The organism is Streptomyces rugosispiralis (assembly GCF_024505145.1).
GTDB lineage: Bacteria > Actinomycetota > Actinomycetes > Streptomycetales > Streptomycetaceae > Streptomyces > Streptomyces rugosispiralis.
The window spans coordinates 1-47,701 of record NZ_JANIAA010000058.1; the positions used below are offsets into that span (position 1 = coordinate 1).

Genomic DNA, 47,701 nt, shown 5'->3' on the forward strand with positions numbered 1-47,701 from the left:
ACGGATCCGCCGCCATCTGCTCCAGCACCCGCACCAGCCGCCGTATCACGCCCCGGGCGGCGTCCTCGTCGAACGCGTCCGGGCGGTAGTCCAGCCAGAACTTCAGCTCGTCCGCCGGGTCCACCCCCAGCGTCAGCGGGAAGGTGGTGGCCATCCGGGTCGTGCTGGTGGTCAGCCGCAGGGGGGCGGCCGGTCCGGTCTCGCCCGCGTGGAAGTTCTCGAAGGCCATCAGGGTGTCGAAGGCGGCGCCCGGTCCGGCCAGGCGCTGGATCTCCTTGAGGCCGAGGTGCTGGTGGCCGAGCAGCGTCGTCTGCTGGGCCTGCACCACGCTGAGCAGGTGGGCGATCGAGTCGGCCGGGCGCAGCCGGACCCGTACGGGGATCGTGTTGATGAAGAGCCCCAGCATGTCCGCCATCCCCACCAGCTCCGGCGGGCGGCCGGCCACCGCGGCGCCGAACACCACATCGCTCCGGCCGGTGAGCTTGCCGACGACCTGGGCCCAGGCCACCTGGAGCACGGTGTTCAGCGTGACCCCGTGGGCGCAGGCGAGCTCTCGCAGCGCACCGGCCAGATGGTCGCCGGTCTCGGCGAGGACCTTGCGGGTGAGGATGGGTTCGGCGTTAGGGTCGAGCGCGGCGACCGTCGTCGGCTCGGACACGCCGTCGAGCGCCCGCTGCCAGGCGGCGCGGGCCGCCTCCCGGTCCTGGCGGCGCAGCCAGGCCAGATATTCGCCGTAGGGCGTGGTCGGCGGTAGTTCGCGGGTGTCGCCACCGGCCGCATAGCCGGTCCACAGCTCGCGGATGAGGATCCGCAGCGACCAGCCGTCGAGCACGATGTGGTGCAGGGTCACGACCATGCGATGGCGGTCGGGGCCGGTCTTCACCAGCAGGATTCGTGCCAGGGGCGGGGCGGCGAGGTCGAAGCGGCGGGCCCGTTCCGCGCTCTCCAGCCGGTCCGCCAGGGCTCCCGCCGCCTCGGCGCCGAGGTGCGACAGGTCCACCTCGTGCCAGGGCAGGGTGACGTGGCGGGCGATCACCTGGACGGGGTCGTCCACGCCGACCAGGCGGCGGAAGCCGGTGCGCAGGCTGCCGTGCCGTGCGACGAGCGACTCCCAGGTGGCGCGCAACTTTCCTACGTCCAGGGGCCCTTCGAGTTCCAGGACCTTCTGCTCCACATAGATGTCCCGCTCCCGCTCATCGAACATCGCGTGGAAGAGCAGACCCTCCTGGAGCGGTGACAGCGGCAGTACGTCGACCACGCCGCCCGCCACCTCGGCCTCCAGCTCCTCGATCTGGGCCTGGTCGAGCGCCATCAGCGGGAAGTCGGACGGCGTATGGCCGCCGCCGGTGTGTGCGGCGAGGCCGGACAGCGTCTCCGCCCACGTTTCGAGCAGGCGCCGGGCGGCCGGTTCGGTGAGCAGGGGGTCCGGCCAGTCCAGGCTGAGGACCAGTTCGGCTCCCTCGACGCGGGCCGCCGCTTCGAGCGGGTGGGTGGGCGGCCGGTCGTCGTCGCCCGGGGCGGTGAAGCCGAGCTGCGGGGTGGGCAGGGCGGCGAGCGTGGCGGCGGTTTCGGGGTTGAGGTGGCGCAGCAGGCCGTAGCCGAGTCCATCGCCGGGGACGGCCCGGAGCTGTTCCTTGATCTGCCGCACGGCCCGGCCCGCCGCGGGCCCACCGATGCGGATCTCCGCGAGGTCGACGGGCCCGGTGTCGAGCCGTACGGGGTGGCTGTGCGCGAACGCGCCGACGGTGCGGGAGAGATCGGCGTCGCTGCCCAGGGCGCCACGTCCGTGGTCCGGCACCGCCACGTCCACGAGGAAGCCACCGGTCCGGTCCTGGCCGTCGCGCCAGGCGGCGAGGGCCGCGGTCAGCCCGGTCAGCAGGACGGTCTCGGCCCCGGTGTGGAACGCGTTCGGCAGGCCGGTCAGCACCGCCGCCGTGGTGTCGGCCGGGATGCGTACGGAGGCGCGCCGCACCGGGGCGTTCGCGTCGCGGGCCGGGTCGGCGGGCCGGACGGTGAGCAACGGGTCACCCGAGGCGAGGAGTTCGGTCCAGGCGGGCAGCTCCGCACGCCGCCGCGGACTGTCGGCCTGCGTGGCCAAGGCCCGTGTCCAGTGGCGGAACGATGTCGGGACGGCCGCCGTCTCCCGCCCCGCGACGGCGGCGGCCACGTCCTCCAGCAGGATCCGCCAGGACACCGCATCGGCCACCAGCCGGTCCGCCACGACGAGCAGCCGCCCCGGCGCGTCCGGCCCGTTGTCGCACCACACGGCCTGGGCCATCACCCCGGCCCGCCGGTCCAGCCGCCGCCCGGCCGCGGCCGACTCGGCGGTGAGCCGCTGCTGGAGCTGGTCGGCGTCCATGCCTGCCGTCGCCACCCGCCGCGTCCAGGGCCGGACGGACACCGCCCCGGCCGGGGGCACGGTCAGCCGCCGCTCCGGGGTGGTCTCGAGCCGGGCCCGCAGCATGTCGTGGCGATCGACGACGGCCTGCAGCGCACGGGCGATGTCGGCCAGGTCCGCACCGGCCGGAAGGTCCAGCGCGGCCGACCGGAACCCCGCGGCCACCTCGGGTCTCGTGGGCCGTTGAAGTCCCTCGTGGTCCAGCAGTTCGTGCATGGCCGGGGAGAGCGGCAGGTGTCCGGCGCCCCGCGCCCGGTCGCCCGTCGCGGCGCCCGCGTCCAGCGGTTCGGCGACGCCGGCGAGGCGGGCCGGGGTGGCGAGCTCGAACACCTGGTACGGGGCGATCACCAGCCCGGCGCGCCGGGCCACCGACACCAGCAGCATGGTCAGAATCGAATCGCCGCCGAGCTCGAAGAAGGACGCCACCGCGCTGACCCGCTCCAGGCCGAGGATCTCGCCGTAGAGCCGGCAGAGCACCTCTTCGGTGGGTGTCCGCGGACCACGGCCCTCGGCGGCGCCGGTGAAGTCGGGGGCGGGAAGGGCGGCCCGGTCCAGCTTGCCGTTGACCGTGACCGGAAGGGCGTCCAGGGCGACGACCGCGGCGGGCACCATGTACTCCGGCAGCCGCTCGGCCACGTACTCCCGCAGCCCGCCGGCGTCGACGAGGTCCCCCTCGGGGACGACGTAGGCCACGAGCCGCCGGTCCCCGGGGCGGTCCTCCCGTACGACCACGGCGACGTGGCCGACGCTCCGGTGCCCGGCGAGAACGGCCTCGACCTCACCCGGCTCCACCCGGAAGCCACGGACCTTCACCTGCTCATCGGCGCGCCCGCCGAAGACCAGCTGACCGTCGGCCGTCCGCCGGGCGAGGTCGCCCGTGCGATACATCCGCCCGTCCGTGAACGGGCAGGCCACGAAGCGTTCCGCGGTCAGCCCCGGACGGCGCAGATAGCCCCGCGCGAGCCCCGGTCCCGCGACATACAGCTCGCCCAGCACACCGTCGGGAACCGGCCGCAGACGCTCGTCCAGCACGAACACCCGCGTGTTGGCGATCGGCCCACCGATCGGCACCGGCCCCGACCGCACCAGGGGCTCGCTCATCGTCGCGCACACGGTGACCTCGGTCGGGCCGTATGCGTTGATCATCCGCCGGCCGGGGGCCCATCGCTCCACCAGCCCCGGCGGGCACACCTCACCCGCCACCACCAGTGTCCGCAGGCTCTCCGGCAGCTCCTCCACCGTGGCCAGCACCGACGGCGGCACGGTGGCGTGCGTGACGCCGTACTCCGCCACCGTCTCGCTCAACGACCCCTGCGGCGGCAACCTGTCCGCGTCCGCCATCACCAGCGCGGCACCCGAAAGCAACGCCATGCAGATCTCGGAGACCGCGGCGTCGAAGCTCAACGACGCCAGCTGCAGCACCCGCGCGGCGGCGTCCACCGCGAAGCGCTCGATCTGCGCGGCCGCCAGGTTGCCGATGCCGCGATGGGTCACGAGCACACCCTTGGGACGGCCCGTCGATCCCGACGTGTAGATCACATACGCCACATCGTCGGCGCCCACGGACACCGCGGGCGCCGATTCACCCTCCGCGGCCGGATCCCAGACCAGGCACTCCACCCCGGCCGGAACCAACTCCCGCGTCTCCTCCGAGCACACCGCCAGTACCGGCCCGGCGTCCTCGACCAGCCATCCGGCGCGCTCGGCCGGATACGCCGGATCCACCGGAACGAACCCGGCCCCGGCCTTGGCCACCCCCAGCCACACCGCCACCAGTTCGGCGGACCGGCCCAGCACCACCGCCACGAGGTCACCGCGCCGTACCCCGCGCGCGGCCAGCGCCCCGGCCACCCGGTCCGCCCGCGCCCCCAGCTCCGCGTACGACCACTCCAGACCGTCCGCGCCGACCACCGCCACCGCGTCCGGCGACTCGGCCACCTGGGCGTCGAACAACTCGCCCAGCGGTCGCGAGGATTCGGTCGTGCCATGCATGGATGTCTCCCTCTGCTGCCTACTGCGGTACGCGATGGCGGTGACCGGAGGTACGTGCTCAGCCGTGCTCAGCCGTGGCCGGGAGGCGGGCCGCCGGGTATCGCCCGCATGCCCGGATGGGGTCCCGGCGCATGCCCGTTGCCCACCGGCCCGTGGCCAAGCGGCGGCACCGGTCCACGCCCATTGGGCGGCGCCGCATGCCCGTCCGGCCCGCCACGCCCCGCGAACTGCGTGCGGTACAGCTCCGCGTAGAGCCCACCCAGAGCGAGGAGTTCCTCATGGGTGCCGCTCTCCCGCACCCGGCCGCCGTCGATCACGAGGATCTGGTCGGCGTCGCGGATGGTGGACAGCCGGTGGGCGATCACCAGCGAGGTGCGCCCCGCGAGCGCGGTTTCCAGCGCCCGCTGCAGCGCGGCCTCGGACTCGGAGTCGAGGTGCGCCGTGGCCTCGTCGAGGACGACGACCGGCGGCGCCTTGAGCAGCAGCCGGGCCATGGCGATGCGCTGCTTCTCGCCACCCGAGAGCCGGTAGCCGCGGTCGCCGACGACGGTGTCGAAGCCATCGGGCAGGGACTCGATCAGACCCCAGATCTGGGCGGCCTTGCAGGCGTCGACCATCTCCTGCTCGGTGGCCTCCGGGCGGGCGTAGCGGAGGTTGTCGCCGATGGTGGCGTGGAAGAGATAGGCGTCCTGGGTGACGACGCCGATGGTGTCGTAGAGGGACTCCAGTGTGAGGTCCCGGAGGTCGTGTCCGTCGATGCTGACGGTGCCCTCGCCGGGGTCGTACAGCCGGGGTACGAGATGGGTGATGGTGGTCTTGCCGGCGCCGGAGGGGCCGACGAGGGCGGTGAGCTTCCCGGCGGGCAGCCGGAAGCTCAGCTCGCGCAGGGTCCAGTCGTTCCTGGTGCGCTCCGGCCGTGGGATGGCGATCGATTCGAGGGAGGCGAGCGAGACCTCCGCGGCGGCCGGGTACGAGAACGAGACGCCGTCGAAGACGATCTCGGGCGCGCCGTCGCGGGGCAGGGCGATCGCGTCGGGCTTCTCGGAGATGAGCGGCTTGAGGTCGAGGATCTCGAAGAGCCGGTCGAAGCTGACCAGGGCGGTGACCACGTTGGCCTGGGCGCTGGAGAGCTGGTTGATGGGGCCGAAGAGCCGGGTGAGCAGCGTGGCCAGGGCCACCAGGGTGCCGATCTCGAAGGCGTCGTCGATGACGAGGCGGCCGCCGACGCCGTAGACCACGGCGGTGGCGAGCGCGCCGAGGAGGACCATCGACAGGAAGAGCAGCTTGCCGTTGACCGCGGTCAGGACGCCGAGGTCGCGGACCTTGCCGGCCAGCTTGGTGAACTGGCGCAGCTCCCGGCTGGGCCGGCCGTACAGCTTGGCCAGCAGGGCGCCGGTCACGTTGAAGCGCTCGTTCATCAGCGCGCCCATTTCGGCGTTCTGCTCCATCTGGGAGCGCATGAGCCGCTGCAGCCGGCGCCCGACGACCTTGCCGGGGAGGATGAAGAAGGGCAGCACGACCAGGGAGATCAGGGTGATCACCCAGGACAGGTAGAACATCGTGATGAGGACGAACAGCAGGGTGAGCGCGGCCGAGACGACCGTGGACAGCAGTGAGGTCAGGGCCTGCTGGGCCCCGACCACATCCGCGTTGAGCCGGCTGACCAGGGCGCCGGTCTGGGCCCGGGTGAAGAACGCGAGCGGCTGGCGCTGCACATGGTCGAAGACCTCGGTGCGCAGCCCGTAGACGAGCCCCTCGCTGACCCGGGCCGAGTACCACGCCTCGCCGAACCCCAGCAGCGCGCCGAGGACCGCCAGTCCGCCGACCGCCACGGCGATACCCACGACGACATCGGAATCATGTTCGGCGATGCCATTGTCGATGAGGTATTTGAACAGGATGGGGGTGGCCACCACAATCGCGGCGTTCAGCACGGTCATGAGCAGCAGCAGACAGATGCTGACGCGGTACGGCCGGGTATACGGAAGAATCCGTTTCGCGGTCCCCGCCTTTATTTTCTGCTTGGTCACGGATGGGTCGGGGCCCACCGCGCGAATCATCATCGGCCCTGGGCCGCCTATGGACACGACGCTCTCCTCGGCTTGGGTCGTTCCGACCTATGTGAGCTGGTCGATGAGGCTCTTGGGGCGCATGTCGCGCCAGTTCTCCTCGATGTAGTCCAGGCAGTTCTTGCGGGCGTCCTCGCCGAATACGACGCGCCAGCCGGCCGGTACCTCGGCAAAGGCGGGCCACAGCGAATACTGGCCCTCGTCGTTCAGCAGGACCAGAAAGGAACCGTTTTCGTCGTCGAACGGATTGGTCATCTTCACTCCTTCCAACTTCCCTGGAGCGGGCCGGAATTCAAGGTAACGAGGGCCCATCGGGAGCGGCAAGGTCGACTATTGAAGTGGCGTCCAACCGCGTATTCTCTGCACTTGGACAACGGGTGAAACCCCGCGGAAACCGGAGCCGGGGCATTCTGGATCCCGTTGTCCAGGGGGCAGGGCCGAACAGGGCCGGTTGGACAGACCGAGGAGGGGGAGCGGGTGCGCGTACTCGTGGTGGAGGACGACCAGGAAATGGCGCAGGCGGTGGCCGTCGGCTTACGGCGGGCGCAGCTGGCCGTCGATGTGGCGTTCGACGGGGAGAGCGGTCTTGAGCGGGCGCTGCTCAGTGACTACGACGTGATCGTGCTGGACCGGGATCTGCCCGGGATGCACGGCGACGAGATCTGCTCCGAGCTGATCGCGTCCGGCTGCCGCAGCAGGGTGTTGATGCTGACCGCGGCGGCCTCGGCGGAGGATCTGGTCGACGGGCTCAATCTCGGGGCCGATGACTATCTGGCGAAGCCGTTCGACTTCCCGGTGCTGATCGCCCGGATCGGCGCGCTGGCGCGGCGGGCGCATCCGGCCGTGCCGCCGGTGGTGCACCACGGCGACCTGGTGGTGGACACGGCGCGCCGCAAGGCCGCTCGGGCGGGCCGGCCGCTGGAGCTGGCGCCCAAGGAGTTCGGGGTGCTGGAGCTGCTGCTGTCGGCCAAGGGGCGGGCGGTGTCGGCGGAGGAGCTGCTGGAGCGGGTGTGGGACGAGGCGGCCGATCCGTTCACCAGCGCCGTGAAGATCACCATCAGCAGGCTGCGGGCCAAGCTGGGCGATCCGCCGGTGATCGAGACCGTCGCCAAGCGCGGCTACCGGATCTGAGGCCGCCGATGTCTCCGCTGTCCCGGCTGATGTCTCCGCTGTCCCGGCTCACCGCCCGGCTCGCGGGTTCGCCGCTGCCCCGGCGTACGGTCCGGCTGAAGCTCACGCTGCTGTACGGCGCGCTGTTCCTGCTCTCCGGGGCGGCGCTGCTGACGATCACGTATCTGCTGGTGCTGGGCTCCAACGGCGGTTCCCTGTACGGCGGGCAGCCCGCACCGGGCGGCGGTGCGCCGCGGGCGGGCGAGACCGACGGCCACTCCTCGCCGGTGCCGCCGCCGCGGGGGCGCGTCGGGCAGAGCACGCGCGATGTCCTCCCGGCCGCGGCGCGGGAGATCATGGAGCTGCAGCGGGACGCCGTGCTGCACGACCTGCTGGTGCAGTCCGCGATCGCGCTCGGGCTGATGTCGGTCATCTCGATCGCGCTGGGCTGGGTGGTCTCGGGGCGGATACTGCGCCCGCTGCGTACGGTCATCGCCGCCGCCCGGGAGATCTCGGCGACCAGCCTGCATCAGCGCCTCGCCCTCGAGGGCCCGCGCGATGAGCTCAAGGAGCTGGGCGACACCTTCGACGGTCTGCTCGGCCGGCTGGAGACATCGTTCGAGGCACAGCGCCGGTTCGTCGCCAACGCCTCGCATGAGCTGCGCACTCCGCTGGCCCGGCAGCGGACGCTGGGGCAGCTGGCCCTGTCGGATCCCGACGCGGACGTGGCATCGCTGCGCGTGGCGCACGAACGGATCCTCGCCGCGGGCGCCCAGCAGGAGCGCATGATCGAGGCGTTGCTCACCTTGGCCCGTAGCCACGCGGGGATCGAGGTGCGGCGGCCGTTCGACCTGGACCGGCTGGCGCGGGACGTCGTGGCCACCCGCCGGACGGACGCGGAGCAGCGGCGGGTCACGCTGCGCTGTGCGCTCGCGGCAACGGTCGCGGCGGGCCATCGCCAGCTGGCCGAACGGCTCGTCATCAACCTGGTGGACAACGCGCTGCGGCACAACGAGCCGTACGGCTGGGTGGAGGTGGCCACGGCGGACGCGCCCGGCCGGGCGGTCCTGACCGTGGCCAACTCCGGTCCGGTGGTGCCGCCGAGCGCGCTGGACCAGATGTTCCAGCCGTTCCAGCGGCTCGGCGACCCGCGGACCAACAAGGACGGCCTGGGGCTCGGGCTGTCGATCGTGCAGGCCGTCGCGGTGGCGCATGACGCCACGCTCGCCGTCGAGGCCCGCCCGGAGGGGGGCCTCGTCTTCACGATCGGCTTTCCGCACCCATCGACCCACCGGCAGGGACCGCCGACGGACCACCGGCAGGAACCGCCAACGGCTCACCGGCAGGAAACGCCAACGGCTCACCGGCCGGGAGCATCACCCGCCCACCGCCCGGGGCCGCCACCCCAGCGGCGAGGGAAGCGGTGAAGAAGTCGACGAGCGCGGCGTTCACCGCGGCCGGCTTCTCCAGATAGCCGTAGTGTCCGCAGCCGGAGATCTCGGTGTAGCGGGCGCCCGGGATGGCGTCGGCGACCTCCCGGGTGAGCTGCGGCCGTACGATCAGGTCGTGCTCGAAGCCCAGGACCAGGCACGGGCAGCGGATGGCCGCGTACGCGGGCAGCCGGTTGGGGATCAGCTGCAGGCCGAGCTGGCCGCGGACCGAGGCCAGGTCGACGGCGGAGATCTCGAAGATGTCCAGCCAGTCGCGCAGCCGTTGCTCATCGGCCAGCGTCTGCGGGGACAGACTCTGCAGCGCGTTGACATAGGCGGCGTAGCGGGGCGGCAGCTTCACCCCGCTGTCGGCCAGGTCCATCTCCGCGATCGCCTGGGCGGTGGCGAAGGTGTCGGCCCGGCCGCTGGTCGCCATCAGCACGGCCGACCGGACGAGTTCGGGCCGGGCCAGGAGCAGCTCCTGGACGATGATGCCGCCCAGGGAGAAGCCCACGACCCGGCACGGACCCGCGCCGAGGTGCTCGATGAGGCCCGCGATGTCCGCCGCCATGTCATCGAGGGTGAAGCCCTCGGCGCAGGGATCGCTCGGCGGGATCCCGCGGTTGTCCACGGTGATCACCTTGAAGCCGGCCGCCTTGAGCGCGGGCACCTGGTGGGTGCGCCACATCCGGCCGGGGGCCCCGGTGCCGGTCACCATGACGACCGGGTCCCCCGTTCCGTGCTCCTCGTAGTTGAGCTGGATCCCGTTGATCCGGACGACAGGCATCGTCAGGCCGGCCCCGGCTGCCAGAGCATGCCGTCGTCGGAGGTGATGAGCCCGCCGGGGAACATCGGCACATCGGGGCCGAGGTCCTCGCCGAGGAAGGCCCGGCTCTGCACCTGCGCGCCCTCCTGCATCGCCTGGCGCACCGCGGAGGAGCGGAACAGCGGTGTCATGTTCCCCTCGGCGTCGGCGGACATCTCGTCGATGGCGGAGACGAACTCCGCCGACTTGGACTTCATGCGCGTCGCGGCCGACTCGGCCCCGTCGAGGTCGAACTCCGAGGACGACACGCCCGCCACCAGCTCGACGAACGACTCCAGCTCGGTGTGCTGGTTGTGGGTGACCTTCTTCGCCGACCAGAAGTAGGAGTTCTCGTCCACGTGCATGTCGTAGAAGGACATCAGGAACTCGTAGAAGACGCCGTACTCCCGGCGGTAGCGGGCCTCGAACTCGGTGAACGCCGCCTCCTCGGACACGATCCCGGCCAGGCTGCTGCTGATCGAGCGGGCCGCCAGCAGGGCGCTGTAGGTGGCCAGGTGGACGCCGGAGGAGAAGACCGGGTCGACGAAGCAGGCGGCGTCGCCGATGAGCACGAGGCCGGGCCGCCAGAACTTGGTCTGGTGGTACGAGTAGTCCTTGCGCACCCGCAGCTGGCCGTACTGGCCCTCCGTCACCCGGCTGGCGTCCGACAGATACTCCTTGATCAGCGGGCATTCGTCGATGAGCGCCAGCAGGGCCCGCTCCGGATCGCCCTGGATCTTTTCGGCGTTCTCCCGCCGGACGACGGCGCCGACGCTGGTGAGGTCGGGGGTGAGCGGGATGTACCAGAACCAGCCGCTCTCGAACGCCACGGACAGGATGTTGCCCGAGTTGGGGGCGGGCAGCCGCTTGCCGCCCTGGAAGTAGCCGAACAGCGCGAGGCTGCGGAAGAACTGCGAGTACTCCCGGGTGCCGCCCACCCGCTTGTGCAGCCGGCTGCCGTTGCCCGACGCGTCCACGACGTACGTGGCGTGCACCTCGTGCTCGGTGCCGCCCGCGTCGGTGTACCGCACGCCCGTGACCCGCTCACCGTCCTCGAGCACATCGGAGACCGACGTCTGGAAGCGGACCTCGGCGCCCTTCTCCACCGCGTGTTCCAGCAGGATGTTGTCGAACTTCGAGCGCTCGACCTGGTACGCGTGCGAGGTGGCACCCGCGATCTTCGGGGACACCGAGAAGGAGAACGTCCACGGCTCGGCGTTGGCACCCCAGCGGAACGTGCCGCCCTTCTTCGGGGTGAACCCGGCCGCGGCCAGCTTCTCCGCGACCCCGGTCATCCGGCAGACGCCGTGGATCGTGGACGGCAGCAGCGACTCGCCGATCTGATACCGCGGAAACGTCTCCTTCTCCAGAATCAGGACCCGGTGGCCCCGCATGGCGACGAGCGCGGCCAGCGTAGAACCGCCGGGACCGCCCCCGACCACCACGACGTCGTACTGCTCACGACCCTCACTGCTCATGGTTTCCCCCTCATGGCGTGCGTTGCTCTTCTGAGTAGCGGTCATGCGCCCCGCCCCGCGAACCGGCCGACCTTGCCGATGACGTCCTCGCCGTACAGGCGCAGCGCCTGCTGCAGCGCGAACTCGGCCATATAGCGGCGGAACTCCTCGACCGGCTCCTCCGCCCCGCCCAGCATCCGCCGGTTGGGCACGACCGCCGGGCCGCCGAGCCGTTCCACGGCGCCGGCCACGGCCGTGTCCATCCCCTCCGGCTCGACCACCTCGTCGATCAGCAGCCGGGCGTCGGGTTCGGTGGCCCGGATCCGGCGGCCTTGAAGGATGACCTGCCGGGAGATCCGGGGTCCGGTGTGCCGGCCGAGCCGGAAGTTCGCCGCACCGGGGACGATGCCCTCCCGGGCCGCGGGCAGGCTGAGACAGGCGTCCGACGCGGCGAGCACATGGTCGAAGACGAGCAGCAGCTGGGTGCCGCCGCCGATGGCGAACGTCTCGACGGCCGCGACCCACGGCTTCTCGACCGTCGGGGAGTGCCAGGGCGCGGTGTCCGTGCGCACTCCCCTGACCAGCTTGTGGATATAGCCCAGCTCGCGCCGGAGCAGAAAGCCGACCAGCGAAATGGCCCCTGCGTGCAGGCTCTTGAGGTTGATGCCCGCGCTGAACACCCGTCGGCCCCGGTAGCGGGGATGGCTCATCGGGCCGCCGCGCACCACCCCGACCCGCACCTCCGGGTCGAGCAGCGCGAGGTCGACGGCGGTCTCCATGTCGTCGACCTGCTGCTCGTCCTCGGCGTTCAGGCAGTCGTCCCGGCACATCGTCAGATACGCCGCGCCGTCGCGCCGCTCCATCCGCACGGACGTCGTCTCGAGGACGCCGGTCCTCGTGAACTCCGGCAGCAGCCGCAGCGCCCGCAGTGTCGGCCGGAGCATCGCGTCGAGCAGATGCGGCCCGGACCGGGGCGAGGCCAGCACGGCGCGCAGGAAGATGCCCTGATCGATCTCGTACCCCTCCTTGTCCGCCTGCCGCCGGGCGCGGTCGGCCGCGAGCTGCCCGGCCGTGGGGAGCAGCGCGGGGAAGGCGTCCGCGGCGGCGCCGACGAGTTCGGCGATGCGGAGCTCGTCGGCGCCGCCGCTGGTGAGGTGGTCGTACACGGCGTCGGCGTGGGTGTGCAGATAGCGCGTCCGCAGCGCCCGGACGGTGTCCTTGGCCGCGGCGAGCTCGGCCCGCTCCTCAGATTCCCGGGCGCCGGGTGCGGGCAGTTTCGCCACCAGTTCGTCGACGCGGTGGGCCGCCTGCCGCAGCTCCGGCCAGAGCGGGACGGTCATGACGCCTCCACCGCGGGCCGCCGCAACACCCGGTCGCAGGCGGCCAGATGAGGGCCGAGGGCGTCCTCGAAGCTGGTCGTGGCGGCGTCGAAGAGCAGCTGCCGCCGGATCGCGAGCTCCTTTCCGGCCAGCCCGCCGACCAGCCCGGCGGCGGCCGCGATCGCACCGGCCGGGTCGTCGGCCAGCTCGTCGGCCACGCCGAGCGCGAGCGCCTCGGGGGCCTCGATGGGCACTCCGAACAGCAGCGCCCGGCGGACCCGCGCGGGTCCGGCGAGCTGGACGAGCCGATAGGCCGCCATGCCGGGCCAGGTCGCCGCGGAGTCGCCGTGGACGAGCAGCCGGGTGCCCGGGGTGACCACCCGGACGTCGCAGGCGAGGAAGGCGTCCAGGGCCGCGCCGCCGCAGTCGCCCGAGGCCACCGCGACGGTGGCCCGGGGCAGCCGCTCCAGCCGGCGCAGTGTCCGCTCCCACTTGCTGATGTGCATCACATCGAGGCCGCCGGTCCAGCCCGCCGCCGGGGCGCCGCCGACCCGTACGGCGAGGACTCCGCGGCCGGGGCGGTCCTCGGCCTTGTCGCACACGGCCTGTACGGCGTTCACGGTCGCGGCGGTGGGCGGCTCGGCCCCGTCGATCGCCACGGTCAGCAGTTCTTCCATGACACCCTCCGCACTCACCACTGGACCAGCGCCGTCTCGATCGTGGAGCCGGGCCCCATGGTCATCAGCACGCCGTACTCACCCGGTTTGGCGACTCCCTCGTCCAGGAGCCGTTCGTAGGAGAACAGGAACGAGCCGCTGGACACGTTGCCGTAGTCGCGCAGCACACCGACGGTGTGCCGGACGTCGTACCGGGTGAGGCCCAGGTTGACGACGACGGCGTCGATGACCTTCTTGCCGCCCGAGTGCACCAGCCAGTGGGAGATGTCGCTGCGGCGCAGCCCGGTGTCCGCCAGCAGCCGGTCCACGACCAGTTCGGCATGGGCGCCGACCACATACGGGATCTGCGGGTCCAGGTAGAAGCTGAAGCGGCCCTGTTCGCGGTCCCAGTCGTAGCGCATGGCGTCGGAGGCGTCCGGGATGATGCAGCTGGCGAACTTGAGGATGCGCGGCCCCTCGGGGCCGGCCACGCCGTCCGGTCCTGAGCGGAGCGCGATCGCGCTCGCGCCGTCCCCGAAGAGGCTGTTCACGACGGCGGTGCGCATCGTGGAGTCGATCGCGTACGCGGCGGAGCAGGCTTCGGCGCAGAGCACCACGGCGAGTTCGCCGGGGTGGGCGGCGGCCCAGCCCGCGACCACGCCCAGGGCGTTCAGCCCGGCGTTGCAGCCCATGCCCACGATGTCGGAGCGGCTGCAGTGCCGGTCGATGCCGAGCTCCTTGATGAGCAGGGCGCTCAGCCCCGGCGTGAGCAGCCCGGTGGAGGTCACACAGCACAGGTGGCGCAGCTCGGCCAGTTCGGCACCGGCCCGCTTGAGGCAGGCGCGCAGCGCCTCCGCACCCATCTCGATGGCCTTGGCCTTGTGCTTGTCGAGCAGGTCGCCCTGCGGTTCGGGGACGCGGCCGCCCTTGCCGTCGGGCGGCGGGAGCGTCAGATGGCGGCGGTCGATGGCGCTGTTGAGGAAGACCGAACGGATCTTGGGGTCGGTGATCTCGAAGGCGTCGAGCACCTCCTGCTGGGTGTACGACGTGGATGTCACCGCCGTCCCCACGCCGAGGGCGCGGGGCCGTAGCTCGGCTGCCAGGGTCATCGGAAGGTCCACCCCCACATACGCGGCTTGCTCCGGGGCCGGCGACTGCGACTCAGTCCGGACACGTTGCCTCACCTTTCTCACTGGGATCCGCTGGTGTTGTGCGGCGCGCTGTGCGACGCGTTACGCGGCGCGCTGTGCGCCTCGATGAAGCGCGCGAGCCGCGCCGTGCCCTCGTCGATCTCGGCGGGCGTCAGATAGCTGATGGACAGCCGGATGCCGTGGTGGCCGCCGGTGCCGGGGTAGAAGTGCGCCATCGGCGTCCAGATCACGCCGAAGTCCTGTGCGGATGTGGTCAGTACGGTGTTGTCCACCCGGAACGGGACCCGCATGGTGAGGAAGAAGCCGCCGCTGGGCTCGTTCCAGCGCACCCGGAGCGCCTCCCGGCGGGCGGCGGGCAGCCGGGCGTCCAGCCGCCGCAGCATCTCCCGCATCGCCTCGCCGTAGTACGCGGCCGCCTCGGCGTTCAGCTCCGACAGCCGGCCCCGGGCGCCGAGCAGCGCGCCCGCCACGGCGGCCTGGCTCAGCGACGAGGTGTTGACCGTCACCATGCTCTTGATCTTGGCCAGTTCGTCCGCCAGCAGCCGCTCACCGCCCGAGGCGTCCAGGACCCGCTGGTCGGCCACGACGAACCCGACCCGGGCGCCGGGGAAAACGGTCTTGGAGTACGAGCCCAGGTGCACCACACGGCGGGCCCGGTCCCGGGACTTCAGCGTCGGCAGCGGGGTGCCGGGGCTCACCTGCCGGTACGGGCTGTCCTCCAGCACCAGGAAGTCGTAGCGCTCGGCGAGCTCCAGCAGCTCCTCCCGGGCCTTCGGGCCCATGGTGTTCCCGGACGGGTTGGAGTGGTCCGGCACCACATAGAAGGCGCGGGGGCGGCGGCCGCGCGCCCGCTCCGCCAGCACCGCGGCCTCCAGGTCGGCGGCGTGGAACCCGTCCTCGCGCTCCTCCACCGGGCGCACCGTCACGTCCAGCAGCCGGGCCGCGCCGGTGATCCCCACATAGCAGGGGCTGGAGACCAGCAGGACGTCGTCGGGGCCGGCGAAGAGCGCCCGCAGCACCAACAGCATGGCCTCCTGGGCGCCGACGGTCACCACGATGGACTCGGGCGGCACCTCGGTGGCCTCGTCCACGCGCAGCGAGTCGGCGATGATCTGGCGGATCCGCCCGGCGGTCGGGCCGTACTGGTACAGCGCGGTGCGGATGTCGGCCGGTGAACTCCCCTGCTCCGCCAGGTGGTCCAGGTAGCGGCGGATGTGGGTGAAGACCTGCTCGGTGTCGAAGAAGCCGTCGTACGGCCGGCCCGGGGCGAAGGAAATCGCGTCCGGATAGCGATGGGTCACCTCGTTGAGGAAGTTCATCGTGTCCAGCACCGGCTCGGAAACGCTGCCGTGCAGCTCTGCCATGTCCAGATGGTCCCGTTGCCGGGTCTGCGCGGCGACGGTGGTTCCTGCCATGAATTCCCCCGGGCGGAAAATGAATGAGGGCGGCTCGCATAAGAGCGGCTCGCATGAGCTCGCATGAATGCGACGTGCATGAGACCGGATGAATGCGAGCAGCTGAATGAGGGCGGCTCGGATGCTTCAGCATCACACGCCCGCCGGTCTTTTCACAACGCCGTCCAATTGCTCGAACCGCGCGCTTGGACGGGCTTGTCGGCAGCCTTGTCGGCGGGCTTGTCGGCGGGCTTGTCGAGCGCTATCCGGCGGGCACCGATTCCGCCGGGGCCCGCTCCCACCCATCAGCGCCCAGCTTGGCCCCGATGCGCTCGGCGTCGGCCGCGGGAACGGGCACGCGCACCCGCAGGCCGCTCTCCTCCGCGGCCTCCACGGCGACGTCGTCCACGGCGATGCCGAGCGCCGCGACGGCGCCCAGCAGCCGGGCCAGCTCCCCCGGGCGGCCGGGGACCAGGATCCGCAGCCCCGCCTCCGCCGCGGGCGGGGTGGCACCGGGGCGCGGCAGCCCGGCGAGCCCGGCGACGCCCCGGGACAGCAGGTCCTCCAGGGTCCGTACGCCCTGGTCACGGCCCGCGTCGTCGCCTTCGGCGAGCACGTCCTCCACGGCCAACGCGTCTTCCTCTGCCAACGCGTCTTCCTCGGCGAGCACGTCGAGCGCCGCCGCCACCCGGGACAGATCGGCGCGCAGCTCCCTCACCACCCCGGCCATGGCGGCCGCGTTGGACCGCAGGATGTCGCTCCACAGCCGGGGGTCCCCGGCGGCGATCCGGGTCACATCGCGCAGCCCCTGCCCGGCCAGCAGCGGCACCCCGGCCGGGCCGTCGCGCAGCCGGGCGGCCATCACGCCGGCCAGCAGATGTGGAACGTGCGAGGTCAGCGCCACCACCTCGTCATGCTCCCGGCTGCCCATGACCACCGGGGCGGCGCCGCACAACTCGGCCAGCTCCAGGCCCCGATCGAGGGCGGCGCGCGAGGTCAGCCGGTGCGGTGTCAGCGCCCAGGGGCGGCCCCGGAACAGCTCGGCCCGCGCCGCCAGCGGCCCCGACCGCTCCCGGCCTGCCAGCGGATGGCCGCCGACGTAGCGGGAGGGTTCGGGGGCGCGGGCGAGCACGGCCCGCTCCGGGCCTGCCTTCACGCTCGCCACATCGGTGTAGGCGCGGGCCAGACCGCGCGTCTGGGCCGCGATCAGCACTTCGGCGATCCGGCTCGGCGGCACCGCCAGCACGGCGAGGTCGACCGGCGCCGGCGGTTCCTCCGCCCGGCCCGCGCCGAGTGCGGCGGCGGTCCTGGCGGCGGCCCGGTCGCGGTCGGAGAGATACACCGCCACGCCCTGCCCGGTGGCGGCGAGCGCGACCGACGTACCGATGAGGCCGGTGCCGATGACGGCCATCGTGTGCATCACAAGACATCACCCGTCCAAGAGGACCGCGACCCGGAAACACAAAACACGGCACAGCTTATGGAGCGGGCCCGGCGTCCACGAGTTCCGTTAACCGCCTTAATGGCGCCGATGGCTGGACGCGCTCAAGGCCGCCTAGAGTTCTGCGGGCCCGGTTTTCTTCCGCATCAGGGGGGCCAATATGAGGAATTCATCGAAAACCGCGGAGCCGCTCGCGGATCTCGCCATCGACTACGTCGAGTTGTATGTGGAGAACCTGGATTCGAGCGCTTTCCAGTGGGTCGACCGGTATGCGTTCGGCATCGTCGGCAGCGGCGGTTCCGCGGAACACCGCAGCCTGGCGCTGCGGCACGGGGAGATCACGCTCGTGCTCACCCAGGCGACCTCCGACCGCCACCCCGCCTCGGCGTATGTGCTCAGCCACGGCGACGGCGTGGCGGACATCGCGCTGCGCACCGCCGATGTGCGGGCGGCCTTCGCGGCGGCGGTCGCGAACGGCGCCGGTGTCCACCGGCAACCGGCCCGGCACACCGGCGACGGCCCGTCCGTCACCGCCGCGGTGCGGGGCTTCGGGGACGTGATCCACACCCTGGTCCAGCGCGTGCCGGACGCGGGCCCCGGGCTGCCCGCGGGCTTCGTGCCGACGGACGGCCAGGAGCGGCCCGACGGACCGAGTGCCGAGGCGGGCCTGGCCGAGGTGGGCCTGCTCGACATCGACCACATCGCGGTCTGTCTGGGCAGCGGCGGCCTCGGCCCGGCCGTCGCGTACTACCAGCAGGCGCTGGGCTTCCGGGACGTCTTCGCGGAGCACATCGTCGTCGGCGCCCAGGCGATGCACTCGAGGGTCGTGCAGAGCCCGTCCGGAACCGTCACCCTCACCCTCATCGAGCCCGACGACACGGCCCTGCCGGGGCAGATCGACGAATTCCTGAAGAGCCACCAGGGCTCGGGCGTGCAGCACCTGGCCTTCTCCTCGCACGACGCCGTCGGCTCCGTGCGCGCCCTGTCCGACCGCGGCGTCACCTTCCTCAGCACGCCCGACGCGTACTACGACCTGCTGGGTGAGCGGATCGGCCTCAGCCCGCGGCGCCTGGCCGATCTGCGCGCCACCGGAGTGCTCGCGGACGAGGACCACGACGGGCAGCTGTTCCAGATCTTCACGGCCTCCACCCACCCGCGGCACACCCTCTTCTACGAGGTCATCGAGCGGCAGGGCGCCCAGACCTTCGGCAGCGCGAACATCAAGGCGCTGTACGAGGCCGTGGAGCTGGAGAGGACCGGGCAGCGTGACTTCCGGCGCTGACCGCACGGTTCGCGGTGCGGCCGGGGCGGATGCCGACGCGGCGACCGGCGTCGAGTGCGTGGCCGACATCGAGCGCGCCGCCGCTGCCGTCCTGCCGCCCGACGTCCGGGACTTCGTGGCGGGCGGCAGTGGTGACGAGCTGACGCTGACCGCCAACCGCGCGGCGTTCGACCGCACCTTCCTCGTCCCCCGGGTGCTGCGGGACGTCTCGCGGTGCACGACGGACGCCACGCTGCTCGGCCGCCCGGCGGCGCTGCCGCTGGCGGTGGCCCCGGTGGCGTATCACCGGCTGGTGAGCGAGGACGGTGAACTGGCCACCGCGCGGGCGGCGAAGGCCGCGGGGGTGCCGTTCGCGGTCTCCACGCTGAGCAGTGTGCCGATCGAGGAGATCACGGCGGTCGGCGGGTCGGTCTGGTTCCAGCTGTACTGGCTGCGCGACGGCGCCCGGACGCTGGAGCTCGCCCGCCGGGCCGAGGACGCGGGCTGTGCGGCGCTCATGCTCACCGTGGACGTGCCGTGGATGGGCCGCCGGCTGCGGGACATCCGCAATCGGTTCACGCTCCCGGCCGGGGTGCGGGCCGCCAACATCGCCGCGGGCGGGACGGCGCACATCCGGCCCGCCGGTGCCTCGGCCGTGGCCGCGCACACCAGCGAGGCGTTCTCCCCGGCGCTGACCTGGGCCACGGTGGACCGGCTGCGCGAGCGCACGCGGCTGCCGCTGGTGCTCAAGGGCGTCCTGGCGCGGGAGGACGCGCTGCGCGCGGCGGAGTCCGGCGTCGACGCGCTGGTGGTCTCCAACCACGGCGGCCGTCAACTCGACGGCGCCGTGCCGAGCCTGGACGCGCTGGCCGAGCTGGCGCCCGTGCTCGACGGCCGCTGCGAGCTGCTGCTCGACGGCGGTGTCCGCAGCGGTACGGACATTCTCAGGGCGCTGGCCCTCGGCGCGGCCGGGGTGCTGGTGGGACGGCCGGTGATGTGGGGGCTGGCCGCGGCCGGTGAGGCGGGTGTGCGGCGGGTGTTCGAGCTGCTGGCCGCCGAACTGCGGACGTCCCTGGGGCTGGCCGGCTGCGCCGATGTCACCGAGGCCCGGAGCCTGCGCACCGTACGGTGAGCCACGGCCGCGCCGCCGCATATGCGATCCGGCCGGGACGGGCCCTCTCGTCCTGGCCGGATCGCTGGGTCGGCAGGTGGCTTCGGCCGGAGCCGTCCAACCAGCGATTCCCGATGGTTGGACGGCCCCGGCGGCGTGTCCGGCGGATCTTTCCCCTCCCCGCCCCTTCCCGCTACCAGGGGCTCCGCCCCTGGACTCCGGAAGTCCGGTGCGGAGCCCCGCCACGCGGCGGAACCGCATATCGATGCCGCCGAACGAAGCGGCGGGGAAGGGCAGTCCGCCGCAGGCGTCACGATCCCTCGGCGGACACCCCCTAGGCGAGCTGGAGGTCCACCCGGACCGCGATCTCGTCCCACATCCCCGCGCATTCGCGGGCGAGGCTGGCGACGATGCCGCTGCAGTGCGGCGGCACATTGGCGATGATTTCCTGCCACTCCTCGGCGCTGAGCATGTTGATGTTGAGCAGCCGGAGCAGCCTGCGGCCCGTTTCGTTGAACCGCAGGGCGGGGTCCGAGGTGAGACGGTGCACGGCCGCGAGGCGGTCGGCCATCGGCACCACCTCGGCGGTGGCCGCGCCCGCCGTGGACCGGCTCAGCGCCTCGGTCCGCCGGTCTCCGGCCGCCTTCGCCGCGCCGCGTGACTTCGGCAAGGGGTCCTCGCCCCTGCTCATACGGTTCCTGACGTCCCGTGCGGTCTCCGGGGAGATCCCCGCGGCCCGGGCGATCTGGCGCAGTGACAGCCCCGGGTCCGCCGTGATCAGTCTGCTCGCCAGTTCCCGCCCCGCGGCGCTGTTGATGGGACGGACCCGGCCGTCCTGGCCGATCCGGCTGCCACTGGCCGCGTCCTCGGCCGAACTCCGCCGCCGGATCTCCGCGACGGTGCCCGCCGAGATCCCCGAGACCGACGCGATCATGCGGTCCGACCACTGGGGATGCGACACGATGATGCGCGCGGCCGCGGACTTCCGGTCCGCCATCGACAGCGGCAGGCCATGGGTGATGTTCGAGCCGACGGCGAGGACGAACGCGTCGGCCTTGCTGCCGTCGAAGAACGTGACCTTGATCTTCTCGTCGCCGCGGAGCTCCGCGGCCCGTAGCCGGTGGGCGCCGTCGACCACCCGCATCGTGGACCGGTGAACGATGATGGGCGGTAACGTCACTTCCGTCTCCGCCAGCGCTTGGATGTGCTCCGGGTCCTCCCCTGAACTACGCGGTGATTCCGCCGTCGAAATCGACGCGATGTCGACTTCGACGACCACTTCCTCAAGTTGCTGCTCGAACATCGCCAACCCCCCGCTCCAAGGCGAGCTCGCCTCGAAAAGAATTTCTATCCGGGGGTGGCAGGTACGCTTTGGACACCACTTCGAAGATCGCCAATCGTGGCCGATCAATATCGACCACCCCCCGTTACTCCACTTCGCGAAAGCGCGAAAGGCCGTTCAATCTTTCGACGCAGACTCTAACAGTGGTCAGGCGGTTTGACACCCCGTATCCGCGCGCGGCGCGCCGCGGTTACTCAACTAGAACTCATGGTTTCGGATAGGGCGATCACCAGCGGAAGACGGCGTTCTGGGCGTGCTTGCTGATACCAGCGGGACGCGGCGTGTCACATGAGGTGAATGCGGCTCCGTTCGACCGCGTACCTGGTCCTTCGCGTTCTTTCCCGGAGCGCCGGAGTCCGCGTGAAATACTTTCACCGGGCGCGCAGGAACGCCAAATCGAGGGAATCGCGGGAATGCCGCACCGGAATCCATGCCGTCGTCCCGCCGGCGGGACAGAAAGCATTGGCTAGAGGTTCTACGGAGCGCTGTTTACGCCCCCAGGGCAGGCGGGTCGGCGGCGGGGCCGGGAATACGCTGGACCGGGTCGTCGGCCGCTTCATCCAGCATCTGGATGATCCAATCCATAAGCCCGAGCCCGGCGGTCTCCGCCGCGCGCTCCCAGCGGATTCTGCGCTCGGCGACCACGCTCACCTGCACAACGCCCGGCTCCTGTGCGGCTTCCGGAGACTGACGCCGCATGCGTATCTGCCGGCGTAACGCATTGCGGGTCCAGCCGCCCTCCTCGGCCCGGGTCAGCCACTCCTCCTGCTCGGCCTCGGGGAGGGCCGCCACTTCCGCGTGGTGCTGGAAACTCAGCTTGCCCCGCCGCCTTCCCGGCTCGAACTTGCGTGCCACCCAGGCGTAGTTGCGGAGGGTCTGATAGTCGAGCGAGGTCTGCTTCAAGGCGCGGCGGTAGCGGTCGGGGTAGTGCTCCTGGCCGAAGATGAGCCAATCGCCCAGCCACCACGCGGAGGAGTCCGCGATGACGTGGATCTGCTGGCCGAGGTGGCGCCACTCGGACAGCGGCAGATCGGGAGGGAGTGACAATCCCGTTCGCCGGGTGGTCGTCCGCCCGTTCGCGGGGATGGACATCGTGCGCACCTCACCTGCCCTCGTCTTCGGCGCGCTCATCCTCCACAGCCGGGGGTTTCGGCGAGGTTTCATCGCGCCTGGCCGGTTTCCCACGGCCGAGAAGCGTCTGCCGCGCGAGCGGCCGAGGGCGTTACGGTGCCGAAACCCACGCACCGATCTACTGGGGCGCATGCATGCGGAATCAGTCTCACCGCGAGCCGACAGAGGAGGCTACATGGACACCGCAGCCCGGCGGTGTGCCGAATGCGGCGCCGAGTTCACCTGGACCAGCAGGAACCCGACGCGCAGGTTCTGCGGCTCCAGATGCAAGACCCGGTGGTGGCGGGCCCACCGCCGCGGCGCGGCCACCGCGGACCCCGCGGACCGGACACACCTGCGGGCACCGGCGCCGGTGCCCCCGCTCAGCACCGGCCATGAGTGCCCGAACTGCGGTCAGCACATCACCGTGCTCAATCTGATCGTCGCGGCCGACGGCGGTCCCGGGTCCGGTACGCTCACCGGCTGACGTCCGGCCGCAGCGCGGGCAGCACCGCGGAGCCGACGCTTTCGATCAGCTCGGTGGGCGGCTCGTAGGAACCGACGTGCTGGAGGAACACATCGGTCACCCCGTCGGCGCGCAGCGCGATGAGCCGTTCGGCGATCTCCTTGGCGGTGCCGAAGAGGCAGAACTCCTGGGCGAACCGCAGGGCCGCCGCGTCGCTCACCCAGGCCGAGCAGATCTCCACGGCCGCGTCCCAGTCCTCGGCGTGTACGAGGTCCGGATAGACCCCCTCCACCCGCGCCGGGACGTCCAGTTCGATCCCGGCCAGGGCGAGGAAGGGCGCGCCACCGTTCTGGGCGATCGACGCACAGATCGGCTTGAGCAGCCGGGCTTCTGCCGCCACGTCATCGGTCACCGCGCAGAACGCCGAGACCGTCAGCGGGATCGCCGCCGCGGTGCGGCCCGCGGCCTCGGCGCCCTCCCGCACCCGGGCGGTGGCACTGGCGAGCGTCGTCCGCGAGACACCGCTGAGCAGGATGACACCATCGGCGATCTCCCCGGCGAGCCGCAGATTCCGGGGGCCGCTGGCGGCCACGTGGATCGGTACCTCCGGATCCGGGTCCCGGAGCCGGGACCGTACGCCGTTGAACTCCCACTCCTCCCCCTGGAGCAGCGCCCGCAGCGTGGCGATCCCGGCCCGCAGCTCGGCCCCGGTGCTGGAGCGCACGCCGATGGGGCCGACCGAGCTGTTGCCCACGCCGAGGCCGAGGGTGAACCGGCCGGGGGCCAGCTCGGCGACGCTGCGCGCGGCCGAGGCGACGACGGCCGGGTGGCGGGTGACGACGTTGGTGACCGCGCTGCCCAGGCCGATCCGTTCCGTGCCCAGCGCGGCGGCGGTCAGGGCCGTGAAGACGTCCCGCCACAGCAGCTGGGAGTCGGGGAACCACACCTGGTCGAAGCCCAGTTCCTCGGCCCGCCGGGCGGTCCCGGCCAGCCGGTCCACCCGGTCGCACGGCGGTATGCGGACGCCGACGCGTATCCCGCTCTGCTCGTTCACGGTCTCCTCCTGAGAGCTTGGTGTGAGTGCTTGGTACGGCATGACGTACGGCGGTCAGCGCGCCCGCGCCGTATCGCCGTCGGCCACGTGCGGAGCCGGAACGCGGGGCGGCTCGGTGGTGTCGTCCGCTTCCCGGAGGAACAGGCCCGCCACCACCGAGACGGCCGACATCGCCGCCATGTACACCGCGATGCCCACCCATCCGCCGGTGGTGTGCAGCAGATAGGTGGCGATGTCGGGAGAGAACGCGTTCCCGGCGATCAGCCCGACGGTGAAGCCGATCGACATGCCGGTGAACCTCAGCCGCGCCGGGAAGACCTGCGAGAAATACGCCGGGACCACGCCGTAGTTGGCGGAGTAGCCGATGAAGAGCAGGGTGAAGCCCAGCAGCATCAACCCGTACTGCCGCGTCTGCAGCAGCGCCAGCCAGGCGAACGGCAGCACGATCAGCGAGGCCGCCCCGGCGATGAAGACGGTGCGGTTTCCGATCCGGTCCGCCAGCTTTCCGGCCAGCGGGACGCAGACGATGATGACGAGGGTGGCCGGCAGCAGCACGGCGATCATGGTGTCCTTGTCCAGCCCCAGCCCGGTGCGGGCGTACTCCAGGCTGTAGACGGTCGCCAGGGTGAAGGCCACCCCGGCACCCAGAATCCCGGCGGCCATCAGCAGCACCCGCCCGCCGCACTCGCGGAACACCTCGACCACGGGCAGCCGGTCCACCGCGTTCCGCGCCTTGACCGCCTCGAACTCGGGGCTCTCGTCCAGACCGAGCCGTACGAACAGCCCCACGCCGACGAGCACCGCGCTCAGCAGGAACGGAATCCGCCAGCCCCATGAGTGCAACTGGTCGTCCGGAAGTTGGAGCACCCCGAGGAAGACGAGATTGGCCAGGAGCAGCCCGGCCGAGGTCCCGGTATTGATCAGTGAGCCCCGGAAGCCACGTTTCCCGCGCTCCCCGTGTTCGATGGTCATCAGGACCGCCCCGCCGTATTCGCCACCGACGGAGAACCCCTGGGCGAGCCTGGCGACGATCAGCAGGATCGGCGCCGCGATCCCCACCTGACGGTAGGTGGGCAGCAGACCCACCGCGAAGGTGGCGATGCCCATCAGCCCCAACGTGGCCACCAGCGTGGACTTCCGGCCCACGCGGTCGCCGAAGTGGCCGAACACCACCGCGCCGATCGGCCGGGCCAGGAAGCCGATGGCGAAGGTCGACAGCGAAAGCAGCGTGCCCGTCACCGGGTCCGAGGTGGGGAAGAAGAGCTTGGCGAACACCACGGACGAGGCCAGTCCGTAGATGGAGAAGTCGTAGTACTCGACGGTGGTGCCGATCCAGCCGGCGACCAGCGCTCTGGTGCTCTGATCCCGGCCGGGTTCACGAACATCGGTTGCTGTCATGAGGGTCCTCTGTCCTTCAGGGGCGGTCCGTAGGGACGGGCGGGGCTCGGGAAGGGGGCGGCGGCGCTCCCCTGACAGATGCGGCGGGGTTGAGAAACCGCAGGACGCCTAGGGCCGAAGCGAGGCCGGCTCAGCGATCACAAGTGGTCGTACTATGTACCGTTCGATGTATGGCGTCAAGGTCGCTGACATGCCCCGGGCCGAAGGATCCGGAGCTGGGAAGGCCGGGGGGCGAGGCTCAGTCGCCGGTACGCCGCAGAACGCCGTCGATGAGGCAGTCCAGCCCGAAGAGGAACTGCTCGTCGCTGGGCAGCGTGGTCATCTCCTCGGCGAGCTCCACCATGTGCGGGAAGTCCTCGCGCGGCAGGGTCCCGTAGAAGTGCCTGCGCCGGCGCCGCAGCTCCGCCGCCTCGGGGTGGTCCGCCTTCCCCCACGGGCGGGGCGCCTGATAGCTGGCGAAACCCAGGCTGTACTGCACGATCAGACCGTAGACACGCACCGCGTCCCGGTCCCCGAACCCCGCCTCGCGCAGCCTCCCGATGACCGCCTCGAACGCGCCCCGCATGGACCGCGGGCCGGTGCTCACCCGGGTGGAGAAGAGCCGCACGATGCTGGGGTGTTCCCGCATCATCTCCAGGAAGGCCAGCGCGAGGGCCCGTACGACCGCCTCGGGCGAGGTCTCCTCGGCGGTGGGCAGCCGGAAGTTCCCCATGACGTAGTCGGCGATCCCGTCGAGGATCTCCTCCTTGCCGCGGAAGTAGCTGTAGAGCGTCATCGCGCCCACGCCGAGATCCGCGGCGAGCCGCCGGATCGTCAGGACGTCGATGTCCTCCTCGTCGCAGATCCGGGTGGCCACCTCGATGATCCGCTCAGCGGTGAGCGCCCTGCCACGCGACCGCTGACCCGCCACTGGGACTCTCCTCTTCGCACACCACCGGGGACCGGCGACACCGACGCCGTCGTACACCACACCGTACAGGCGTCCCGCCGATCGGGCGGCGGTCAGGAGGTGTTGTCCGAGCGGGCGGCCAGGTCGAGCGCGATGTCCGTGATCATGTCCTCCTGACCGCCGACCATCGCACGGCGGCCGACCTCGACCAGGATCGCGCGGGTGTCCAGGCCATGGCGGACCGCGGCGGCCTCGGCGTGGCGCAGGAAGCTGGAGTACACGCCCGCGTAGCCGAGGGTGAGGGTCTCGCGGTCGACGCGCACCTCGCGGTCCTGGAGTGGCCGTACGAGGTCATCGGCGGCGTCCATCAGGGGGAACAGGTCGCAGCCGTGCTTCCAGCCCATCAGGTCGGCGACGGCGATGAACGCCTCCAGCGGGCAGTTGCCCGCCCCCGCGCCCTGGCCCGCGAGCGAGGCGTCGACGCGGGTGACGCCGTTCTCCACGGCCACCACGGTGTTGGCCACGCCGAGGGCGAGGTTGTGATGGGCGTGGATGCCGAGTTCGGTGCCCGGGTCGAGCACATCGCGGTAGGCGCGGAAGCGGTCGCGGACACCGTCCATGGTGAGCCGGCCGCCGGAGTCGGTGACGTACACACAGTGGGCACCGTAGGACTCCATCAGCCGTGCCTGGCGGGCGAGTTCGGCCGGTTCCGCCATATGCGACATCATCAGGAACCCGGCCACGTCCATGCCCATCTCGCGGGCGGCGGCGATGTGCTGGGCGGAGATGTCGGCCTCGGTGCAGTGGGTGGCGACGCGCACGGAGCGGATGCCGAGGGCGTGGGCCTGCCTGAGATCGTGCAACGTGCCGATGCCCGGCAGCAGCAGGGTGGTGGGGATCGCCGTGCCGGTGGCCCCGACGACGGCCTCGATCCAGTCCCAGTCGGTGTGGGCGCCGATTCCGTAGGTGACGCTGGAGCCGGACAGGCCGTCGCCGTGGGCAATCTCGATGGCGGCCACCCCGGCGGCGTCCAGCGCGGCGGCGATGGTGCCGGCCTGCTCGACGGTGTAGCGGTGGCGGATGGCGTGCATGCCGTCCCGCAGGGTCACGTCCTGGACGTAGAGGGCGGGCGGGACGGGCGGGGTGCCGTCGGTCGCGTCGCCGTCGGTCGTGGTCATCGTGCGGCCTCCTCGCCGGAGCGGTGTGCGGCCAGGCGCTCCGCGGTGCGCAGCGCGGCCGAGGTCATGATGTCGAGGTTTCCGGCGTAGGCCGGGAGGTAGTGGGCGGCTCCCTCGACCTCGAGGAAGACCGAGACCTTCACCGCGTCGGTGTGCGCGGCCTCGGCGGGCAGCAGGGAGCGCATCGGGTCGCCCGGCCCCACCTGGTCGAACTGCACCTTCTGCTTGAGGCGGTAGCCGGGCACATACGCCTGGACGCGGCCGACCATCTCCTCGACGGAGGCCGTGACCTCCTCGGTGGCGCAGCCCGAGACCAGGCAGTGCACGGTGTCGCGCATGATCAGGGGCGGTTCGGCGGGGTTGAGGATGATGATGGCCTTGCCACGGGCGGCGCCGCCGACGCGCTCGATGGCGGCGGCGGTGGTCTCGGTGAACTCGTCGATGTTGGCGCGGGTGCCGGGGCCCGCGGAGCGGGAGGAGATGGAGGCGACGATCTCCCCGTAGTGGACGGGGGCGACCGCGCCGACCGCGGCCACGATCGGGATCGTGGCCTGGCCACCGCAGGTGACCATGTTGACGTTGGGCGCGTCGAGGTGGGCGTCGCCGTTGACCGGGGGCACCACATAGGGGCCGATGGCGGCCGGGGTGAGGTCGACGAGAGTGCGGCCGAGGGGGCGCAGCACCTCCTCGTGGCGCTTGTGGGCACCGGCGGAGGTGGCGTCGAAGACGATGTCCACGTCGGCGAACTCGTCCATCGCCACCAGCCCGTCAACGCCCTCGTGGGTGGTGGCCACCTTCAGGCGGCGGGCGCGGGCCAGGCCGTCGGAGGCGGGATCGATCCCGGCCATCGCGGTGATCTCCAGGGTGTCGGAGAGCCGCAGCACCTTGATCAGGAGGTCGGTGCCGATGTTGCCGGAGCCGATGATCGCCACTTTGGTGCGGGTGTTGGTCTCGCTGCTCACCGGTGGTCTCCTTCCGGGGCGAACCCGACTCCTACCGTGCCCAGGTCCGAGATACTGGCGTGGAACACATCGCCCGGGGCGGCCGGGACCATCGGCCCCAGGGCCCCGGTCAGGACGAGGTCGCCCGCCCGCAGCGGGTCGCCCCGCTCGGCGAGGGCCGAGGCCAGCCAGACGGCCGCGTTGAGGGGGCCGCCGAGGCAGTCGGCGCCGGTCCCGTCGGAGGCCGGCTCGCCGTTGCGCGTCATGGTCATCCGCACCGAGCGCAGGTCGAGCCCGGACAGTGGCACCGGGCGGGCGCCGAGGACGTACAGCCCGCAGGAGGCGTTGTCGGCGACGGTGTCCACGATGGAGATGTCCCAGTCCCGCACCCGGCTGTCGACGATCTCCAGCGCGGGCAGCGCGAAGTCGGTGGCGCGCAGCAGGTCCACGACGGTGCAGTGGCGGTGTGGCAGATCGCCGCCGAGCACGAGCGCCACCTCGGCCTCCACCTTGGGCTGGAGCAGCCGCCCGGCGGGCACCTCGCCCCCCTCCGGCACCGCCGTGTCGGCGAAGAGCGCGCCGAAGTCCGGCTGGTCGACACCGAGTTGGCGCTGTACGGCCGGAGACGTCAAGCCGATCTTCCGGCCGACGATCCGGCGGCCGGTGGCCTCTTCGCGTCGCAGGTTGAGCCGCTGCACCGCGTAGGCGGACTCGATGTCGCCGTCGTCCAGGAGCGTGCGCACCGGCGCGCAGGCGATCCCGTCGCGGGCGGCGCCCGCGAGTGCGTCGGCGGCCTTGACCACGGCCCCGGGGAGGGGGTCCGTCGGGACGTGGTCGGGAACATTCGGCACGGGCTACCTCCTGGAGAAGAACACGGGGCCGGGGCCCGGCGCTCCCGATATGGCCTCCGGTATAGACGCGCCGCCCACCACGAGCCAACTTTCGTTCCGTCACACGGAACGAGGCAGGTGGCGACGGAACGCGTGAGGTGACCCTGACCTCGCGTACCCGCGTCCGTCCAGCGGCCCGTACCGCCTGACGGAACACTCCGGGCAAACGGCCCGTCCCCGCCGAACACCTCTTGACGGCGCCCAAGGAGTTCCGTACAAAGTACGACCAGAAGTGCGGGCTCACTTCCCCGCCACGTCAGGAGAGTGCATATGCTGACCGCCCACTACGCCTCCAGCCGGTTCGGCCAACTGCACTACGTCGAGTGCGGCGAGGGCGAGCCGGTGCTGCTGCTCCACCAGACCCCGCGGTCCTGGGCCGAGTACCGCGATGTGCTTCCGCTGCTCGGCGCCACGCACCGGGCGATCGCGATGGACACCGTCGGCTACGGGGCGTCGGCGAAGCCTGCGGACGATCAGAGCGTCGAGATGTTCGCCGACGGGGTCGAGGACCTGGTGGACGGGCTCGGACTCGATGCGTTCCACCTGGTCGGACACCACACCGGTGGAGTGATCGCGGTGGAGGTGGCCGCTCGTCTGGGCTCCCGGGTGCGGAGCCTGACGCTCTCCGCGACCCCGTTCATCACCCCGGAGAAGCGCGCCCGCGCGGTGTGGAGACGCCCGGTCGACTGGGTGCCGCCGAAGCCGGACGGCTCCCACCTCATGGAGTTGTGGAACCGGCGCAGCCACTTCTACCAGCCGGGTCAGGAGGCCGCGCTCAACCGCTTCATGGCCGACGCCCTGCGGGTGCTGGACCGGGTGGAGGACGGGCATATCGCCATCCGGCTGTTCGCGATGGACGAGCGGCTGCCACGGATCACCGCCCCGGCCACGGTCATCTGCGGACAGGAGGACGACCCGTCGATGCCCAGCTTCGAGCCGATGGTGCGGGCGTTGTCGGCGAAGGGGCATATCGTGCCCGGGGCCGGTGTGCCGTTTCCCGAACAGCGTCCGGAGGAGTTCGCCCGGCTCGTACGGGAGGCCGTCGCGTCCGCCGAGGTGGCGGGCGGCTGACGACGGCGTGGCGTCAGGGCGCTCCTGGCCCGGGGAACAGCGAGCGGTAGAAGGGGGTCGCGCGGAACCCGTCCCCGTGGTGGGTCGAACCCCAGCTCAACGGCACCGCCGGGCCGTCGGTCCGGTGCAGCTCGCCGGTGAGCGCGTAGTCGGGGTGCACACCGTCGTCGCTCAGCGTCGTGGTGAAGTCGAACACGAACCGGTCGCCCGGCCGCACCGACAGGCCCTCCTCCGCCAGTGGCGCGTAGACCGGGGCCCAACTGCTCGACTGCGTCAGCGAGTCGATGGGCTCGTCGTCCTCGGCCACCCACAGCCGCATGCCCAGCGCGAGCCCGGAGACGTTGCCCGCTCGCGTGAACGTCAGCTCGGCGCCGTCGGTGCCCTCCGGGTCCAGGTCGCCGTTGAACTCCAGCGGCTCCACCTCGACGGCACCGGACAGATACGACCGCTCCCGCACCGCCGGATTGTCCTGCACCCCCTCGACGGCCACCCGCAGATCGAAGGGACGGCCCACCGAGGCGAACACCTCCTCCACATAGCGGAGGACGAGAGTCGGAAACCCGGGGTGCTCGCCCAGGTACGCGCTGTCCAGGTCCAGCGCGACGGCCGTGGTGGCGCTGCGGTGCGGGATGAACACCCCGTCGGGCTTCACCAGCCGCTTCCGCGCGTCCCGCAGCACGGACCCCGCGCCCTCGGAGCCGGCGAGCGTGCCGATGATCTCCGAGACGCACACGTCGACGGGCTCGGGCAGCTCGATCTCGGTGGACAGCCCCTCCACCACCGTGATCCGGTCGGCGAAACCCGCCTGCTCGATGTTCTTCCGGGCGATCCGCGCGGACTTGGGGATGACCTCCACGGCCCACACATGCCGCGCTCCGGCACGGGCGGCGGCCAGCGCCCACACCGCGTCCTGCCCCGTGCCGATATCAACCACGGTCCGGCCGGGGGCGTAGCGCCGGACGGCGTCGGAGTACGCGCTCATCCGGCGCTTGTCCTTGATCATCGCCTCGTACGCGACCTCGTCGTACACCGGATACTCGCCGATCGACGGCCACAGCCATACCGGGCTCGACTCGATATCGCACGCCCGCACCGGCACCTTGCATCCCGGCGCGGCCAACTCCGCGACGAAAGAATGATGCATCGTTCAACCTTTCCCTGGGCGACTTTTCGAGACCAGCATGCCAGCCCTAAAAACCCGGAATTCCCTAGGATTAGAATGCGCCATGAATGAATAAAGTCCGAACATAGCACTGTTAAAGCAATACCAAAGCACCCCGGCGCGACGCGACCGAACACCCCTTGCCGTGCCTGGCCGGGCACCGCGGCCAGGCCCGCTCGGGCGCCGCGCGAACAGGCCCGCGGAACAGACACATGGGGAGGGATTGACATGTTCACGACCACGCGGGGGTTGATTCGGGGAGTGAATTCGGCTGAATTTCGCGACTGGCCCGCCATATCCAGCCCCGGGCCGTCCGAAAATAATCGTCACTAATATTATTAGCGCGACAACCTTTCAGCGGAGAATTGCGTCCGGAGCGGGAGGGGCCGGCGCCGGGCGGGTGGGATCGGCGGCACGGCCCGCCAAGTCGGCTTCGACGTCCGCCCGTTCCGCCCTCAACGGATCAGGTGCCGTTCATCTGGCCGCCCCCGCGTGGTCACAGGTCTTGACCACAGTGCGGGCCGGGGTCACCGATTCTTCACATGACGCGCGGGAGGGCGAATGGACGCGACGGACCGCAACCATCTGGGCAGACGGACACTTTTGCGGGCCACCGCCGTGATACCGGCCGCGGGCACGGTGGCCGTCGCGTCGGGGACGACGCCCGGTCACGCCGCCACCCCGAAGCCCGGCGGCCACCACTACGACTCCGCGTCACCGCGGTTCAGCCTCGCGATCCTGCCGGACACGCAGTACCTCTTCGACGCCGACAGCTCCGACCCGGAACCGCTCCGGGCGACCTTCCGGTACCTGGTGTCCCAGCGCGAGGACGCCAACTTCGCCTTCATGGCGCACCTGGGCGATGTCACGGAGCACGGTTCGCGGGAGGAGATCTCGCTGGCCGCGACGGTGTTCGGGACCATCCACGGCAAGGTCCCCTACAGCGTGCTCGCCGGCAACCACGACATCGACTCCGGGACCGACGACCAGCGCGGCGACAGCGCCTATCTCGACGCCTTCGGCCCGCGGCGGTTCTCGTCCATGCCCACCTTCGGCGGCGCCTCGGCCGACGGCTACAACAGCTACCACGTGCTGCGCGCGGGCGGCCGGGAGTGGCTGGTCCTCGCGCTCGACTGGCGGGTCTCCGCCTCCGGTCTTGGATGGGCGCGGAAGGTGCTCGACACGCACCCCACCCTGCCCGCGATCCTCACCACCCACGACCTGGCCTGGGCGGACGACGACGGCGCCGCACAGCTCTCGGACAACGGCCGTCGGCTGTGGGACGGCCTCATCCGCGGCAACGACCAGATCTTCCTCGCGCTGGGCGGGCACTACTGGCCCCCTGGGCGCACCGTACTGACCAACGACGCGGGTCACGAGGTCCACGTCCACATCACCAACTACCAGGACCGGTACTACGGCGGCGCCGGGATGATCCGCCGCTACGCCTTCGACCTGGTCCGTAACGTGATCGACGTGGAGACCTTCTCGCCCTGGTTCCTCAGCCGGGATCCGGAGAAGCGCACACCTCTGGAGGCGGAGACCATCGAGCTGACCGGGCCCGCCGACCGGTTCAGCCTGAGCGTCGACTTCGAGCGGCGCTTCGCCGGCTTCGCGCCGGTCGTGCCGCGCGAGCCGCGCCCGGCGTCCGCGGTGATGCCGCGCGGCACCCTCGCGTACTGGCGCTTCGACGCCTCGGGAACCGCCTCCCGGGCGACGGACGCGGACACCCCCGTCGGTACGGACACGGTGATCCGCGATCTGTCCGGCCACGGCAACGACCTCCGGGTGACGCGGCTGCACGACAGCGCGCCCGAGATCCTGACCTGGTCCGGCGAGCACCACGGCGACCAGCCGGCCCATGCCAGTCTGCGCTTCGAGGGCGGAAAGGCCCCCGACCGCGGCGCGGTCCTGACCACCTCCGGCACGGCACCGCTGAACTCCGAGAAGTTCACCGGCGGTTACACCATCGAGACGTATCTCAAGCTCCCGGACCCCTTCGAGGGCGACCACGCCTGGATGGGCATCCTCAGCTGGGAGGGCCGCAACGGCGACGCGGGCAAGACCACCGGCTGGTCACCCGACGAGCCGACGTGCAGCCTCAATGTGACCCCCGAACGCTTCCTCCAGTTCGTGGTCTACCCGCAGCTGCAGGACGCCGATCCCACCTCCTGGAGCCACGCCCTGCCGGTGGGCCGGTGGACCCATGTCGCGGTCGTCAACGACGGCCACCACACCGTGGTGTATGTCGACGGCTCGAAGATCGCCCGCAATCCGAGCCAGCCGTCGACGGGGATCGCCACCCTCGGCAAACCCTTCGTGATCGGTGCCACCCAGTTCGATGAGAAGTTCGGCCAGAGCTTCTACGGCTGGATCGGCGACACCCGCATCGTGAAACGAGCCCTGCGGCCAGAGGACTTCATGACCGCCCCCGCCTAGTGTCTTCCGGATCGGAGGGGGTAGGTGGCGTTCGTTCCACCCGATCAACGCCGCCCTCCCCCTACGGCCAGGAGAGACACATGCCCAGAGCCCTCGTCACCGGGATCGCCGCCACCGCCGTCGCCACCGTCCTGCTCACGGGTTCCGGAGTCGTGAGCGCCACCGCCACGGCCACCGCGCCACGGGAGCCGCGCGCCACCGATGTCCATCGAGTCCGCATCCAGGACGACTTCGACTCGCTCGGCCCCGAGGTCCGGGCGCTGAAACTGGACTCGGGCCGCACCGCCCACTACATCGACGACGGCCCCCGGGACGGCAAGCCGGTGCTCTACATCGGCGGCACGGGCACCAGTGCGCGGGTGGCGCATATGACGGACTTCCTGCGCTCCACCCGGGAGTCCCTGGGCCTGCGGCTGATATCGGTCGAGCGCAACGGTTTCGGCGACACCGAGTTCGACAAGAGCCTGGGGAAGGCCGACTTCGCCGAGGACGCGCTTCAGGTGCTGGACCGCGTCGGGGTGCGCAAGGTCAGCGTGATCGCCATCTCGGGCGGCGGTCCGTACGCCGCCGAGCTGGCGTCCATGGCCCCCGACCGCATTCAGTCACTGCACCTGGCCGCCGCGCTGCCGCCGTACGGGGCCCAGCGTCCGTACTGCTCGATGTCCGACGAGGAGCTGGGCAAGTCGCTGGAGAAGCAGATCGCCGACCCCCGGGTCTGGTGGGCGCTCCCGGACGACAGCCCGACCAAGCGCATCCCCGGCTTCGCCGACACCGCGTTCGAGGACGGTGCCCGCACCTACAACCAGCGCGGTCAGAAGGCCGACCCAGCAGCTCAGGTGCATGAGCAGAAGCTCTACTGCCAGCGGCCCGGCCCCGATCTGTCAAAGCTGACGGCCCCCGTCACCCTCTACAGCGGAAAGAAGGACACGACCGTGCCGCCCAGCACGATCGACACCTGGAAGCAGCACCTGCCCGGCAAGCCGGCCGTGCGCAGCTACGCCGACACGGGACACGATGTGCAGTACCGGCACTGGGACCAGATTCTCGTCGACCTCGCCGGGCACACGGACCGCACGGTCATCTGCTACCGGGGCCACAGCACGATGCCCCCTGCCCGGATCGCCGACCCGCTGGTCGAGAAGGGCCGGGCCACGCTGGGCAGTTGCGCCTGGCAGCAGTCCGGTGAGGACGGCTCCGTCGGCTGAGACGAGGCCCCGAGATACGTCACGGCCGCCGCGCCCAGAACAGGGCGTGGCCGCCGTCGCCCTCGGGGACGAACTCCTCGCCCTCGACGGTCAGTCCGGCCCGGGTGAGCCAGTCACGGTAGGTCGCGGCGTCGGCGTGGCTCCACCACATCGTGGCGCCACCGCCCAGCCAGTTGTCATCGGTGCCGGTCCAGGCGGTGTGCCCGGTGGTGGCCAGGAACCAGCCGCCGGGGCGGAGCCAGGCGGCGATCCTGGCGAGGAGTGGAGGCTGTTCGTCCAGGGGGATGTGGATCAGGGCGTAGAGGGAGACCACGGCATCGAAGGAGGCGGCCGGGAACTCCACCGCCGTGGCATCGGCCTCGCGGAACTCGGCCTCCGGCACCAGCTCCCGCGCCCGGCGGACCTGCTCCCCGCTGATGTCGACACCGGTCACACGGTGTCCTGCGGCGCTGAGTACGCGGGCGACTGGGAGGCCGGAGCCACACCCCAGGTCCAGCACGGTGGCGGCGGGCGGGATGCGCTGTTGGAGGACGCCGAGCCAGGGCTGGTACTTGGTCTCGGCGCCGTAGGACTGCTCGTAGTGACGGGAGAGCGCGTCGTATCCGCGCCTGACCACGTCCTTGGGATCGTCGATGTCCACGGCGGAGCACGGTAGTTGGGGGCGGGTGCGTTCCGCGAACGGTTTTGGTGCGTCGGTGCGGCGCCGTTCGCGCCTTCGGCGCCTTTGAGCATGGGGCCGGGGGTGCCCTGGCCGGACTCCGTCGCCGACCACCGGGGCCGGTGGGACGCGGCGCGGTGGCGGCCCCCGTCGGCTCATGTCGAGGACCGGTCCGGACTGCGGCGGGGGGTGGGGGTACCCCTGGAAAACGTTTGACAAATTAGTTGCGTCAGATCAAGCATTCGGAGAGGGGGTACCCGGGAGAGGCTGCCCCACCGGCCCGGCGGACGGCGACGGCGCCGCGCCCCCGCCCGGCTCGCCGAGGCGCTGCATGATGCGCTGCGGGTGGCGGAGAGCCGGGGGCGGCGACTGGAGGACCGGGAAGAGACCGCGACCGAGCAGAGTTAGTAGAAACATGAACAACAGCGTGGACGTCGCGGTCATCGGTGCCGGGCAGGCGGGGTTGTCCGGGGCCTATCATCTGCGGCGGGCCGGGTACGAACCCGGGGCGGGCTTCGTGGTGCTCGACCACGCGCCCGCACCCGGCGGGGCGTGGCAGTTCCGGTGGCCGTCGCTGACGTACGGCAAGGTGCACGGGATGTACGACCTGCCGGGTATGCGGCTGACCAGCGATGACGCGGATCCCGACCGGCCCTCGTCCGAGGTGATCCCGGCCTACTTCGCACGCTACGAGCGCGCCTTCGATCTCCAGGTCATCCGGCCCGTGCACGTCGACGCCGTACGGGACGGGGAGGACGGTCGGCTGCTGGTCGAGACCTCGGCCGGGACCTGGTCCGCACGGGCGCTGATCAACGCGACCGGTACCTGGGACCGGCCGTTCTGGCCCCGCTACCCCGGGCAGGAGACCTTTCGGGGGTGGCAACTGCACACCTCGCGGTACCCCGGGCCCGAGGCCTTCGCGGGGCGGCGGGTGATCGTCGTCGGGGGCGGGGCCTCCGGGGTGCAGCATCTGCTGGAGATCGCGGAGGTGGCGGCGGAGACCACCTGGGTGACCCGGCGCCCGCCGGTGTTCCGCGAGGGGCCGTTCGGCGAGGTGCAGGGGCGGGCGGCGGTGGCGCTGGTCGAGGAGCGGGTACGGCGGGGACTGCCACCGCAGAGCGTGGTGTCCGTGACCGGGCTGCCGCTGACGGAGCCGATGCTGCGTGCCCGGGAGAAGGGCGTCCTCGACCGGCTGCCGATGTTCGAGCGGATCACTCCGGACGGGGTGGCCTGGGCGGATGGGCGCCATGTCGAGGCGGACACGATCCTCTGGGCCACCGGTTTCCGTGCCGCGATCGACCATCTCGCCCCGCTGCGGCTGCGTGAGCGGGGTGGCGGGATCGCCGTGGAGGGGACCCGGGCGGTCCGTGACCCGCGGGTGCATCTGGTCGGCTACGGGCCGTCGGCCAGCACGGTCGGCGCCAACCGGGCGGGCCGTGCGGCCGTACACGAGATCCAGGCGCTGCTGGACGCCGACCGAAACCCGGCCCAGGAGCTGCTGGACGCCGACCGGCACCCGGCGCCGCCGGTCGGCCCGCGGTCACCGGAGATGATCGCCGTCGAGCGTTGACCCGGTGCGGGGCGGGCCGGTGCTGCCCCGGACCACGAGGGTGGGGTCGAGGACGATGTCCCGGTCGGCGGTGCGCCCCTCGTCGAGCCGTTCGGCGGCCGCCCGGACGGCGAGTTCGGCCGCCTCGGCGGCCTCCTGCCGTACGGAGGTCAGGTCGATGAAGGACAGCCGGGCGAGTTGGCTGTCGTCGTAGCCGACGATGGACACGTCCTCGGGCACCCGGACGCCCGCGCGCAGCAACGTGCCGAGCAGGCCGTGTGCACAGCGGTCGTTCCCGGCGATGACCGCCGTGGGCAGCTCGGGGCGCGCGAGCAGGTCGCGGGCCGCGCGGGCGCCGGACTCCTCGGTGTAGTCACCGGGGAGCACCCGGATGTGGTCGGCGAGTCCGTGGCGGCGCATGGCGGCGCGGTAGCCGCGTCGCCTCTGGTCGGCGCTGGGCATGGCGCCGCCGTCGATGTGCGCGATGGCGCGGTGTCCCAGTGTCACGAGGTGGTCGACGGCCTGGCGTATCCCCTTGGTCTCCGCGGTCCGGACGACATCCACACCGGCGGCTCTCGTGCGCGGGTTGATCTCCACGATGGGGGCCCGGCCGACGCCCGTGGTCAGATGCTCCCAACTGGACGTCGCGCCAATGGTGATGACGGCTTCACTGCGCAGTCCGAGCAGCTCCTCCATCGACTGGCGCTCGCCGCGGGTGGCGATCATGGCATTGAGCACGAGGGTGTAGCCGTGCTTCTGGGCCGCGGGGTAGAGGGCCTCGACGATTCCCACGTCGTACGGATGGCGCATGGTGAACAGCACGCCCAACTGCCGGCTCCGGGTGCGCCGCAGCAACTGGGCGGCGGTGTCGGGACGGTAGCCGAGTTCCTCGGCCGCCCGGAACACCCGTCGCCGCGTCTCGGCGCTCGCGCCGGGCTGGTTGCGGAACACCAGTGACACCAGGGCCTGCGAGACGCCGACGCGCGCGGCGACGTCGGACATGGTCGGCCGTTTGGGGCGCCCCGCCGAGACTCCCGGCCCGCCCGAGAGGCCGGCGCCCCCTGGATCCCCCATCCCAGCCTCCTCGTGCTTCATGTCTTGACATGCATCACACACCGCCCTCATAGTACGTGGCACTTGTACGTACTAGTTGTACTGACAAACAGACAAAGGCTCTCCGCAGCCGCACGATCGTGGCTGGCTGGGCGGCCACTTACCCGACGCCGGGAAACAACCGCACCTGTCGGGGCGCCACCACACCTTCCGCCGGCTCCACGAGGAGACACGACGATGAACATCGGCCTGACGATCGACAACGTCGGGGAGCACCACTCATGACCGGAACCTCTTCACACCCGACATCCATCGAACTGCCCGCGGATACCAAAGGCCCCCATTCCCGGCGGCTCGGGCTGGTCGCCGTCATCGTGACCTTCGGCGGACTGCTGTTCGGCTATGACACCGGCGTCGTCAACGGCGCCCTCGATCCGCTCACCGCCGACCTCGGGCTGACCGCGTTCACCGAGGGCGTCGTCGTCAGCAACCTCATCTTCGGCGCCGCCTTCGGCGCCATGATCGGCGGAGTGCTGTCCGACCGGCACGGCCGCCGCCACAACATCCTGATGCTGTCCCTGGTGTTCATGGTCGGCACTCTGGGCTGCGTCCTGTCGCCGAGCTGGCAGGTCCTGGCCCTCTTCCGCTTCATCCTCGGCCTCGCCGTGGGCGGCGCCTCGGCGACGGTTCCGGTGTATCTGGCCGAGATCGCCCCGGCCGAACGGCGCGGCTCCATCGTCACCCGCAACGAGGTGATGATCGTGACCGGCCAGTTCGCCGCGTTCGTCATCAACGCGGTCATCTTCAACCTCTGGGGCGAGACGGACGGCATCTGGCGGCTCATGCTCCTGGTCGCCGTCCTTCCGGCGATCGGGCTGTTCATCGGCATGCTGCGGCTGCCGGAGAGCCCGCGCTGGCTGGTCTCCCAGGGCCGTGACGAGGAGGCGCTCGCGGTGCTGTCCCAGGTCCGCACCCCCGAGCGGGCCCAGGCGGAGATGGCCGAGGTCCACCGGCTCGCCGAGGAGGAGCGGGTCGCCAAGACCGCGGGCCGGGTGGACCTCGGGGTGCGCTGGGTGCGCCTGCTCATCCTGATCGGGGCGGGCCTCGGCATCTGCCAGCAGTTCACCGGCATCAACTCGGTCATGTACTACGGTACGCAGCTACTCGGCGACGCCGGGTTCTCGGGCGACTCGGCCATCATCGCGAACACCCTCAACGGCGCCTTCAGCGTCATCGGCATCGCGGTGGGGGTGTCGGTCATCAACAAGATCAAGCGCCGCACCATGCTGCTCGGCGGGTTCACCCTGACCACCACCTTCCACCTGCTCGTCGGTCTCTCCGCGCTGCTGATGCCCGAGGGCACCGCGAAGGCGTGGCTCATTCTCGTGTTCGTCGTGCTCTTCGTCTTCTCCATGCAGGCCACCATCGGCCCGCTGGTCTGGCTGATCCTCTCCGAGATGTTCCCGCTGAAGATCCGCAGCCTGGCCATCGGTATCAGCATCTTCGTGCTGTGGTTCGCGAACGCCCTGGTCGCCCTCGGCTTCCCGCCGGTCGTGAAGGCCATGGGGATCTCGAACACCTTCTTCGGCTTCGCCGCCTTCGGTGTGCTGGCCATCGTCTTCATCGCGACCTGTGTTCCGGAGACCAAGGGCCGCTCGCTGGAAGAGCTCGAGGACGACTTCCGCGCCCGCTACTCCTGACCCGCCCCGCCCCGAGAGAAGGCCCACCCACCATGACCGTCATCACCGCCATCGCCGAGGGCCGCGAGGGAGACCACGCGCTGGCCGCGGGAGTCGCCGAGGCCCGGCTGCTGAACACCGATCTGGTACTGGTCAATCTGCGTCTGTCGGCGCTGGACCGCTCCGAGGTGCCCGAGGACCCGGCGACCACGGTCGTCGAGCGCAGCGGCCCCGGTGACCGCGACCCGGTCGACGCCGTACTGGACGAGATCGAGGCCCGGCCCGACGTCGACCGGCTGGTCATCGGCCTCCGCCGGCGGTCGCCGGTGGGCAAGGCGCTGCTGGGCAGTGTGAGCCAGCGGCTGCTGCTGGAGAGCCCCGTCCCCGTCGTCGCGGTCAAACCCCCGGCCTGACGGTGCCCCCGGCGCCTTTCCCGACCCCGCCGGGATCAGCGAACCCCAGGTCAGGCGCCCGCTCTGGACGCGAACGTGGAGTCCCGCACCACCAGTTCCGGCTGCAGCACGATGCGCCGGTGCTGGTGGGCGGCGGCCTCGTCGCCGGTCTCCTCGATCAGCAGCTCGGCCGCCGTACGCCCCATCCGGAACGCCGGCTGGCGCACCGAGGTCAGCGGCACCGCGGCCGCCGCCGCGAACTCGATGTCGTCGTACCCCACCAGCGCCACCTCCCCCGGCACCGACACCCCGGCCGCGAAGAGGGCCTGCAGCACCCCCAGCGCCAGCAGGTCATTGGCGCAGAACACCGCCGTCGGCCGGGGTGAGATCCCCAGCAGCCGGGCGCCCGCGTCGCGGCCCGAGGCCACGTCCAGCCGCTCGGCCTCGATGTGCACCATCGCCTCCTCCGGCAGCCCGTCCTCCGCGAACGCGCCGAGCAGCCCGGTGCGCCGGTCCTGGCACTGCGGGAGCAGCATCGGACCGCTGACGTAGACCACGGAGCGGTGGCCCTGGGCGATGAGATGGCGCCCGGCGAGCGCGCCGCCCTCGATGTCGTCGACCGACACCGAGCAGCCGTCGGCGCTGGGCACCTCGCGGTCCACGAAGACGAACGGGATGTCGTGGCGCCGGAAGCCCTCCAGGTTGGCGCCGGTGACATCGGCCGGGGTGACCAGCACCCCGCGCACCCGGTGTTCGGCGAAGAGCCCGAGGTAGTCGGCCTCCTCCTCCGGGCTCTGCGCGCTGTTGCACACCATCACCCCAAGACCCGCCTCCCGCGCCGCACGCTCGGCACCGCTCGCCACGTCCACGAAGAACGGGTTGGCCATGTCCAGCACCAGCAGCGCGATGATCCGGCTGCGCCCGGCGCGCAACTGGCGCGCGGACTCCTGGCGTACGTAGCCCAGGCGCTCGATCACGGCCTGCACCCGGTCGCGGGTGGCCTCGGCGACCATCTCGGGCCGGTTGATCACATTCGAGACGGTACCGACCGACACTCCCGCCTGCCGCGCGACGTCCTTGATCCCCACCATGCGTCCCACGACCCGGGCCTCCGCCTTCCCGCGACCCACCACGGCCGCGGGAACATGGTAGTGCGCTGTTCGACCGGTCGGGCGGGACCGGGCCGCCGCGGGCCCCGGGCCCCGCTCAGCCGCGCGAGCGCACCAGGCTCGATCCGCGGACCACGAGCTCGGGCTGGAGGACGATCCGCTGGTGGCGGTGGTCCCCGGCCCGCTCCCCCGTCTCCTCGATCAGCAGCTCGGCCGCCGTACGCCCCATCCGGAACGCCGGCTGGCGCACCGAGGTCAGCGGCACCGCGGCCGCCGCCGCGAACTCGATGTCGTCGTACCCCACCAGCGCCACCTCCTCCGGCACCGACACCCCGGCCCCGTACAGCGACTGCAGCACCCCCAGCGCCAGCAGGTCATTGGCGCAGAACACCGCCGTCGGGCGCGGGGACATGCCCAGCAGCCGGGCCCCCGCGTCCCGGCCGCAGGTCACGTCCAGCCGGTCCACCTCGACCTGGCGCAGCGCGGACTCGCCGAGCCCCCGCTCGCGCAGGGCGCGCAGCGCGCCCTCGCGGCGGTCGCGGCACTGGGCCAGCCGCATCGGCCCGCTCACATAGGCGACGGTGTGATGGCCGAGGCCCAGAAGGTGGCGGACGGCGAGTTCACCGCCGGTGACATCGTCCACCGACACCGAACACCCCTCGGCGCTGGGCAGCACCCGGTCCACGAGGACGAAGGGGATGGGCTGCCGCCGGAAGGAGGCGAGGTTGCGCCCGGTCATATCGGCCGGGGTCATCAGCACCCCGCGCACCCGGTGCTCGGCGAAGAGCCCGAGGTAGTCGGCCTCCTCCTCCGGGCTCTGCGCGCTGTTGCACACCATCACCCCAAGACCCGCCTCCCGCGCCGCACGCTCCGCGCCACTCGCCACGTCCACGAAGAACGGGTTGGCCATGTCCAGCACCAGCAGCGCGATGATCCGGCTGTGGCCGGCCCGCAGTTGGCGCGCGGACTCCTGGCGTACGTAGCCCAGGCGCTCGATCACGGCCTGCACCCGGTCGCGGGTGGCCTCGGACACCGAGTCCGGGCGGTTGATGACGTTGGAGACCGTGCCGACCGAGACCCCGGCCTCGCGCGCCACCTCCTTGATGCCCACGCCTGGTGCCATGGTCAGGAAGGGAGGGCGAAGTCGACGACGCGGAGTGCGGAGGGTGTGCTGCCGCTGGACTTCCGCTGGTACAGATACGACAGGACGCCGTCCTGGGCGAGCCTGGTGTCGTCCACGACGACCTCGCCGAAGGCGTCAAGGCCACTGCCGTCGTAGACGGTCTTCCAGTCCGTCCAGCCCGAGGACTTGGAGGCGGCCACGATCCGGCCGTACGGCATCACGGCGTAGGCGTTGTCGTAAGCGTCGAAGACCAGGTGACTGCGCTGGGTGGAGCCGGGGGCCACCGGGATCTCGGTCTTCTTCCAGGTGCCTGCCGTGTCCTTGAAGACGTGGAAGGTACGGCCGTATCGAGTCCGGTCGGCCACGTAGTCGGTGGTGCACTGTCCGAAGCGGCCGGGGACGTAGCTGATCAGGGCGTGGGGCGCGCCGGTGGAGTCGGTGGCCTGGCTCTCCTGGTTCATCAGCGAGTGGTCGGGATTGAGGGGGTCGACGACCGTTCCGGCGTCGCCGACCGCCACCGTGTCGGAGCCACCGGTGGCGCCGACGACGGCGCCCGCCGCGGTGCGCCAGGTGCGGCCCCGGTCGGAGCTGTAGACGTAGCCGGTGTCGTGGTTGGTGAGGCCACCGCTCGCGCACATCACCGCGTTGTTCTGCTCGCGCCAGGTGTAGAAGGCGTGCAGCCGGCCGTCGGGCCCGTAGTCGATGCCGTGCAGATACATGTTGCGGGCGGTGCTGGAGCCGTGCTCGCTGCGGTAGGTGCCGGTGGCCGAGGACCACTCACCGAGGGCCTTCCACTTGGTGCCGTCGTACTCGGCGAGCGCGTTGCGGCCGTTGCCGGAGACGCCGACGCGGTAGCTGAGCTGGAGTCTGCCCTCGGGGGTGGCGATGAACTGCGGGTAGGTGAACTGGGAGGTGAGCGCGAGGCCGTCGAGGGTGGTCTGGACGGCGCCGAACTGGCCGGTGGTCCAGGGGTGTCCGGCGGGGTCGTCCACCAGCCCGGCCACCGACTTCACATAGAAGAAGCCGCTGCTGTGGGAGTCCATGTTGAGGTGCAGCCGGCCGTCGGTCCGCGAGATCCCCATGGAGATGACGTTGTGGGAGTCGTCGGCGGTGAGCCGGTGCGGCAGGGTGACGGTCTGCCAGCTCCGCTGGGTGAGGGCGCGGCGCCCGATGACCGCGCTGCGATCGGCGGTGTACCAGGCGGCGTACTGATAGCCCTTGTAGGTGAGCAGCCCGTTCTTCTGGAAGGCGTTGTTGTTGACCAGGCCGTCGTACGACACGAAGTAGACGGCCCTGGCGTCGAGTTGGGTGTCGGCGAGCTGGCTGACGGCCGGGCCGGGAGCGGCGGTGGAGCCCGGGGCCGCGCCCGCGCCCGTGGTCGCCGCACCGAGCAGGGCGGTGGCGAGCGCGACGGCGGCGAGGGGTCTCATCTTGAGTCTCCGTTCTGCGTCGGTGGACGGGCCGGTGCGGGGGCCATGCGGCGGGTCCGGGGCGTGGCGGCCCCGGCCCGGGGCCTACTCGAGGTGGAAGACCTCGGTCAGCGGCTTCATCGCCTCGTCCGGCTTGGCGCCGTCGAGCGCCTCGAAGAGGGGCGCCATCTCGGCCTGCCAGCGGGCGTTGACCTCGGTGGCGGCCATCGCGGCCTGGGCCGCCTCGAAGTCCTCGGCCTCCAGATAGCCGACGAGCAGCCCGTCCTCGCGCAGGAAGAGCGAGTAGTTGTGCCAGCCGGTCTCCGAGAGCGCCGCCCGCATCTCGGGCCACACGGCCGCGTGCCGCTCGCGGTACTCCTCGATCCGGTCCTGGCGGACCTTCAGCAGAAAACACACCCGCCGCATCGCCGACCGCCCGCCTCAGAAGTGGTACTTGTCGATGTTGGACTTCTCGAAGACGGTGGGCGGGCCGAGGATGACCTCGCCGTTCTTGCCGACCGTGTACTCGCCCAGCTTCCCGGCCTTGAACTTCTCCCCCTCGGCCCCGGTGATCTGGCCGGAGGCGAGCGCGGCCGCGGCGTACGAACCGAGGTAGCCCAGCTTCTTGGGGTCCCAGAGCGCGAACTGCTCGACGGTGCCGTCCTTGACGTACTTGCGCATCTGGTTGGGCGTGCCGAGGCCGTTCAGCACCACCTTGCCCCCGTACGAGGAGCCGCTGATGTAGCGGGCGGCCGCGGCGATGCCGACCGTGGTGGGCGCGATGATGCCCTTGAGCTTGGGGTACGCCTTGAGCAGGCCCTGGGTCTCCTGGAAGGACTTCTGGTCGTCGTCGTCCCCGTACACCGTCTTGACCAGCTTCATGTTCTTGTAGGCGGGCTTGCTCAGCTCGTCCTTCATGAAGCGGATCCAGGTGTTCTGGTTGGTGGCGTTCTGGGTGGCGGAGAGGATCGCGATCTGGCCCTTGTAGTCGAGCTGCTCGGCGAGGTGCTGGACCTGGCTGCGGCCGATCTCCTCGGAGCTGGCCTGGTTGATGAAGAGCTGGCGGCAGGCCGGGGCGGTGTCGGAGTCGTACGCCACCACCTTGATGTCCTTCTTCATGGCCTGCTTGAGCGGGCCGCACACCGCGTTGGGGTCGTTGGCCGCGATGAGGATGGCGTCCTGGCGCTGCTGGACCAGGGTGTTGATGTACGACACCTGGGAGGAGGCGCTGGCGTCGGACGGGCCGACCTCCTTGCCCTTGCCGCCGAACTCCCCGACGGCCGTGATCCCCGCCTCGTCGACGATCTTCTCGTAGGGGTTGTTGATCTGCTTGGGCAGAAAGGCCAGCTTGAGGCCCTTCTTCAGGGGGGCGCCGGGGTCGGCCTTGGCGTCGCTCTTGGCGGCGCCGCCGTTGTCGTTGTCGTTCTTGGTGGTGCCGCCGCAGCCGGCCAGGGCCACGGCCAGGGCACAGACCGCGGCGGCGGTGGCGGCGGCGCGTCGGCGGCGCGCGGGAAAGCGCTGGTTCATGAGAAGACCTTTCGCGGTGCGTGGGTGGATCAGCTGGTCGAGGCGGCGGCGCGCCGGTGACGCCAGGCGCTCACGGTGGCGATCAGTCGGGGGGTGAGGACGGAGGCCACCAGCAGCAGCCCGGTGACGATCACCTGGACCTCGTTGGCCACGTCGTTGAGGGTCAGCAGGTTCTTCAGGACGCCGATGAGCAGCACTCCGGCGACGGCGCCGAACAGTGTGCCCTTGCCGCCGTCGAAGTCGACGCCGCCCAGCAGGACGGAGGCGATGACGAGCATTTCGAAGCCCTGGCCGTTGTCGGCCCGCGCGCTGCCGTACCGCAGGGTGAACACGACCCCCGCGAAGGCCGAGACCAGTCCGCTGACCACGAACAGCAGCAGTTTGACGCGCTTGACGCGGATGCCCGCGAAGTACGCGGCGTCCTCCTGGGCGCCGATGGCGAACAGCGACCGGCCCACCCCAGTGGCGTGCAGCACCACGGCGGCGACGGCGGCCAGCACGATGAACAGCGTCACCGGATAGGTGAGGAAGGTGCCGGGCACGGTGGTGGTGTCCACGGCCCACTTGGCGTACGTCTCGGGGAAGTCGGTGATGGCGTTGGAGCCGAGCACCACCGAGGCCAGCCCCCGGTAGAGCGCGAGCGTCCCGATGGTGACGGCCAGCGAGGGCAGCCCGACCCGGGTGACCAGCCAGCCGTTGAGCAGCCCGCCGGCCACCCCGACCAGCAGCACGATCGGCACGATGGTCTCGAACGCCCAGCCCGCGTCCCACAGTTGGCCGGTGAGCGCGCTGGACAGGCCGAGCATCGAGGCCACCGACAGATCCACCTGCCCGGCCACCACCAGCAGCGTCATCGGCAGCGCCATCAGCGCCACCTCGGCGATGTCGTTGAAGGCGAAGGCGAGGTTGTCACGGCTCGCGAAGCCGTCCGTGGTGCCGAGGCCGGTGAGGAAGACGGCCACCAGCAGCACCCCGACGGCGGTGTCCCACCTGAGCTTCATCGTGCGCTCCTCTTCCTCAGCGCGCGGGTCATGCGCACCCGTACGATCCGGTCCACGCTGATCGCCGCCAGCAGCAGCGCACCGGCGATGGCGTCCTGCCAGAAGGAGTCGACCTTCAGCACGGCCAGGGCACTGCCGATGGTGGTGAGCAGCAGCGCGCCCAGCGCCGCGCCCCACACCGTGCCGGTGCCGCCGACGATGGCGACGCCACCGACCACCACCGCGCTGACCACGGTGAGTTCCCAGCCGTGGGCGTTGTCGGCGACGACGGTGCCGAAGCGGGCCAGCCACAGCGCGCCCGCGAAGCCCGAGACGGCGCCGGAGAACAGATACGCGGCCAGCACCCGCCGCCGGATCGGCACCCCGGCCAGCCGGGCGGCCTCCGGGCTGGAGCCGATGGCGTACAGCTCACGGCCGCCGCGGTAGGTGCGCAGCACGTACGCGGTCCCGGCGAGCACCACGAAGGCGATCAGCGGGAGATACGGGATGCCCAGCACGCTGCCGCTGCCGAGATCCAGCACGGACTCCGGCACATCGGCGGCGTTGATCTGCTCGCCTTGCGCCCACCAGTAGTCGACGCCCTGGATGATGTAGAGCATTCCGAGGGTCACCACCAGCGCGGGCACCCGTCCGAAACTCACCAGCGCCCCGCTGACGATGCCGCAGCCCGCGCCGACGATGAGGCCGAGCGCCAGGACCGTCAGCGCCCCGTGGTCGGTGCCGGAGACGAACTTCCCGCAGGCGAAGGCGGACAGGCCCACCACGGAGCCGACCGACAGATCGATGTTGCGGGTGATGACCACGACCGACTGCCCGACCGCGAGCAGCACCAGGATGGCGGCGTTGAGCAGCAGGTCCTTGATGCCCTGGTCGTCGAGGAAGCGCGGTTCGGCGATCCAGGTGAACAGCACCAGCAGCGCCAGGGCACCGGCGATGCTGATCTCCCGGGCGCGGAAGACGGCGTCGACGAGCGAGCGGGCCGAGCCCGCCGGCTGCGGGGCGGTGGCGGGCTTGTCGGGTTTCTCGATGGTCACGCTCACGTGCGCGTCCCTTCTGCGGTGGCGCCGTTGGCGCCGGTGGGCCCGGCGGCGCCGGTGGGCCCGGTGGCGCCGGTGGGCCCGGCGGCGCCGGTGGGCCCGGCGGCATGAGGGAGCCCACTCGCGCCGGTGGCGTGGGAGTGCCCGCTCGCACCGGTGACGCCGGTGGGCCCGCTCGCACCGGTGGGCCCGGCGGCGCCCGTGTCACCGGTGGCATGAGGGAGCCCACTCGCACCGGTGGGCCCGCCGGCGCCCGTGTCACCGGTGGCATGGGGGTGCCCGCTCGCGCCGGGGGCATGGGAGCGCCCGCTCGCACCGGTGACGCCGGTCGGCCCGCTCGCACCGGTGGGCCCGCCGGCGCCCGTGTCACCGGTGGCATGAGGGAGCCCACTCGCACCGGTGGCGTGGGAGTGCCCGCTCGCACC

At 71.4% G+C, this 47,701-nt stretch carries 38 protein-coding genes and 2 pseudogenes; 11 read left to right on the forward strand and 29 right to left on the reverse strand.

The window, feature by feature from the left end; translation table 11 throughout:
- The 3 genes from NP777_RS43390 to NP777_RS43400 form a co-directional block, all read right to left on the reverse strand.
- On the reverse strand, window positions 1–4,390 hold a 4,390-nt coding region (locus NP777_RS43390; RefSeq protein WP_256655712.1), incomplete at its 3' end, for an amino acid adenylation domain-containing protein.
- Window positions 4,391–4,458: 68 nt separating this feature from the next.
- Window positions 4,459–6,453, reverse strand: coding sequence for an ABC transporter ATP-binding protein (locus NP777_RS43395; RefSeq protein ID WP_256655744.1), 1,995 nt, complete (start codon window positions 6,451–6,453; stop codon window positions 4,459–4,461).
- Window positions 6,454–6,507: 54 nt separating this feature from the next.
- Window positions 6,508–6,714: an MbtH family protein gene (locus NP777_RS43400; RefSeq protein ID WP_020866836.1), complete on the reverse strand. Its 207-nt coding sequence runs from the start codon at window positions 6,712–6,714 to the stop codon at window positions 6,508–6,510.
- Between the two features lie 222 nt (window positions 6,715–6,936).
- Here NP777_RS43400 and NP777_RS43405 point away from each other — a divergent pair, with 222 nt between their 5' ends.
- Entirely contained in the window at window positions 6,937–7,590 is a 654-nt protein-coding gene (locus NP777_RS43405) for a response regulator transcription factor (RefSeq protein WP_020866837.1), read from the forward strand.
- Between the two features lie 8 nt (window positions 7,591–7,598).
- The gene (locus tag NP777_RS43410; RefSeq protein WP_256655713.1) at window positions 7,599–8,996 is read left to right on the forward strand and encodes a sensor histidine kinase; all 1,398 of its coding nucleotides are present in this window, start codon (window positions 7,599–7,601) and stop codon (window positions 8,994–8,996) included.
- On the opposite strand, the pseudogene NP777_RS43415 reads toward NP777_RS43410, so the two are convergent.
- The 7 genes and pseudogenes from NP777_RS43415 to NP777_RS43445 all read right to left on the reverse strand — a co-directional run.
- A pseudogene (locus NP777_RS43415) lies at window positions 8,995–9,786 on the reverse strand (alpha/beta fold hydrolase); the annotation flags it as partial. The gene NP777_RS43410 and the pseudogene NP777_RS43415 sit on opposite strands and share 2 nt — an antisense overlap.
- Window positions 9,787–9,788: 2 nt before the next feature.
- Window positions 9,789–11,282, reverse strand: coding sequence for a tryptophan 7-halogenase (locus NP777_RS43420; RefSeq protein ID WP_256655714.1), 1,494 nt, complete (start codon window positions 11,280–11,282; stop codon window positions 9,789–9,791).
- A 41-nt stretch (window positions 11,283–11,323) separates the two neighbouring features.
- On the reverse strand, window positions 11,324–12,601 hold the full coding sequence (gene dpgC, locus NP777_RS43425; protein WP_256655715.1) for a (3,5-dihydroxyphenyl)acetyl-CoA 1,2-dioxygenase DpgC: 1,278 nt from the start codon (window positions 12,599–12,601) through the stop codon (window positions 11,324–11,326).
- Entirely contained in the window at window positions 12,598–13,257 is a 660-nt protein-coding gene (gene dpgB, locus NP777_RS43430) for an enoyl-CoA-hydratase DpgB (RefSeq protein ID WP_256655716.1), read from the reverse strand. Before dpgB ends, dpgC begins: the two co-directional genes overlap by 4 nt.
- Window positions 13,258–13,271: 14 nt before the next feature.
- Window positions 13,272–14,345 carry a 3,5-dihydroxyphenylacetyl-CoA synthase DpgA gene (dpgA, locus tag NP777_RS43435; RefSeq protein ID WP_256655717.1) on the reverse strand — a complete coding sequence of 358 codons (1,074 nt, stop codon included), beginning with the start codon at window positions 14,343–14,345 and terminating at the stop codon, window positions 13,272–13,274.
- Between the two features lie 80 nt (window positions 14,346–14,425).
- Window positions 14,426–15,802: an aminotransferase-like domain-containing protein gene (locus NP777_RS43440; protein ID WP_256655718.1), complete on the reverse strand. Its 1,377-nt coding sequence runs from the start codon at window positions 15,800–15,802 to the stop codon at window positions 14,426–14,428.
- A gap of 241 nt (window positions 15,803–16,043) precedes the next feature.
- Entirely contained in the window at window positions 16,044–17,201 is a 1,158-nt protein-coding gene (locus NP777_RS43445; RefSeq protein WP_256655719.1) for a prephenate dehydrogenase, read from the reverse strand.
- Between the two features lie 181 nt (window positions 17,202–17,382).
- Here NP777_RS43445 and hppD point away from each other — a divergent pair, with 181 nt between their 5' ends.
- Together hppD and NP777_RS43455 are read left to right on the forward strand one after the other, a co-directional pair.
- On the forward strand, window positions 17,383–18,504 hold the full coding sequence (gene hppD / locus NP777_RS43450; RefSeq protein ID WP_256655720.1) for a 4-hydroxyphenylpyruvate dioxygenase: 1,122 nt from the start codon (window positions 17,383–17,385) through the stop codon (window positions 18,502–18,504).
- Window positions 18,488–19,615 carry an alpha-hydroxy acid oxidase gene (locus NP777_RS43455; protein ID WP_391858690.1) on the forward strand — a complete coding sequence of 376 codons (1,128 nt, stop codon included), beginning with the start codon at window positions 18,488–18,490 and terminating at the stop codon, window positions 19,613–19,615. Before hppD ends, NP777_RS43455 begins: the two co-directional genes overlap by 17 nt.
- Before the next feature lie 313 nt (window positions 19,616–19,928).
- Here NP777_RS43455 and NP777_RS43460 read toward each other — a convergent pair whose 3' ends face one another.
- Window positions 19,929–20,774, reverse strand: coding sequence for a hypothetical protein (locus NP777_RS43460; protein ID WP_449343564.1), 846 nt, complete (start codon window positions 20,772–20,774; stop codon window positions 19,929–19,931).
- 651 nt (window positions 20,775–21,425) lie between these two features.
- Window positions 21,426–22,028, reverse strand: coding sequence for an LmbU family transcriptional regulator (locus NP777_RS43465; RefSeq protein WP_256655722.1), 603 nt, complete (start codon window positions 22,026–22,028; stop codon window positions 21,426–21,428).
- A 214-nt stretch (window positions 22,029–22,242) separates the two neighbouring features.
- Here NP777_RS43465 and NP777_RS43470 point away from each other — a divergent pair, with 214 nt between their 5' ends.
- Complete coding sequence (locus NP777_RS43470; RefSeq protein WP_256655723.1) at window positions 22,243–22,533, forward strand: hypothetical protein; 291 nt, start codon at window positions 22,243–22,245, stop codon at window positions 22,531–22,533.
- Here NP777_RS43470 and NP777_RS43475 read toward each other — a convergent pair.
- The 6 genes from NP777_RS43475 to NP777_RS43500 form a co-directional block, all read right to left on the reverse strand.
- On the reverse strand, window positions 22,523–23,566 hold the full coding sequence (locus NP777_RS43475) for an LLM class flavin-dependent oxidoreductase (RefSeq protein ID WP_256655724.1): 1,044 nt from the start codon (window positions 23,564–23,566) through the stop codon (window positions 22,523–22,525). The genes NP777_RS43470 and NP777_RS43475 overlap by 11 nt on opposite strands.
- Before the next feature lie 54 nt (window positions 23,567–23,620).
- The gene (locus NP777_RS43480) at window positions 23,621–24,964 is read right to left on the reverse strand and encodes an MFS transporter (RefSeq protein WP_256655725.1); all 1,344 of its coding nucleotides are present in this window, start codon (window positions 24,962–24,964) and stop codon (window positions 23,621–23,623) included.
- 238 nt (window positions 24,965–25,202) lie between these two features.
- The gene (locus NP777_RS43485; protein WP_256655726.1) at window positions 25,203–25,874 is read right to left on the reverse strand and encodes a TetR/AcrR family transcriptional regulator; all 672 of its coding nucleotides are present in this window, start codon (window positions 25,872–25,874) and stop codon (window positions 25,203–25,205) included.
- Window positions 25,875–25,966: 92 nt separating this feature from the next.
- Entirely contained in the window at window positions 25,967–27,031 is a 1,065-nt protein-coding gene (dmpG, locus tag NP777_RS43490) for a 4-hydroxy-2-oxovalerate aldolase (protein WP_256655727.1), read from the reverse strand.
- On the reverse strand, window positions 27,028–27,993 hold the full coding sequence (locus NP777_RS43495) for an acetaldehyde dehydrogenase (acetylating) (protein WP_256655728.1): 966 nt from the start codon (window positions 27,991–27,993) through the stop codon (window positions 27,028–27,030). Before NP777_RS43495 ends, dmpG begins: the two co-directional genes overlap by 4 nt.
- Entirely contained in the window at window positions 27,990–28,823 is an 834-nt protein-coding gene (locus NP777_RS43500) for a 2-keto-4-pentenoate hydratase (RefSeq protein ID WP_256655729.1), read from the reverse strand. The genes NP777_RS43495 and NP777_RS43500 overlap by 4 nt, the downstream gene beginning before the upstream one ends.
- Window positions 28,824–29,132: 309 nt before the next feature.
- On the opposite strand from NP777_RS43500, the gene NP777_RS43505 reads away from it, so the two are divergent.
- Window positions 29,133–29,933, forward strand: coding sequence for an alpha/beta fold hydrolase (locus tag NP777_RS43505; RefSeq protein ID WP_256655730.1), 801 nt, complete (start codon window positions 29,133–29,135; stop codon window positions 29,931–29,933).
- A gap of 13 nt (window positions 29,934–29,946) precedes the next feature.
- On the opposite strand, the gene NP777_RS43510 is transcribed toward NP777_RS43505, so the two are convergent.
- A complete protein-coding gene (locus tag NP777_RS43510; RefSeq protein ID WP_256655731.1) occupies window positions 29,947–31,077 on the reverse strand; it encodes a 50S ribosomal protein L11 methyltransferase in 1,131 nt (376 codons plus the stop codon).
- Between the two features lie 579 nt (window positions 31,078–31,656).
- Between NP777_RS43510 and NP777_RS43515 the strand changes: the two genes are divergently transcribed.
- Both NP777_RS43515 and NP777_RS43520 read left to right on the forward strand, forming a co-directional pair.
- Complete coding sequence (locus tag NP777_RS43515) at window positions 31,657–33,534, forward strand: LamG-like jellyroll fold domain-containing protein (protein ID WP_256655732.1); 1,878 nt, start codon at window positions 31,657–31,659, stop codon at window positions 33,532–33,534.
- Between the two features lie 80 nt (window positions 33,535–33,614).
- Entirely contained in the window at window positions 33,615–34,739 is a 1,125-nt protein-coding gene (locus tag NP777_RS43520; RefSeq protein ID WP_256655733.1) for an alpha/beta fold hydrolase, read from the forward strand.
- 19 nt (window positions 34,740–34,758) lie between these two features.
- Here NP777_RS43520 and NP777_RS43525 read toward each other — a convergent pair whose 3' ends face one another.
- Complete coding sequence (locus NP777_RS43525) at window positions 34,759–35,379, reverse strand: class I SAM-dependent methyltransferase (RefSeq protein ID WP_256655734.1); 621 nt, start codon at window positions 35,377–35,379, stop codon at window positions 34,759–34,761.
- A gap of 433 nt (window positions 35,380–35,812) precedes the next feature.
- On the opposite strand from NP777_RS43525, the gene NP777_RS43530 reads away from it, so the two are divergent.
- Complete coding sequence (locus NP777_RS43530) at window positions 35,813–36,967, forward strand: NAD(P)-binding domain-containing protein (RefSeq protein ID WP_256655735.1); 1,155 nt, start codon at window positions 35,813–35,815, stop codon at window positions 36,965–36,967.
- Here NP777_RS43530 and NP777_RS43535 read toward each other — a convergent pair.
- Window positions 36,938–37,948 (reverse strand): LacI family DNA-binding transcriptional regulator, encoded by a 1,011-nt coding sequence (locus NP777_RS43535; protein ID WP_256655736.1) that lies wholly within the window; start codon window positions 37,946–37,948, stop codon window positions 36,938–36,940. The genes NP777_RS43530 and NP777_RS43535 overlap by 30 nt on opposite strands.
- A 191-nt stretch (window positions 37,949–38,139) precedes the next feature.
- On the opposite strand from NP777_RS43535, the gene NP777_RS43540 reads away from it, so the two are divergent.
- Together NP777_RS43540 and NP777_RS43545 are read left to right on the forward strand one after the other, a co-directional pair.
- Window positions 38,140–39,699 carry a sugar porter family MFS transporter gene (locus NP777_RS43540; RefSeq protein WP_256655746.1) on the forward strand — a complete coding sequence of 520 codons (1,560 nt, stop codon included), beginning with the start codon at window positions 38,140–38,142 and terminating at the stop codon, window positions 39,697–39,699.
- A gap of 32 nt (window positions 39,700–39,731) precedes the next feature.
- On the forward strand, window positions 39,732–40,091 hold the full coding sequence (locus NP777_RS43545) for a universal stress protein (protein WP_256655737.1): 360 nt from the start codon (window positions 39,732–39,734) through the stop codon (window positions 40,089–40,091).
- 50 nt (window positions 40,092–40,141) lie between these two features.
- Here the strand turns inward: NP777_RS43545 and NP777_RS43550 are convergent, their stop codons facing one another.
- The 8 genes and pseudogenes from NP777_RS43550 to NP777_RS43585 form a co-directional block, all read right to left on the reverse strand.
- Complete coding sequence (locus NP777_RS43550) at window positions 40,142–41,161, reverse strand: LacI family DNA-binding transcriptional regulator (RefSeq protein ID WP_256655747.1); 1,020 nt, start codon at window positions 41,159–41,161, stop codon at window positions 40,142–40,144.
- Between the two features lie 115 nt (window positions 41,162–41,276).
- Entirely contained in the window at window positions 41,277–42,302 is a 1,026-nt protein-coding gene (locus tag NP777_RS43555) for a LacI family DNA-binding transcriptional regulator (RefSeq protein WP_256655738.1), read from the reverse strand.
- 2 nt (window positions 42,303–42,304) lie between these two features.
- Window positions 42,305–43,732 carry a BNR repeat-containing protein gene (locus tag NP777_RS43560; protein WP_256655739.1) on the reverse strand — a complete coding sequence of 476 codons (1,428 nt, stop codon included), beginning with the start codon at window positions 43,730–43,732 and terminating at the stop codon, window positions 42,305–42,307.
- 84 nt (window positions 43,733–43,816) lie between these two features.
- Window positions 43,817–44,137: an L-rhamnose mutarotase gene (locus NP777_RS43565; RefSeq protein ID WP_256655740.1), complete on the reverse strand. Its 321-nt coding sequence runs from the start codon at window positions 44,135–44,137 to the stop codon at window positions 43,817–43,819.
- Between the two features lie 15 nt (window positions 44,138–44,152).
- Entirely contained in the window at window positions 44,153–45,238 is a 1,086-nt protein-coding gene (rhaS, locus tag NP777_RS43570) for a rhamnose ABC transporter substrate-binding protein (RefSeq protein WP_256655741.1), read from the reverse strand.
- Between the two features lie 29 nt (window positions 45,239–45,267).
- A complete protein-coding gene (locus tag NP777_RS43575; RefSeq protein WP_256655742.1) occupies window positions 45,268–46,239 on the reverse strand; it encodes an ABC transporter permease in 972 nt (323 codons plus the stop codon).
- Entirely contained in the window at window positions 46,236–47,279 is a 1,044-nt protein-coding gene (locus NP777_RS43580) for an ABC transporter permease (protein WP_256655743.1), read from the reverse strand. The genes NP777_RS43575 and NP777_RS43580 overlap by 4 nt, the downstream gene beginning before the upstream one ends.
- A pseudogene (locus NP777_RS43585) lies at window positions 47,276–47,701 on the reverse strand (hypothetical protein); the annotation flags it as partial. The gene NP777_RS43580 and the pseudogene NP777_RS43585, both read right to left, overlap by 4 nt.

What these genes read in the sequence shown, in the direction of transcription:
- NP777_RS43395 (WP_256655744.1), bottom strand. Translation starts at nt 6,453, where the DNA reads ATGATGATTCGCGCGGTGGGCCCCGACCCATCCGTGACCAAGCAGAAA.
- NP777_RS43400 (WP_020866836.1), bottom strand. Translation starts at nt 6,714, where the DNA reads ATGACCAATCCGTTCGACGACGAAAACGGTTCCTTTCTGGTCCTGCTG.
- NP777_RS43410 (WP_256655713.1), top strand. Translation starts at nt 7,599, where the DNA reads ATGTCTCCGCTGTCCCGGCTGATGTCTCCGCTGTCCCGGCTCACCGCC.
- NP777_RS43420 (WP_256655714.1), bottom strand. Translation starts at nt 11,282, where the DNA reads ATGAGCAGTGAGGGTCGTGAGCAGTACGACGTCGTGGTGGTCGGGGGC.
- dpgC (WP_256655715.1), bottom strand. Translation starts at nt 12,601, where the DNA reads ATGACCGTCCCGCTCTGGCCGGAGCTGCGGCAGGCGGCCCACCGCGTC.
- dpgB (WP_256655716.1), bottom strand. Translation starts at nt 13,257, where the DNA reads ATGGAAGAACTGCTGACCGTGGCGATCGACGGGGCCGAGCCGCCCACC.
- dpgA (WP_256655717.1), bottom strand. Translation starts at nt 14,345, where the DNA reads ATGACCCTGGCAGCCGAGCTACGGCCCCGCGCCCTCGGCGTGGGGACG.
- NP777_RS43440 (WP_256655718.1), bottom strand. Translation starts at nt 15,802, where the DNA reads ATGGCAGGAACCACCGTCGCCGCGCAGACCCGGCAACGGGACCATCTG.
- NP777_RS43445 (WP_256655719.1), bottom strand. Translation starts at nt 17,201, where the DNA reads ATGCACACGATGGCCGTCATCGGCACCGGCCTCATCGGTACGTCGGTC.
- hppD (WP_256655720.1), top strand. Translation starts at nt 17,383, where the DNA reads ATGAGGAATTCATCGAAAACCGCGGAGCCGCTCGCGGATCTCGCCATC.
- NP777_RS43465 (WP_256655722.1), bottom strand. Translation starts at nt 22,028, where the DNA reads ATGTCCATCCCCGCGAACGGGCGGACGACCACCCGGCGAACGGGATTG.
- NP777_RS43470 (WP_256655723.1), top strand. Translation starts at nt 22,243, where the DNA reads ATGGACACCGCAGCCCGGCGGTGTGCCGAATGCGGCGCCGAGTTCACC.
- NP777_RS43480 (WP_256655725.1), bottom strand. Translation starts at nt 24,964, where the DNA reads ATGACAGCAACCGATGTTCGTGAACCCGGCCGGGATCAGAGCACCAGA.
- dmpG (WP_256655727.1), bottom strand. Translation starts at nt 27,031, where the DNA reads ATGACCACGACCGACGGCGACGCGACCGACGGCACCCCGCCCGTCCCG.
- NP777_RS43505 (WP_256655730.1), top strand. Translation starts at nt 29,133, where the DNA reads ATGCTGACCGCCCACTACGCCTCCAGCCGGTTCGGCCAACTGCACTAC.
- NP777_RS43510 (WP_256655731.1), bottom strand. Translation starts at nt 31,077, where the DNA reads ATGCATCATTCTTTCGTCGCGGAGTTGGCCGCGCCGGGATGCAAGGTG.
- NP777_RS43515 (WP_256655732.1), top strand. Translation starts at nt 31,657, where the DNA reads ATGGACGCGACGGACCGCAACCATCTGGGCAGACGGACACTTTTGCGG.
- NP777_RS43520 (WP_256655733.1), top strand. Translation starts at nt 33,615, where the DNA reads ATGCCCAGAGCCCTCGTCACCGGGATCGCCGCCACCGCCGTCGCCACC.
- NP777_RS43530 (WP_256655735.1), top strand. Translation starts at nt 35,813, where the DNA reads ATGAACAACAGCGTGGACGTCGCGGTCATCGGTGCCGGGCAGGCGGGG.
- NP777_RS43535 (WP_256655736.1), bottom strand. Translation starts at nt 37,948, where the DNA reads ATGTCCGACGTCGCCGCGCGCGTCGGCGTCTCGCAGGCCCTGGTGTCA.
- NP777_RS43545 (WP_256655737.1), top strand. Translation starts at nt 39,732, where the DNA reads ATGACCGTCATCACCGCCATCGCCGAGGGCCGCGAGGGAGACCACGCG.
- NP777_RS43550 (WP_256655747.1), bottom strand. Translation starts at nt 41,161, where the DNA reads ATGGTGGGGATCAAGGACGTCGCGCGGCAGGCGGGAGTGTCGGTCGGT.
- NP777_RS43555 (WP_256655738.1), bottom strand. Translation starts at nt 42,302, where the DNA reads ATGGCACCAGGCGTGGGCATCAAGGAGGTGGCGCGCGAGGCCGGGGTC.
- NP777_RS43560 (WP_256655739.1), bottom strand. Translation starts at nt 43,732, where the DNA reads ATGAGACCCCTCGCCGCCGTCGCGCTCGCCACCGCCCTGCTCGGTGCG.
- NP777_RS43565 (WP_256655740.1), bottom strand. Translation starts at nt 44,137, where the DNA reads ATGCGGCGGGTGTGTTTTCTGCTGAAGGTCCGCCAGGACCGGATCGAG.
- rhaS (WP_256655741.1), bottom strand. Translation starts at nt 45,238, where the DNA reads ATGAACCAGCGCTTTCCCGCGCGCCGCCGACGCGCCGCCGCCACCGCC.
- NP777_RS43575 (WP_256655742.1), bottom strand. Translation starts at nt 46,239, where the DNA reads ATGAAGCTCAGGTGGGACACCGCCGTCGGGGTGCTGCTGGTGGCCGTC.